Origin of the sequence: Paenibacillus sp. MER 180 (genome assembly GCF_023713665.1) — a bacterium.
Lineage (GTDB): Bacteria > Bacillota > Bacilli > Paenibacillales > Paenibacillaceae > Paenibacillus_B > Paenibacillus_B suaedae.
In genome coordinates this window covers 1-57,671 of the sequence record NZ_JAMAVT010000027.1, presented here as the reverse complement: position 1 = coordinate 57,671, position 57,671 = coordinate 1, and the positions used below count along the sequence as shown (strand labels likewise).

The 57,671-nt window shown below is 43.7% G+C and carries 52 protein-coding genes, 1 pseudogene and 1 other annotated feature (1 of these 54 running past the window's edge); of the genes and pseudogenes, 24 read left to right on the top strand and 29 right to left on the bottom strand.

Features of this window, described 5'->3' with window-relative positions; translation table 11 throughout:
• The 6 genes from M3661_RS27675 to M3661_RS27650 form a co-directional block, all read right to left on the bottom strand.
• A protein-coding gene (locus tag M3661_RS27675) for a carbohydrate ABC transporter permease (RefSeq protein WP_142543197.1) crosses the window boundary here: on the bottom strand, window positions 1-805 show its 5' portion. Its footprint begins 77 nt before the window's first position; only the first 805 of its 882 coding nucleotides appear in the window; it begins with the start codon at window positions 803-805; its stop codon lies beyond the left edge, outside the window.
• Between the two features lie 83 nt (window positions 806-888).
• Window positions 889-2,232 carry an extracellular solute-binding protein gene (locus tag M3661_RS27670; protein ID WP_251490132.1) on the bottom strand — a complete coding sequence of 448 codons (1,344 nt, stop codon included), beginning with the start codon at window positions 2,230-2,232 and terminating at the stop codon, window positions 889-891.
• 192 nt (window positions 2,233-2,424) lie between these two features.
• Window positions 2,425-3,942: a response regulator transcription factor gene (locus tag M3661_RS27665; RefSeq protein ID WP_251490131.1), complete on the bottom strand. Its 1,518-nt coding sequence runs from the start codon at window positions 3,940-3,942 to the stop codon at window positions 2,425-2,427.
• Complete coding sequence (locus M3661_RS27660; protein ID WP_251490130.1) at window positions 3,939-5,714, bottom strand: cache domain-containing sensor histidine kinase; 1,776 nt, start codon at window positions 5,712-5,714, stop codon at window positions 3,939-3,941. Before M3661_RS27660 ends, M3661_RS27665 begins: the two co-directional genes overlap by 4 nt.
• Window positions 5,715-6,000: 286 nt before the next feature.
• Window positions 6,001-9,684, bottom strand: coding sequence for a DUF5704 domain-containing protein (locus tag M3661_RS27655; RefSeq protein WP_251490173.1), 3,684 nt, complete (start codon window positions 9,682-9,684; stop codon window positions 6,001-6,003).
• Window positions 9,685-9,704: 20 nt separating this feature from the next.
• A complete protein-coding gene (locus M3661_RS27650; RefSeq protein ID WP_251490129.1) occupies window positions 9,705-10,922 on the bottom strand; it encodes an S-layer homology domain-containing protein in 1,218 nt (405 codons plus the stop codon).
• A 471-nt stretch (window positions 10,923-11,393) separates the two neighbouring features.
• On the opposite strand from M3661_RS27650, the gene M3661_RS27645 reads away from it, so the two are divergent.
• Complete coding sequence (locus M3661_RS27645; protein WP_251490128.1) at window positions 11,394-11,945, top strand: GNAT family N-acetyltransferase; 552 nt, start codon at window positions 11,394-11,396, stop codon at window positions 11,943-11,945.
• 151 nt (window positions 11,946-12,096) lie between these two features.
• Here the strand turns inward: M3661_RS27645 and M3661_RS27640 are convergent, their stop codons facing one another.
• The 3 genes from M3661_RS27640 to M3661_RS27630 form a co-directional block, all read right to left on the bottom strand.
• Window positions 12,097-12,420, bottom strand: coding sequence for an antibiotic biosynthesis monooxygenase family protein (locus M3661_RS27640; RefSeq protein WP_021253717.1), 324 nt, complete (start codon window positions 12,418-12,420; stop codon window positions 12,097-12,099).
• Between the two features lie 153 nt (window positions 12,421-12,573).
• Complete coding sequence (locus M3661_RS27635; RefSeq protein ID WP_065293438.1) at window positions 12,574-13,227, bottom strand: NUDIX hydrolase; 654 nt, start codon at window positions 13,225-13,227, stop codon at window positions 12,574-12,576.
• A gap of 15 nt (window positions 13,228-13,242) precedes the next feature.
• Window positions 13,243-13,812 carry an AAA family ATPase gene (locus tag M3661_RS27630; RefSeq protein ID WP_065293437.1) on the bottom strand — a complete coding sequence of 190 codons (570 nt, stop codon included), beginning with the start codon at window positions 13,810-13,812 and terminating at the stop codon, window positions 13,243-13,245.
• 283 nt (window positions 13,813-14,095) lie between these two features.
• On the opposite strand from M3661_RS27630, the gene M3661_RS27625 reads away from it, so the two are divergent.
• Genes M3661_RS27625 through M3661_RS27610 form a run of 4 tightly spaced genes read left to right on the top strand, consistent with a single transcriptional unit; the run spans window position 14,096 to window position 18,067 of the window.
• Window positions 14,096-15,190 (top strand): FecCD family ABC transporter permease, encoded by a 1,095-nt coding sequence (locus tag M3661_RS27625; protein ID WP_083189515.1) that lies wholly within the window; start codon window positions 14,096-14,098, stop codon window positions 15,188-15,190.
• On the top strand, window positions 15,187-16,059 hold the full coding sequence (locus M3661_RS27620) for a heme ABC transporter ATP-binding protein (protein ID WP_065293436.1): 873 nt from the start codon (window positions 15,187-15,189) through the stop codon (window positions 16,057-16,059). Before M3661_RS27625 ends, M3661_RS27620 begins: the two co-directional genes overlap by 4 nt.
• A complete protein-coding gene (locus M3661_RS27615; RefSeq protein WP_065293435.1) occupies window positions 16,056-17,081 on the top strand; it encodes an ABC transporter substrate-binding protein in 1,026 nt (341 codons plus the stop codon). Before M3661_RS27620 ends, M3661_RS27615 begins: the two co-directional genes overlap by 4 nt.
• Complete coding sequence (locus tag M3661_RS27610; RefSeq protein WP_065293434.1) at window positions 17,081-18,067, top strand: ferrochelatase; 987 nt, start codon at window positions 17,081-17,083, stop codon at window positions 18,065-18,067. Before M3661_RS27615 ends, M3661_RS27610 begins: the two co-directional genes overlap by 1 nt.
• Window positions 18,068-18,367: 300 nt before the next feature.
• On the opposite strand, the gene M3661_RS27605 is transcribed toward M3661_RS27610, so the two are convergent.
• Window positions 18,368-18,775 (bottom strand): NUDIX hydrolase, encoded by a 408-nt coding sequence (locus tag M3661_RS27605; RefSeq protein WP_065293433.1) that lies wholly within the window; start codon window positions 18,773-18,775, stop codon window positions 18,368-18,370.
• Between the two features lie 337 nt (window positions 18,776-19,112).
• Here M3661_RS27605 and M3661_RS27600 point away from each other — a divergent pair, with 337 nt between their 5' ends.
• The 5 genes from M3661_RS27600 (at window position 19,113) to M3661_RS27580 (ending at window position 23,355) form a co-directional block, all read left to right on the top strand.
• Window positions 19,113-19,694, top strand: a complete 582-nt coding sequence (locus tag M3661_RS27600; protein ID WP_036621354.1) for a TetR/AcrR family transcriptional regulator — start codon at window positions 19,113-19,115, stop codon at window positions 19,692-19,694.
• Between the two features lie 107 nt (window positions 19,695-19,801).
• Window positions 19,802-20,626, top strand: a complete 825-nt coding sequence (locus tag M3661_RS27595; protein WP_021253726.1) for a transporter substrate-binding domain-containing protein — start codon at window positions 19,802-19,804, stop codon at window positions 20,624-20,626.
• A gap of 23 nt (window positions 20,627-20,649) precedes the next feature.
• On the top strand, window positions 20,650-21,294 hold the full coding sequence (locus M3661_RS27590; RefSeq protein ID WP_021262238.1) for an amino acid ABC transporter permease: 645 nt from the start codon (window positions 20,650-20,652) through the stop codon (window positions 21,292-21,294).
• 15 nt (window positions 21,295-21,309) lie between these two features.
• Complete coding sequence (locus M3661_RS27585) at window positions 21,310-22,071, top strand: amino acid ABC transporter ATP-binding protein (RefSeq protein ID WP_065293432.1); 762 nt, start codon at window positions 21,310-21,312, stop codon at window positions 22,069-22,071.
• A gap of 69 nt (window positions 22,072-22,140) precedes the next feature.
• The gene (locus M3661_RS27580; RefSeq protein WP_065293431.1) at window positions 22,141-23,355 is read left to right on the top strand and encodes a M24 family metallopeptidase; all 1,215 of its coding nucleotides are present in this window, start codon (window positions 22,141-22,143) and stop codon (window positions 23,353-23,355) included.
• Window positions 23,356-23,617: 262 nt separating this feature from the next.
• On the opposite strand, the gene M3661_RS27575 is transcribed toward M3661_RS27580, so the two are convergent.
• Window positions 23,618-24,664, bottom strand: coding sequence for an alpha/beta hydrolase (locus M3661_RS27575; RefSeq protein ID WP_065293481.1), 1,047 nt, complete (start codon window positions 24,662-24,664; stop codon window positions 23,618-23,620).
• Window positions 24,665-24,761: 97 nt separating this feature from the next.
• Here M3661_RS27575 and M3661_RS27570 point away from each other — a divergent pair, with 97 nt between their 5' ends.
• Window positions 24,762-25,352 (top strand): TetR/AcrR family transcriptional regulator, encoded by a 591-nt coding sequence (locus tag M3661_RS27570; RefSeq protein ID WP_065293482.1) that lies wholly within the window; start codon window positions 24,762-24,764, stop codon window positions 25,350-25,352.
• A 226-nt stretch (window positions 25,353-25,578) separates the two neighbouring features.
• On the opposite strand, the gene M3661_RS27565 is transcribed toward M3661_RS27570, so the two are convergent.
• Window positions 25,579-26,970: a TraB/GumN family protein gene (locus tag M3661_RS27565; RefSeq protein WP_065293483.1), complete on the bottom strand. Its 1,392-nt coding sequence runs from the start codon at window positions 26,968-26,970 to the stop codon at window positions 25,579-25,581.
• Window positions 26,971-27,165: 195 nt separating this feature from the next.
• On the opposite strand from M3661_RS27565, the gene M3661_RS27560 reads away from it, so the two are divergent.
• From M3661_RS27560 to M3661_RS27550, 3 genes are all read left to right on the top strand, one after another.
• A complete protein-coding gene (locus M3661_RS27560) occupies window positions 27,166-27,876 on the top strand; it encodes a LytR/AlgR family response regulator transcription factor (RefSeq protein WP_285853363.1) in 711 nt (236 codons plus the stop codon).
• Entirely contained in the window at window positions 27,873-29,174 is a 1,302-nt protein-coding gene (locus M3661_RS27555) for a sensor histidine kinase (RefSeq protein WP_251490125.1), read from the top strand. Before M3661_RS27560 ends, M3661_RS27555 begins: the two co-directional genes overlap by 4 nt.
• Before the next feature lie 159 nt (window positions 29,175-29,333).
• Window positions 29,334-29,966, top strand: a complete 633-nt coding sequence (locus M3661_RS27550; RefSeq protein ID WP_251490124.1) for a hypothetical protein — start codon at window positions 29,334-29,336, stop codon at window positions 29,964-29,966.
• 122 nt (window positions 29,967-30,088) lie between these two features.
• On the opposite strand, the gene M3661_RS27545 is transcribed toward M3661_RS27550, so the two are convergent.
• On the bottom strand, window positions 30,089-30,943 hold the full coding sequence (locus M3661_RS27545; protein WP_251490123.1) for a P-loop NTPase family protein: 855 nt from the start codon (window positions 30,941-30,943) through the stop codon (window positions 30,089-30,091).
• 875 nt (window positions 30,944-31,818) lie between these two features.
• A pseudogene (locus M3661_RS27540) lies at window positions 31,819-32,057 on the bottom strand (MBL fold metallo-hydrolase); the annotation flags it as partial.
• A 188-nt stretch (window positions 32,058-32,245) separates the two neighbouring features.
• On the opposite strand from M3661_RS27540, the gene M3661_RS27535 reads away from it, so the two are divergent.
• The gene (locus M3661_RS27535) at window positions 32,246-33,220 is read left to right on the top strand and encodes a MerR family transcriptional regulator (RefSeq protein ID WP_251490122.1); all 975 of its coding nucleotides are present in this window, start codon (window positions 32,246-32,248) and stop codon (window positions 33,218-33,220) included.
• Here M3661_RS27535 and M3661_RS27530 read toward each other — a convergent pair.
• The 5 genes from M3661_RS27530 to M3661_RS27515 form a co-directional block, all read right to left on the bottom strand.
• The gene (locus tag M3661_RS27530; RefSeq protein ID WP_251490121.1) at window positions 33,202-34,680 is read right to left on the bottom strand and encodes an alpha/beta hydrolase family protein; all 1,479 of its coding nucleotides are present in this window, start codon (window positions 34,678-34,680) and stop codon (window positions 33,202-33,204) included. The two genes, M3661_RS27535 and M3661_RS27530, sit on opposite strands and share 19 nt — an antisense overlap.
• 268 nt (window positions 34,681-34,948) lie before the next feature.
• A complete protein-coding gene (locus M3661_RS27525) occupies window positions 34,949-35,206 on the bottom strand; it encodes a hypothetical protein (RefSeq protein WP_021261728.1) in 258 nt (85 codons plus the stop codon).
• A gap of 409 nt (window positions 35,207-35,615) precedes the next feature.
• Complete coding sequence (locus M3661_RS30575; RefSeq protein ID WP_251490120.1) at window positions 35,616-36,542, bottom strand: DUF1266 domain-containing protein; 927 nt, start codon at window positions 36,540-36,542, stop codon at window positions 35,616-35,618.
• 114 nt (window positions 36,543-36,656) lie between these two features.
• Window positions 36,657-36,800 (bottom strand): IS3 family transposase, encoded by a 144-nt coding sequence (locus tag M3661_RS30910; protein ID WP_368072458.1) that lies wholly within the window; start codon window positions 36,798-36,800, stop codon window positions 36,657-36,659.
• A gap of 33 nt (window positions 36,801-36,833) precedes the next feature.
• A complete protein-coding gene (locus M3661_RS27515) occupies window positions 36,834-37,748 on the bottom strand; it encodes a tetratricopeptide repeat protein (protein ID WP_251490119.1) in 915 nt (304 codons plus the stop codon).
• A 375-nt stretch (window positions 37,749-38,123) separates the two neighbouring features.
• On the opposite strand from M3661_RS27515, the gene M3661_RS27510 reads away from it, so the two are divergent.
• Window positions 38,124-38,690, top strand: coding sequence for a GNAT family N-acetyltransferase (locus tag M3661_RS27510; RefSeq protein WP_021258637.1), 567 nt, complete (start codon window positions 38,124-38,126; stop codon window positions 38,688-38,690).
• 169 nt (window positions 38,691-38,859) lie between these two features.
• Here M3661_RS27510 and M3661_RS27505 read toward each other — a convergent pair whose 3' ends face one another.
• Both M3661_RS27505 and M3661_RS27500 read right to left on the bottom strand, forming a co-directional pair.
• Entirely contained in the window at window positions 38,860-39,441 is a 582-nt protein-coding gene (locus tag M3661_RS27505; protein WP_065293495.1) for a TetR/AcrR family transcriptional regulator, read from the bottom strand.
• A 92-nt stretch (window positions 39,442-39,533) separates the two neighbouring features.
• Window positions 39,534-40,544, bottom strand: a complete 1,011-nt coding sequence (locus tag M3661_RS27500; protein WP_251490118.1) for a fumarylacetoacetate hydrolase family protein — start codon at window positions 40,542-40,544, stop codon at window positions 39,534-39,536.
• Between the two features lie 165 nt (window positions 40,545-40,709).
• Here M3661_RS27500 and M3661_RS27495 point away from each other — a divergent pair, with 165 nt between their 5' ends.
• Window positions 40,710-41,732, top strand: coding sequence for an MBL fold metallo-hydrolase (locus tag M3661_RS27495; protein ID WP_065293497.1), 1,023 nt, complete (start codon window positions 40,710-40,712; stop codon window positions 41,730-41,732).
• Window positions 41,733-41,914: 182 nt separating this feature from the next.
• Here M3661_RS27495 and M3661_RS27490 read toward each other — a convergent pair whose 3' ends face one another.
• The 8 genes from M3661_RS27490 to M3661_RS27455 form a co-directional block, all read right to left on the bottom strand.
• The gene (locus M3661_RS27490; protein ID WP_251490116.1) at window positions 41,915-42,262 is read right to left on the bottom strand and encodes a 3-deoxy-8-phosphooctulonate synthase; all 348 of its coding nucleotides are present in this window, start codon (window positions 42,260-42,262) and stop codon (window positions 41,915-41,917) included.
• 12 nt (window positions 42,263-42,274) lie between these two features.
• Window positions 42,275-42,859 carry a hypothetical protein gene (locus M3661_RS27485; RefSeq protein WP_065293499.1) on the bottom strand — a complete coding sequence of 195 codons (585 nt, stop codon included), beginning with the start codon at window positions 42,857-42,859 and terminating at the stop codon, window positions 42,275-42,277.
• A gap of 830 nt (window positions 42,860-43,689) precedes the next feature.
• Complete coding sequence (locus M3661_RS27480) at window positions 43,690-44,235, bottom strand: nucleotidyltransferase family protein (RefSeq protein ID WP_251490113.1); 546 nt, start codon at window positions 44,233-44,235, stop codon at window positions 43,690-43,692.
• 80 nt (window positions 44,236-44,315) lie between these two features.
• Entirely contained in the window at window positions 44,316-45,320 is a 1,005-nt protein-coding gene (locus M3661_RS27475) for an SPFH domain-containing protein (protein WP_251490105.1), read from the bottom strand.
• Window positions 45,321-45,341: 21 nt separating this feature from the next.
• Window positions 45,342-46,811: a TPM domain-containing protein gene (locus M3661_RS27470; RefSeq protein WP_251490103.1), complete on the bottom strand. Its 1,470-nt coding sequence runs from the start codon at window positions 46,809-46,811 to the stop codon at window positions 45,342-45,344.
• Window positions 46,811-47,845 carry a TFIIB-type zinc ribbon-containing protein gene (locus M3661_RS27465; RefSeq protein WP_251490101.1) on the bottom strand — a complete coding sequence of 345 codons (1,035 nt, stop codon included), beginning with the start codon at window positions 47,843-47,845 and terminating at the stop codon, window positions 46,811-46,813. Before M3661_RS27465 ends, M3661_RS27470 begins: the two co-directional genes overlap by 1 nt.
• Before the next feature lie 60 nt (window positions 47,846-47,905).
• The gene (locus M3661_RS27460; protein ID WP_251490171.1) at window positions 47,906-48,526 is read right to left on the bottom strand and encodes a PspA/IM30 family protein; all 621 of its coding nucleotides are present in this window, start codon (window positions 48,524-48,526) and stop codon (window positions 47,906-47,908) included.
• 275 nt (window positions 48,527-48,801) lie between these two features.
• On the bottom strand, window positions 48,802-49,497 hold the full coding sequence (locus tag M3661_RS27455; RefSeq protein WP_251490099.1) for a hypothetical protein: 696 nt from the start codon (window positions 49,495-49,497) through the stop codon (window positions 48,802-48,804).
• A gap of 584 nt (window positions 49,498-50,081) precedes the next feature.
• On the opposite strand from M3661_RS27455, the gene M3661_RS27450 reads away from it, so the two are divergent.
• The 7 genes from M3661_RS27450 to M3661_RS27420 all read left to right on the top strand — a co-directional run bounded on the left by M3661_RS27450 (window position 50,082) and on the right by M3661_RS27420 (window position 57,491).
• Window positions 50,082-51,236 (top strand): tyrosine-type recombinase/integrase, encoded by a 1,155-nt coding sequence (locus tag M3661_RS27450; protein WP_251490097.1) that lies wholly within the window; start codon window positions 50,082-50,084, stop codon window positions 51,234-51,236.
• Window positions 51,220-53,337, top strand: a complete 2,118-nt coding sequence (locus M3661_RS27445; RefSeq protein WP_397376563.1) for a tyrosine-type recombinase/integrase — start codon at window positions 51,220-51,222, stop codon at window positions 53,335-53,337. The genes M3661_RS27450 and M3661_RS27445 overlap by 17 nt, the downstream gene beginning before the upstream one ends.
• Window positions 53,330-53,710: a DUF6262 family protein gene (locus M3661_RS27440; RefSeq protein ID WP_251490096.1), complete on the top strand. Its 381-nt coding sequence runs from the start codon at window positions 53,330-53,332 to the stop codon at window positions 53,708-53,710. The genes M3661_RS27445 and M3661_RS27440 overlap by 8 nt, the downstream gene beginning before the upstream one ends.
• A 181-nt stretch (window positions 53,711-53,891) precedes the next feature.
• Window positions 53,892-55,184: a hypothetical protein gene (locus M3661_RS27435; protein ID WP_251490094.1), complete on the top strand. Its 1,293-nt coding sequence runs from the start codon at window positions 53,892-53,894 to the stop codon at window positions 55,182-55,184.
• A 425-nt stretch (window positions 55,185-55,609) separates the two neighbouring features.
• Window positions 55,610-55,814 (top strand) — a binding site (T-box leader).
• 41 nt (window positions 55,815-55,855) lie between these two features.
• A complete protein-coding gene (locus M3661_RS27430) occupies window positions 55,856-56,626 on the top strand; it encodes a nucleotidyltransferase domain-containing protein (RefSeq protein ID WP_251490092.1) in 771 nt (256 codons plus the stop codon).
• A gap of 241 nt (window positions 56,627-56,867) precedes the next feature.
• Window positions 56,868-57,044, top strand: a complete 177-nt coding sequence (locus M3661_RS27425; RefSeq protein WP_175400662.1) for a hypothetical protein — start codon at window positions 56,868-56,870, stop codon at window positions 57,042-57,044.
• 27 nt (window positions 57,045-57,071) lie between these two features.
• Window positions 57,072-57,491, top strand: a complete 420-nt coding sequence (locus tag M3661_RS27420) for a VOC family protein (protein WP_065294450.1) — start codon at window positions 57,072-57,074, stop codon at window positions 57,489-57,491.
• The last annotated feature ends 180 nt before the right edge of the window (window positions 57,492-57,671 follow it).

The window sequence follows — 57,671 nt, the reverse complement described above, 5'->3', positions numbered from 1 at the left end:
TCGATACGGCACTCCCATACCCATATCGGAATATATTGAACGTGTTATTGTACATATACGTGGCCAGAAGCTCGGTTGAATGTGCCGGACCGCCGTGCGTCATGATAAAGATGAGATCGAAAGCCTTCAAACTTCCCGAGATGCATAGAATAACAGCCACCTTAATCATGCCCCAAATCATCGGCAGTGTAATGAGGGACAGCTTCTTCCACCCTTCAGCACCATCCAGCTTGGCCGCATCATTCACTTCGCTCGGAATATTTTGCAATGCTGCGATAAATAAGATTAGATACGGCCCGATATTGCTCCATATGATCGGCGGTCCAATCGACAGCATTGCCACCTTCGGATCGGACAGCCAGCCGAGTTTCCAAGAAGACAGTCCGAGCGAATCCAGAAGGAAGTTCAATATCCCGATCTGAGGATGATAGATATATCCCCATACTAAGCCGATCACGACCGAGGACAGCACCATCGGCATGAATACCGAAGCGCGAATGAACTTCTCGAACCAGCGATTGCGCACGAGCAGCAGCGCCAGCAGCAAGGCAATTGGAACTTGACCGAGTACAGAATAAGCCACGATATACAGATTGTTGCGGAATGAGCCCCAGAAGATTGGATCGCTTAGAACCTCTATATAATTCTTCAATCCAATGAACTTCATATCGCCCATGCCTTTCCAGCTAAACAGGCCATAATACGATGACCAGATCACCGGAATGACGACGAACACCAAATAAATAAGAAGCGCGGGCAGCAAGCCAAGCATGATAAACATCCGCGCTCGCGATGCAGCGGTCATAGTCATCTATCCTTTTCTTTTGTTAGGCTGCATGATCCCAATACGTAAGTAGGGTCAATAATAGCCTTACATCCAAACACAAACTACTCCTTCAACCCTTGCTCCTGCGCATCCTGAATCTTCTTCGCGATATCTTCCGCTTTCCCGCCGAGAAGCAGCTCCTGCAAGCCGTTATTAACGACCTCTGTAGCTCCAGATGTTAATTTTGCATCATAGACAGGTGTACGCTTCACTTGATTCACGAGCTCATACAGCTTGGCGAACAACGAGTTCACTTTGCTCTTATCTAGATCTACCTTGAAGCTGACGAGTTGGTTCGCCTCTAATGTTGTCTTCTGAGCTTCCGGACCAGCCAGTGCCAGAATGAGTTCTTCCGCTACCTTCTTCTTATCGCCTTCTACCTTGCTGCTCAGCGCAGGTCCAACCCCGATCGCGCCGGACACCGAGTTCGGATCACCCTTACCTCCCGGAATGGAAGGCAGCACTGCTACGCCTGTAGCGTCAAGTATTTCTTGAGGCGCCGTTGCGACTAGATTCGTTACCGCCCATCCGCCTTCAATGATCATCGCGGCTTTGCCCTGTGAATACAATTGTTCCATTTGTGTCCCGTCGATCGCGTTGAAGCCTTCCTGGAACGCACCAACCGTAGCAAGCTCCTGCAAATGCTCAAGCGCCTTCACGAATTCAGGATCTGTGAACTTCGCTCCGTCTTGTGCAACCGCCTTGTTGAACCATTCTGTCCCCGTCACGCGATCTGCCAGCGAGCTGAGAATACTGGATTGTGCAAGCCATGGAGCTTTATTGCCAAGCGCGATTGGAATGATATTTTTGGATTTAAGCGTTTTAACTGTGTTCAACAGTTCATCCCAAGTCTTCGGTACAGTTAGGCCATTATCCGCTAGTATTTTCTCGTTGTAATACAAAATAGACGTGGGAGACAGTCCCATTGGCGCACTGTAAATTTTCCCGTCAAACGTGAAGTCATCGAAGGAGTTCGGCATGTAGCCGTCTTTCCAATCCTTATTCGCATCAAGCAATCCATCAAGCGGCTGAATCAAGCCTGCAGCTGAGAACTCCTTGGCAATCGTACCCGGATGCATAATGAATACGTCCGGCATCTCATTTGCAGCCGCAACCGCTTTCAATCGTTGGCGATACGCATCCGGTGGAATTGCTTGAATCTGCAAGTCTATATTCGTGTTATCCTTCTTGAACTGTTCAATAATCCCCCGCATCGCCTTGGCGCGCAAATCTTCCCCAGTGAAGTTATGCCATAGGGTAAGCTGAATCTTACTCTTCGGATCCACTTTCGCCCCTGAGCTCGAATCTGATGGGGATGTCGATCCACCTCCGCAGCCTGCCAGCACCAATGTAAGCATCATCACATGCATAACCATTTGGCTCCAACGCATTTTGTTTTTCAACATGTGCAGCCCTCCTCATGACTTCAGTTCATTTTTCACAAAAGTGTTTGCCCAACAGTACCATCGGCCCTCTATCCACGCTGTACACTACTGTGGAAGTGTCGCACTTTTATGAACGATATCTCTTAGGTACCACTATAAAAGAAAGACATTGGTAAAGCAGGTGATATTCTTCGGTGAAAGGGGAGACTTTTTTCAGTTGTGCTGCCGATATTGAGAGGGGGACAATCCAATATGCTTTTTGAACAGCTTGCAAAAATATTTCACATCCTCGTAGCCGCAATCGCTTGCTACCTGACTTATCTTCCGCTCCGATCCCGTTAGCATTTCCTTCGCAAGCCCCATTCGCTCCAATGTTACGAAGTCAATATAATTCATGCCCGCTTCCCGCTTGAACACCTCACTGAAATGATTTGGATTCACATGTACATATGCAGCCACCTGTTGTAATGAGAGACTCTCATGCAAATGTTCTCGAATATAGAACATCGCACGCTGAATATAGGAATTCGCGCGATTCCGTTCATCGTATTGCTGATAGCGTTCCATGATGGCGCAGCAGGCGCGATACAATCCCGCTTCTACTTCATGATTCGGCAGAAGACGATGGCGAAATTCACTAAGCGTACGTTCTTCAGGCACCATTCGCTCCAGCCAGCGGCAGGCTGACACCAATATAGACTGCAAATAGGCCAGCAGCGATTCAGGCGTTGTCTGCTCATCTAAGACTTGAGCCTTCACAATCTCCTGAATCCAGTGTGCCAGCGTCGCCCGATTGCCTTGCGTTAATATTATGGCGAGTTCATTCTCTTCCTCCCGAGTACATACCGTTCTACCGCCTGTTCGATGCTGAATGTCTTTATACTGGATGACCCTTCTATCGCTAACGATATGCGTATAGGCCAATGCTCGCTCGGCTTCCACGTAGGATTGCCGTATCTTCTCATAGTTAGAAACAGTGGATCCAAATGCTGCGAAGATCGAGCATTTCAGAAGATTCTCACAATTAGCGAACGTCGAAGACAGCGTTCTCGTCTGCTCATACTCCGTCTTCTGCTTCCATAATAGAACCATGTGATTGGGACGAAGCGAGATATCACACTGCAATGCTTCGCCTATAATATTCGAAGCTGCAAACAGCAGCAGTTGTTCATCCTTCCAACCCGATACAGTGAGGAAAATAACCTGATATGCTCTGCTCTCCTCCTTAAGCTCCAGCAGCTCCAATACTTGTCCGCGCGCAAGTTGTTCTTCCGGCATTCCTTCCGTCAACAGCTGTTCCAGCAGCTGCTTCTTGAGCAGATGGACATTCAAATGTCCGATCCGATCGTGCTGCTGTCTTGCTTCCCATCTCTGCTTCGCCTTCAAGACCGCCTCCATGATCTCCTCTGGACGGCTCGTCTTCAAGATGTAATCCTGCGCGCCTACGCGCATCGCTTGCTGTGCATAGGCAAAGTCATCATACCCAGACAGCATGATTACCTCTGTTGCTGGATATTGATTTCTCACTAAGGACGCCAGCTCCAACCCACTCATTGCTCCCATTCGAATGTCCGTCATCACGATATGGGGCTGTTCATTATGAATCTGCTGCCATGCCTCTTCTCCCGATGCAGCAGGCTGCAAAGCCGTGATCCCGATCGCAGACCAATCAATGACTTGATGAATGCCTGTACGAATAATAACCTCATCATCCACGATTAGCAGTTTCATTGTCTTTCAACCTCCTTTTCGATAAAAGGAATCATAAAGGATACGGTCGTCCCCCCACCTTCTACGCTCTGAATTTGCAACCCAGATGCCTCCCCATAATGCAGCTTGAGCCTCTGGTTCACATTGCGCAGCCCATAGCTGTGTTCTGGCTTGCGTGTCTGGTCTAGTGGAAGTTCGATCTGCTGAAGGAGTGCGTCCAACTGTCCCTGCGGCATCCCTTGTCCGGAATCTTCAATCGTGAAGTGTATATAGTCATCTGCAGTGTGTTGTGCAATGACGGTAATTCGGCCTTTTGATCGCTTGCCAAGTATTCCATGAATGATTGCATTCTCGATCAGCGGCTGAAGAAGAAGCTTCAGCATCCACTGCGATTCAAGCTCAGGACTGATATGGAACGTGATGTCGAATTGATCCGGGTACCGAATCTGCTGAATCGATGTGTAGTGCTGTGCATGAAGCACCTCCTGCGTGACCTGACAATACTCGCTCCCCTTATTCAAGCTGAAGCGCAAGAAATCGCTTAATGCCCCGACCATCTGCGCAATCGTGGCATCCTTGTTCATGAGCGCCATCCAGTGGATGGATGCCAGCGTGTTGTATAAGAAGTGAGGGTTGATCTGCGCCTGCAGCGCCTGCATATCGGCTTCTTTCTTCATGGATTCATGCCGCTTCGCCTCTTCCATCAGCACATGGACACGTTCACCAAGCTTGTTATAGCTATGCACGAGCATGCCAATTTCATCGGATGAGGTAATCGGAAGCGCAATGACATCCTCCTCGGGCCGAAACCCCTTCAAGGAGACAGCCACCGTCTGCAGCGGCCTCGTTACCCGCATGATAAGGAACAGCACGATACCCGCGATGATAACCATCGCTAGTCCAATCGTCATGGCCGTTATCGTTACGACATATTGATTCTGCGCCTGATACTGCTCATAAGGAATCACTGCCAGCAGACGCCAGTCAACATGCGGAACTGTCGTGTACACGATTGTTTTCTTGTCTTTCCCTTCCCCATAGGTGACAAATCCCTGCCTGTCTAGCATCCCTGCTACATCCCACTTCGGAAGCAGTTCCGTCACGAACTGCGACAGACCATCCCGAATCGTACCCGAGAGAATTCGATTGCCCCGATCTACAAGCAGCAAGCTCTCTCCACTGCTCAGAGCCGGCTTCATCATAAAATCAGCAATCGCTGCTTCGCTTATGCTAATGGAAAGCATCCCCTTAGGCTGATAAGTCGTAGTGCTCCCTATCGGTCGTACGAAGGAAATAACCTTCTCTGCTCCGTTTGTTGTCACGTTCGTGTAGAGAGAGCTCCACCATTTATCCTTTACCTGTTGGATGTTCGTGTTTTTGTTGTCTGTGAAGAGTCCGTTGTTGAAAATCGTCGTGTTGGATAGCGTATGATTGCCGTTGTTTGGATAGATGGAGATGTTGGAGATGTATGATTTGGAAAAAGCAAAGTTCGATAAGAATCCCATCAGTTTAATTTGCAGCGCGCTGCCCTGATTCGCAGACGCGAGATAACGCTGAATGTCCTCCTGTGCAATTAGGAAAATGGACATATTCTCAACGTCCTGCACGATGAACTCCAGATTTGTCTTGATCTGATCCAGCAGCCCCAGACTGGACTGCTTCGTTCGTTCTTCGGCCTCCTTCGCTGCAATGCTGTACAATACAAATCCCAGTGACAACAATGGCACAAGGATGGCACCTAGCAGCATAATCGATAACTTGCGCTTCAATGACTTGCCTAACCATCGCTGCATAGTGAAGCATTCCTCCTAATATCGACATTTCAGTTAGGTAAAATTATACAAGGTATGGCAAACTAAAATATACCACAGCCGGTCTACTATACAATCTATCAATTTCCTGCAGATTAAATAGCCGAGAAGGCAATCTTCGGGCACCGAAAAGCAAATAACCCGCAAGAGGAGCTCTCTATTTTGCAGAGCATCCGTCTTACGGGTCTTTGTCTTTTAACTAATTGTCGTTCAACTATGATTAGCGATGCTGTTGCCTCTCGTCATGCGCCCAAGATACATCGCTGAATTAATGCGTACCTGTTACTCCAAAATCATCAACCGATGATTGATCCGCTCGGTAGAACATGACATCCCCATCCTTTAGTTGGAACGTAACGCCATACGGATCTGTGAATTGCGGGTGGGACCCCTCCCGCTTCCATTGATTTGTGAGCGGTGCTGTTATGTATTGTAAATGCGGCTTGCCCTTCTGCCCATCCCGTACCGTCTCTATATCAACGTTCACGATGAGGAACCCGTCGCGCAGGAAGAATGGCGCCTTGTCGTTAAAGCTGAACTGTTTCGATAAATCAAAGCCCTTCGGCACGATATACAGCTTCGCGGGCAGATTGTATTCTCCATACCACTGTTGAATCGACGAAAATGCACGTATTTCCGAGACACCAGTTGGCACATTTGTCGGCCCCATAAATGTCCGAACATGGTATGGCAGGAAGAGATCACTGTAGCTGCCAATTGTCGTCGGCTTCTTCGCTGCCCTTGCCCATTCCTCGATGTAAGCTTGACGGCTTGTCGATATGCTGCTGGCGAACAGCTCATAGAAGGCGCCCGCTGCAGCTAAGATGCGCTGCTCTGGCACGTTGCGAAGTCGCGCATTAAGCTCCATACTCCGCCTTACCTTGTCCTCTGATGAGCCAATCCGAATAAATTTCCGTTCATCAGTATGGTAATAGACGTCTACTTCCTGACGCTTTTGCCCCTTGCTGTCCGTGAAGTAGAAGGCAGGCTTAAGATGGATGCCATCTCCTGAGCCGAACATATTCCCCTTCGTCTTCAAGTCGAACTTGAACGCATATCCCGTCTTCACAGCTACATTTTTATACGAGGAATCTGGATGGCTTCCTTTGCGGACAGGAAGCTCATAAGGAAAGGCATTGCCGCGCGCCTCTCCGTCAATCCCCTTGCTCCCCACCCAATAGGAGTTTCCAGTAGGTTCACTGCTTCCCTTCTGCTTGCGGAATACCGTCTCCCAATTGAAGTCCATAATGTCCGTCACGTGGAAATCGTACACTCTGCCAATGACCTCGACCGCGACTTCATGGGTCGCCACATGGTTCTCCCAATTCGTATTGGCCGTTGGCTGATGCGTGAAGGAATCAGGCGCATTTTCCGCAATCGTGCGGTATAAGACCGAATAGTCCCCTTCATCGACCCAGACAGGCAGGAGGAACGTCGTGTCTAATTGGTTTACCGGTATGTCTGTCCACGTGCGCTTCGGAATGAATCTGCTGCGATCTGCGCTATAGACATCGAATGGGAACCATACCTGCTTCATTCGGAAATATTTCGCATAATCACGGTCGCCGTATCCTGGATAATTCACATGCTGCCCGTTCGTAGGCATTCGGACTGTAAATGGCCGATCCAGTATCAAGGCGGCACGATTGTAATTCGGTGTTGTCTTTTGATTATGTTCACGATCGTCCGTAATTGAGGAGTAATTCACAACAGGTGTATGTACGGTAACGGTATTGATGCCGTTGATTGAGAATTGCTTGTCACTGCCGCCATTTATGTTGCCGGGAACAAGATTGTAGTAGATCGTGCCTGTGCTTGGGGTGTTGTCCGCATTGACGAGCTTGCTGCTAAAAAGCATACCGCTCCGATAGAGAACATTTTGACCAATGATCGTAGGTGATGGGATACTTCCAGGTGTCGTTCCATGTTTCGTCGTCCAGCTATTGCTCATGATCGTTGTGCCATTGAAGGTCACATGATCATTTCGTACTTCGGGCTCTCCCGTTTGTGATTCGGCCCTGCTTTTGAGTTGTGATTCATCATTTGGCACGCTCGGCCTTGTATACATTCCTGGTACTGTTGCTGGTGTAAATGCAATTGTACCACTATCCTTCGGCTTGACGTGAGCCGATGCATCCGAATTGTGATCCGTTGAAAGAGAAGGGGCTGAGTACCCTGATGGCTGCAGCGTTACTGTTCCATTAGGCAGTGCGTAGTTGTTCATACTTGCTCGTTGAATTCCGTACACTTCGATGTTGTTGATCTGCCAATACGAATAGTCACGTTGGAAGGAAAAGCTGTAGGTCTTGGATTCTGTATCTCTCATCGTCAAATCCGGTTGTGGCGTGCACACACGCTGCCCTTGTTTATTCGTCGTGCACACATCTGGTTGCTTCTGCTTCCACTCCAGAGCATAGGTAACCTCTACCTGGCACTGATAGTTTACTTTGCCTGACATTTTAGCAAACGTATGTTGGAATAGATACTGATTCGCAAACACATTAGCATACAAATTCTCGGAGGTTGGAATCCCTCTGAGTACATCGAATTTCTCATTGCCTCGGTTGTCTGCTTTGATCATTCCTGTTACATCTGGATTCATCTTATTCCCGGTTACTGTGCTTCCCGATGAAGGAGCCGCAATCGTGTATTTGCACTGCCCCGTCCCTCCACTAGGGTTCCCTCCGTTGTTATCGTCGGTACAGGAGTTACCCGTTCCCACGGTTATAGAGAAGTCTGCCTTTTCATCCAACGCTTGAGTGGAGTCAGCAAAATGAGCAGTAATGGTTGACGTTCCGGTAGATGCCACAGCTGTAACCAGACCTGAATTGTTGATGGTCATCACACTAGCATTTGAGCTTGTCCACGTTAGTTTAGCATGGTTTTTCAGCTCCCACGTGGTGCCATCAACTTTCGTTAATTTGGCAACCAATTGTGTAGTCCCACCAGGTGCAACACATTTGTTCCCCGTAATCTCTAGTCCCGATGTTCCATCGGCATATGTAGCAATAAGTAATTTGTCTTTGTATCGGTAAGTAACTGAGTTGAAGTCAACAAAGAATTTAGAGAAATACCAGACCTGCTTGGCCCCTGGATTTGCCCAGTATTTATTGTAGGTATCGTTATTGAAGGTTTGTTTAAAATATATCGTAATTATACTTAAGTCTGCTAGACCTGCTACTTCTCCTCCCACTGTACTAGGATCTGTATAACCACCTGGCCCATTGTGAAGATCAGGGATTATGTTGTTGTCATCAATTCGAACATTAGAAGCCGATATATCCTTCTTAATTTTCGAAATTGCACCGTCTTTAATCCATATCAAGTTCATTGAATCAGTCGGATCATTTATGTAAAATGGGGAAGTTCTAGGTATATCTGCTTCTAAATTTGGATCCGTGCATCCGGGATATTTCGGTAGCAAATGACCTTGTATATTTTCTTTAGGAACATTAGCATCACACCCTCTACTATCTGTAACACTAACTCGACCAGCACCAGCACGCCAATGTTTTCCGTCCCAATTAGCAGGATCGTTGATCGACCATCGATCCCAATAATATATACTTCCAAAGTTGCCGTTATCTTTAGAAGTTACTTTTAACTTTGTTCCCTGCAGTTTATCCTTTAATCCATCATTAATGTCAATTTTCGTTTTCCCGGATTTAAAGCCGCTGACTGTTCTTAAGACTTGTTTTGTTGATTTATCCGCCCATTCAAGTTTTTTTATTACTTTACCGGGCTTTGACGGAATCACCATAGGTTTCGTTTCAAGTGACGATTTATCAGAGAATATGTATCCACCATACACATAGTCATCAGAACCAGTATTAAATTCGTAGTCAATTTCTTCACGTATCTCGCCTGAAGCAGATATATATAGTGAATTTAACGAAATACAAAGTAAATTAATGATGAAGACAGTAAGTATAACTTTTGATAAGAGCCTCATTCTTTTCAAGAAAACACCCCCTACCTTGTAAGGATCGATGTCGAAAGCCTACTAGCATATAGAGGGGCACCAAGAGAAATAGTTTCGATTGAGATACGAAGCTCGCCTGACGTTGAATAATTTTCTTTTGGAATTACGAGGCCATAAAGCTCTCTTTTGGAATCAAAGAATGGAGTTCCGCGATCAATTCCATTACGGTTACCTGAATACCCATGGACTATTAAGTTGAGTCGATTCATTGGATATGACTTTGGTTTTTTATTTACCACCATTTCAGAGTCCCAAACTAGTACATAAACTTTCATATCATCAGTAAATTTTACTTGTTTACCTCCTATCTGTAGCATTAACTTGTCTTTACTTGGAAGTAACCTTCGATTTGGATCCTTCGGATCATTCCAATCAATCGCCGTTAAACTATTTACTTGTCCTACTACGGATTTATCTGGTGATGACACAGTTAATTTATTTATGTTCCAAGAGCGAATTCCCATCTTCACACTCGTATACTTATCATTCTCCGGAGAATTAAAAATCTCTTCAGCGACCGTGAAAATATTCGTTTTGTGCCAGTACATCTCGGCTGCAGCGACAGCATATTTATCGACGGCTAATTTGTCGCCTTTCTTTGCGGTCAGCAATCGTTCAATAACGGTAATCGCTTGTGCTCGCGTTGTGCTCCCCTTAGGTGTTAATTCTCCCGGCGCCGTACCGGACATAATGCCATTTTTCGTAGCGAGGTACATCCATTGCTTATCCTCTACTTGATCTATGCCCAATGCTCTCACTGCCATCTTCGACATTTCTTCACGCGTCAACGTTTTGGTCCAATTCGTATCTTCCAAGTCACCAGCCTTATATATCCCCGCTGCTTCAGCTGCATGTACATAGGACTCATACCATTTCCCATTCGATTCCTGTACTTCAATTCCCAGAGCAGAAATGGTCATCTTTACGAATTCCGCACGAGATACATTCTTATTAGGAAGAAAATTGCCATCGGGATAACCTTCCACATATCCCTTATTGATCGCTTGCATAATACTGTGTTCTGCCCAGTGTCCGGAAATGTCCAAAACTTTCGACGTTGTTGCACGATTTGAACTATTATCATTACCGCTTAAGTTGATATTGGGTTTATCTGCTTGTGAAGATGCATTCACTGTGACGGGATGTATGGAAGCTTGCGCGGATATAAGCAATAGGGCTGCCGTTCCTATTAACAATGACTTTTTCATGTTATCCTCCTAATCCATAATTTCAAATTCCATTTCTTGTGTTCCTCATGTAAATACTCGTATCTCTTTTATGCAGCCTCCTTCACTCCGATAATAGTGATACGGTTCGCACCGAATAGGATCATCACCCTAATATTTGATATCGGACACAAGTCCTGAATTTATAGGGTAATTATACCAAATTATCTTGATTTTCGGAACATTCCGACAAGGGTTAGAGGAAATATTTCACTCCATTACGTATAAGAGTGGATAGACAAAGGAAATCAAAATAAAAAAACCGTGAAATTTGTTGCTTGGTTAAGAAGCCCTTACGAAAGTACAAAAGTTACTTTTCTTAAACTTAGGACAATTATCCTTTCGATTGCTGAAATCATGGAATTTTGAAATAATTGTTATTAAGTGAAAGGGTGCCGTTTTATAAAAAGAGTATGTAAAATAATCTAATCTTAATAGAGAGTAGGAAAATGAATGAAACAAGAATTTCCGATAATTGAAACGGAAAGGTTAATTTTAAGAGAAGTATCAACAGAGGATGCTAATGATATGTTTACCTATTTATCTGACAAAGATGTTGTGAAACATATAGGGTTAGCACCTTTCCAAACCATTACAGATGTTTGTGATGAAATTAATTGGTATAACTCTATTATCGAAGAAGGCACTGGCATTAGATGGGGAATTACATTAAAAGATTTTGGAAAAATTATAGGAAGTTGTGGCTTTCTTAAGCGGGTTACCAAACATCATCGAGCTGAAGTTGGATTTGAGTTAAGCAAAGATTACTGGGGGAAAGGAATAGCTAGTGAAGCATTAGAAGCAGTTATTAAATTTGGGTACCATCACTATCAGTTGGAAAGAATTGAGGCTTTAATAGAACCAGCAAATCTCCCGTCGCAAAAATTGGTAGAGAAGCAAGGGTTTATAAGAGAGGGGTTGCTAAGACATTATGAATATACTTGTGGTAAATTTGATGATTTATATATGTACTCAATCTTAAAAAGAGACCTTAACCTTTTGTAAGGAATGTATTCAACAAATACCTGCTAATATGAGTTAAATGAATTCTAGAAAAGGGTGCTTTGATGGTATAAAAAGGAGAAAACATATTATATACGTCTAATATGTTTTCTCCTTTAATTTTTATGGATAACTATTAGGCTGCCCTCAGAATCTATGCTTCTACAAAAGTCTTGATGCCCTTAACTTCGTACACAGCGTGTTGCGATCCCAGAATATGCTCTGGCTTCGGCTTGCCTCGGCTCTGTCTGTGGCCTTCAATATGTGCCTCGCTTGTCTCCCACTTCTTCCACGCTTCTTCAGATTCCCAGCGAATGAGAATGACGACCTCTTCATCTCCCCTGCTTACCTTCTTGACGCAAATGCTCAAGTCAATAAAGCCCTCGGATTTCTCAATGACTCCCTCTCCGCTGAACCTGTCGACCACGAGCTGTGAAGTCCCTTCCTTCACTTGGATGGTTTTCGTCTCGATAAACATATCTCTATCTCCCTTCATGCATGATGCATTCCGTAGTTTGATCTTCGTTCCTACCCTTGAAAAAGTTCCCATTCTCCCTATATTACAAAAAGAGTGCACATGAAATCCATGGAATATTTCCTGATGAAAAATGGAGATTCGAGCTATCTTCGTCTAATCCTGCTGATTAACTTCTTGATTGGCTAGGCTTGCAATTTGTTCGAGCACATACTCATAATAGTTTGCTCTGGAAGGGACAAAGTCCTGTATCGTTAATTCTACCTTGATCCCGCTCTCTCCGCTCGACGGCACGAATTCCTCGCCAGTAATTTGCTGTGCCTCACCTGCAATCAGCTTGCGGAAATGTTCTGCTTCCAGCATGACTATGGATACCACTTCATCTTCCTGCAATCGAAAATCGGTAATGTCTCCTGTATATTCATGAAGGAACACATGACAAAATTCATTATCTATTATATGTTCCTGTTCAATACTGCTTGGTATAACACCACTGTATGTAAGCTGAGCGAACTCAATCTCGAGTCCTAGCTCCTCTCTTAACTCCCGAATGCCATCCATTGGCGATTCCCCTGCTTCTAGATGACCAGCAGACGTAATGTCCAGCAGACCCGCATAATCTTTCTTCTGAGGATGCCGGCGTTGGAACAGCAAGATTAGCTTTCCGTTCTCGACCCTCCATAACCAGCAATGAAACGTTTGATGCCACAATCCCTTGGCATGCACTTCATCCCGTGACTTGATACCGGTGTACTCCATTTCGCTTGTAAAGGTATCGAGATATTCTTTTGCAACTTTGTGGGCAACCATTCGTGGATCCTCCAGTTATCTATAGTCTGTATCGATTTTCGCTTCTGTCCACGCTCTGCGCATGATTTCATCGACGGTTTCTTCCGGTGTCATGTCTGAGCTGTCCAGCCACATGCCAATTCGGGGCGTGCCTTGACGAAGACCATCGTCTAGATCCTGAACAGTCCAAAGCCCATATCCTTTCTTGCCTCGTGACGCTTCACGTTCCGCCACAATATCAGGCCGTGGGCAGAGTACAACGAGGTAGAGAGGACGAGTCTGAAAATTCTGAATGAACGTCTGCAGGACATCACCGATGACGACATCTTGGATCACTGTCGTAAATCCGGCTTCCACATATGCATCCGCAGTTCCTGCAGCTAGGCGATAGCGAAGGTTCAACTGCTTCATCGCTTCCTCTGGAGCAGCGGGTGACATTTCCTCGCGACCATTGACGATCATGCGACGAAATACGTCACCACGCACATGAACACCTTTCGCAAAGCGTTCCGCCAACAATTGCGCGATGGTGGACTTGCCAGACGCCATAATGCCCGTAATTACGAATAGGCTCGGTGTATGGGGTTCACAGATCTCAACGTTCATCTTTCATCCTCCTGACTATATTGCTTGATGTTGCATCTTCCTACATTCATTCAATGTACCATATCCAACCATGAAAAGCAGGCATTCTAAAACAGAGAACCGCAAGTCCTCCATTGATGATAGACCTGAGGAACAATTTTTTGATGTAACGCTCTCATTCGATAAATAGACCTGCATTCCGGATTGACGACGATCACAGTCTACGCTATATTAATAAAAGTTTACTTAATGCAACTTATTTATATTTAGCTAACATTTTTGCAACAAGGAAAGGAGGTCATCCATGAACACCACGAATAAACTGAACTACAAAGGGCGAGATTCCCGATTTCGTCCCCGGCAGGCCTCCCAACTTCTCCGGATTTCAGTTCTAGCAGCCACAGGCTTGGCAGTTCTGCTGTTATCCATACTCATCGGCAGTGCGGTCGGACCTGTGTCTATACCGTTGAAAGAGACGTTTGCAGCCATGCTTCATGCAACAGGCTGGCTGGAGCACATTCAGATTGCAGAGCGGAATCTTACCATCATTCTGGATATCCGTCTGCCTCGTGTCATCGTAGGTGCATTAGTCGGAGCCGGCTTGTCCATCGCGGGCGCAGCGATGCAGGGAGTGTTCCGCAATCCGCTCGTCGAGCCCGGGTATTTGGGAGTGTCGTCAGGCGCAGCCGCCGGAGCTGTCTTGTGCATCGCATTAGGGCTTGTTCGTCATTCAGCATTCGCCCTTCCCTTGTCTGCCTTCGCAGGTGCACTTGTATCCGTTGTACTCATTCTGGCCATATGGCGGGCTAGTGGGAAACCGAATGTAACCACTCTACTGCTGCTCGGAATTGGCATGAACGCGCTTCTGTCGGCGGTCATTAATGTGATCATCGCCAGCGCGCCGCATGAACAGCAGCTGCGCAGTATCGTGTTCTGGCTGCAGGGTGGACTCGAGGCGCGAACATGGGAGCATGTACATATTATCGCTCTGCCAATTCTTATCGGAGGCGTTCTGTTGGCGCTATTTAGCCGTTCATTGAATTTACTGCTGCTCGGTGACGAGCACGCACAGGCATCCGGAGTCCCTGTGCAATTCACCCGCTATACGATTTTACTGCTCGCTTCGTTCTTGACCGGAACAGCCGTCTCGGTAAGCGGGATCATCGGTTTTGTCGGATTGGTTATTCCGCATCTCGTTCGCCTAATTGTCGGCTCGGACCATCGCCTGCTGCTGCCGTTCAGCGCACTATTCGGGGCATCGTTCCTCGTTCTGGCCGATTTAGCCTCGCGCATGGTGCTGCAGCCGATCACATTGCAGGTCGGCGTCGTCTGCGCTTGCATCGGAGCTCCACTGTTCATGATGATGCTGCTGCGCAAGCGAAAGGAGGGTTCGACATGAAGACAAGGCGGAAGACATCTTTGGGCATTCCTGGACTGCTTGAAGCCAAGCAATTGACCTATTCAATTGATGGGCGAACAATCATCGACAATCTGTCCATGAAGCTGCAGCCAGGCTCCTTCCTTGGCATTATTGGACCGAACGGCAGCGGAAAATCTACATTGCTTCGCATGCTTTGTGGACTACTGAAGCCCGTTCAAGGCTCGCTGACACTTGAAGGAAAGCCCTTGAAGGCATACTCCACGAAGGAACGAGCGCAAATGATCGGCTATGTACCGCAGGATTGCTCGCTAGATGCAGACTTCACGATTGAGCAAATCGTCGCGATGGGACGCCACCCTTATAGCCGCTTGTTCGGCGGATTAACAGTTTCAGATGCACAGCAGGTCGAACGGGCGATGGAGCAATGCGGCGTCGATCACCTGCGCGAGCGCTACATTCATGCCTGTTCAGGCGGACAACGCCAGCTTGCCTTCATCGCCAAGGCGCTTGCACAGGAGCCGCAAATTCTCCTGCTGGATGAGCCTATCTCCGCACTCGACATTCGTCACCAGCTTCGCACGCTTGCGCTCCTTCGCCAGCTCGCTGACGAAGGATATGCTGTGGTCGCTTCACTGCATGACCTGTCGCTAGCTTCTCGTTACTGCGATCGTCTTCTGCTTCTGCATGACGGGCGCATCGAAGCATTCGGCGAACCGGAAGAGGTGCTCTCAGCAGATGCACTTTATGATGTGTATGGCGTTCATGCCGTCATTCGCCAAGAACCAGGAACGGAAGGCCTGTCAGTCATTGCATTTGAACATGAAGCAGAAGAGCAGAAATGGTATACCCATTACGAAAAAGAACATCTTGGAGGAATGACACAATGAGAAACGTACAAACTCGACGAAAAACCACTTTTCGCATGCTCTGTATGAGCCTGATCGCGCTTGTTGCCGCTGTCGGGTTGACAGCCTGCACCAGCAATTCACAATCCGATAGCGAGAAGTCGTCCAGCGCCACTTCAACCACTACCAGTTCTAAGGCCGCTGCATCCTCTGACAATGGGAAGATAGAGGCTGCACCGAAGGTTGCTGCGGTATCTCTCGACACTGCAGATGCCGTACTTGAAATCGTTCCTCCGGAGCAAGTCGTTGCCGTACCGAAGAGCATTGCAAATCCTTATTTGGCTGTCAACGAGGAGAAGGGCAAGCAGGTGTCCGGTCAAGTCGGCGGTGCGACTGGATTGGATCCCGAAGGAATTTTGGCATTTCATCCAGACGTTGTCCTCATTACGAAAATCCATAATAGCGAAAACGATGCCGAGCAATTGCTCAGCCAAGCAGGCGTTAAGGTTGTCACGTTCGAGCAATGGGGAACATTCGAGCAATTGATTGCGAACTTCCGCACAATTGGCGAAGCTGTTGGAGCTGTCGATAAGGCAGAGGAAGTTGCCAAGGAAATTCAGGGCAAGCTGGACGATGCCGCAAAGCGAACTGCATCACTTGCAAGCAAGCCGTCCGTTCTCGTACTGTCGCCTGTCGGCCCGAATACTGGCCCTTACATCATGGGACCAGGGAACATTTCTTACGATATGATCCGTCTCGCTGGAGCTAAGCCCGCTGCCGAAGCACTCGGGATTAAGAAATCGACAAAAGCCTCAATTGAGGATGTCATTAACATGAATCCGGACTATATCGTGCTTGGAGATTGGGATGGTTCGGGAGATGAATGGCTGAAGGATTTGAAATCTCAAGCGGCGTGGAACACACTGGACGCGGTCAGAAATAACCGCATTACGACAATGAAGGCGAAGGAACTGCTTGCGCCGAACCGTTTTACGGTAGATGGATTACTAGAAATGTCGGCATGGCTTCACCCGGATTTATGGAAAGGAGACGCAGCGAATTAATGAGCGAATTCCTAGCAAACGGGCATACACAGCCCACACGGCTTCCGGACACGCCGCACCGAGCCATCCTTCTTGCTTCCTATAGCGCTTGTGCCAGTATTGATGATGTGCCAGCCATGTACCATCATATTTTGCGCGGACACGGTTCTCCTTCGGAAGCCATCGTGCAAGGCGTTATTCGGTACAGCGATACGGGTACATGTGATCCACTGTATACGGTAACGAAGCGTCAATCCGAGGCAATTACACAGCTAGTAGAGGCCAAGTTCGGTGAAGTGATTCCTGTCTACATCGGCTGCAAGCATTCGCATCCGTTTGTAGCCGATACCATTCAGCAAGCGATCAGAGACGGCATCACGGAGCTTGCCGTGCTGCATGCTACGCCCTTCTTCACAGCCTCAGGTACAGGAGGCTATGTTCAAGATGCCAAGAAGGCGATCGCTGCAGCCAATAGTGATATGAAATTGACGGTCATTTCTGAGTGGCAAGCGCACCCTGACTTCATTCGGCTAATGGCGCGCAGATTGCGAGATGCTTACGTCTGGATGCCTTCCTCGATGCTGCCGAAGACACGGGTCATCTTTACGGTGCACAGCAAGCCTGGTCTTCCCTCCGCGCATGAGGACTTTATTGCGTCCTACAAGCATGTTGCCGGATTGATCGCGGAGCAGGCCAATATCGGGAAATGGGATATTTCTTATCGCAGCGGCATGCCTGCACCACAGCGCTGGCTTGGGCCTGATATTAATGAGGTTATTCTAGGCGCAGCTTCCGATAAGGAAGAAGCTGTCGTCATTTGCGAGCTGACCTCGCTTACCGAAAATGTCGAGGTCTATTACGACATTGGCCAGGAAGCCAAGCAAACGGCAGAGCAGTGCGGGATGCAGTTCGTTTGCACTGAATATCCGAATGATGCCTATGATTTTATGGACTTTTTATCCAACATCGCAGCTGCTCATTTTGAGCTGAAGGCCGCACATTCCTGAAGCACGAAGCATGTTCTTAGTGGGTTTGCCTCCTCCACCTCTCATTGAGTCACTATCCCTTTCAGTCAGGAGAACATGCATGTAGTACTGTGGAGCCAACAAATATACGGTGAGGTTGCATTCGCGGAAATGCAGCTCGCTGCGTACGATCATCAATAGTACCAATCGATTAAGGCCGAGCACCTACATGCTCGGCCTCTTTTTTTACTGCATGCTTTATATGAGGCATACCTGTTACGATTCAATAACCATGATTTTCGTTAGCCGATATGCCAACACATCCTCGATTTATTTACAGAATTAAAACTCCACATAAAAAGGCTGCTGGGATGCATCCAAGCATTTTTCAATCCGCTCGCGGAAGTTTTTCCACGTAACCATATTCAATGCTTCCTGAACTTGAAAATACCCCACCTCCAGCGCTTCCTCTGTCGTCGTTAGTTCACCGCCTACCTGCTTGGCAAGAAATAACGTATTGCATATTCCGTCGGGTACATTTTGATAAATTCCGCAGAAGCGAACAATTTCAATATCGACTCCCGCTTCTTCCTTCGTCTCGCGAATTGCCGCTTGTGCAAGTGATTCCCCTTCTTCTACTTGACCACCCGGCATTTCCCACCCTCTTCGAGGGCCTCTAATTAACAAAATCTCATTATTTTCATTCACAATAATTGCTGCTGCGGATACGATATGCTTCGGTGGATTCATTTCATTCGCTTCCTTTCCATGTTCAGCTGCGATCCTATATATCTGGGATTTCAGGTCATAACTGCCTACATCTCAAGTTATGATTACTCTACTTTTCCTATTATCCTGCTTGGAAAATAATAAAGTCAATTCCTGCGATAATCTCTTTCTCACCGGGATTTTTTCATTTTCCGACTATTCCAATTTGATTTAACCCTTGACACCAAGCCCATTCAAAAGTATAGTAATCGCATCGGAATTAAACTTGACTGACGAATCAGTTAAGAAGAGAGGGAGATGCAAACTGCCTAAGCTGCCTGCCGTACCAAATCAAGAACAAGATAGACGTCAGCAGCTCATGAACGCCGCACTCTATCTCTTCGCAAGCAAAGGATACCACTGTACGAAGATTTCGGATGTGGTAAAGTCCGCTGGCGTGTCACAAGGAACGTTCTATTGGTATTTTCATAGCAAGGAACAGATCATCCTAGAGTTAATTCACGATGGTATGGAGAAACTAACCAACGTCATCGCTCAAGGCTATCGCAAGCATGGCGGTACAGTAGAAGATATGGTGAGCTCATCCGCACGACTGCTGACCGAACTATTCACGTTCGCTGATCAGAACCGGAACTTGATGGCACTGCTTCTCATGAAGGGGCAAGGCGCTGATCCTGCAGTACGAGAGGCGGTCTCACAGACTTGGATCACTTTCGAAGAAGCATTCAAGCACAATATACAACGGGCAACCGAGCTCGGCATGCTGCCGAACACGAATGATTTGTCGCTGCGGGCCAATATTCTCGTCTCTTTGATAACTGGAGTATTGTCCAAATGGCTCTTCGGGCCAATGCATGAGGTCGATTATCAATCCAGCTACTCACCAGCAGAAATCGCTGAAGCCACGGCCAAATTTGAATTTCGAGGGCTGCTCGGATAGCTTCGCTCTTCGCCATTTTCATAGACGTGTTCAATACAAAATAAAGAACTTACTTATAGCACTTTGTTCGTGCAAGGGAAATCCCTACATTTAAGGAGGCAACAACGATGTCAGTCCAATTGAAAAAATTTCTAAAAGCCACAACTCTGCTAACCGTTCTTGCAGTCGCACTTGTCGGATGCGGAAGCAAGTCATCATCCAATGCAGGTTCCACTAACGCGCTGGAGCACATCAAGCAATCTGGCAAAATTAGAGTTGGGCTTATGGGCACCTATGCCCCATATAACTTCATCAATGATAAGCGCGAGGTCGATGGCTTCGATGCCGATATCGCCAAGGCAGTCGCTAAACATATTGGTGTGGAAGTTGAGTTCATTACTGGTGAATTCTCGGGCTTGATCGAAGGATTGCAAAAAGATAAATACGATGCACTGGTCAGCCAAGTAACCATTACCGATGATCGCAAGCAGAAGATGGACTTCTCCACTCCGTATGTGAAAAATGCGGTAAATGTCATCGTCAAGAGTGACAATACGTCCATTCAGAAACTCGAAGACTTCAAAGACAAGAAGATTGGTGTCGGACTTGGAACCAATGACGAGAAGTATTTGCGTGATGTAGCTATGCCTAAGGTTGGAAACTTTGAAATTGCCACATACAACGATGTCATTACATCCTTGCAGGATTTGAATGTTGGCCGTATTGATGCGACGATTAACAATGTATTTGCACTCAAGCCGTTGATTGACAAAAACCATTTCGACGTGAAGGCAGTTGGAGAGCCAATTAAAGAGGATGTAGCAGGTATCGCGATTCGTAAAGATAACCCAGAGCTGTTAGCTGCCATTAATAAAGCACTAGAAGAAATGAAAGCAGACGGTACATTCAAAGAAATCTTCAAAAAATGGTTTGATGTAGAACCTAACATTTAAGCCAGTCCGGGAAGGTGCAAGAGATGGAACTCGTTATTCAAAACCTAGATTTTCTATTAAAAGGCGCTTATTACACACTGCTGATTACGATCGTATCCATGTTCTTTGGACTCCTCATCGGATTGGTTGTCGCCGTAGCTCGCTTAAAGGGAAATAAGTTCGTCCGCAATGTCGCAAGAATATATGTGTCCATCATTCGCGGAACGCCTGTATTGGTGCAAATCTTCATTATCTACTATGGACTACCCGACTTCGGGATCACACTCGGGCCGCTCAACGCGGCCTTTATTTCACTTAGTATCAACATCAGCGCTTACTTGTCCGAGACGTTCCGCGGTGCAATTCTTGCTGTATCCAGCGGGCAGACAGAGGCTGCTCAATCCCTTGGGTTGACGCCGTGGCAGACGATGTGGCGGGTTGTGCTGCCGCAGGCTGCACGTGTAGCGATTCCCCCAATGGGCAATACGTTCATCGGCATGCTGAAGGAGACCTCGCTCGTATCGATCGTTACGGTAACCGAGCTGCTGCGCACCGCGCAATTGTTGATTGCGCAGTATTACGTGGCGATGCCATTTTTCATCGCGATTGCCATTATGTATTGGGTAATGAGCCTGAGCTTCTCCGCGATTCTGAACCGAATCGAAGCTCGCTTGTCTAAAGCCTACTAAGGACGTGAGATCATCATGATTGACGTAAAGAAACTAGGAAAAAGCTTCGGCGAACTGGTCGTATTCCAAGATATTGATCTGCAAGTCGATTCCGGTGAAATCGTCGTACTCGTCGGGCCCAGCGGATCTGGCAAGAGCACGCTGCTGCGCTGCTTGAATGGCTTAGAGACTCCTGATTCCGGATCCATTCAGATCGGTGATGCGGTATGGAATGCTGCGCTGGACGCCTCTTCCAAGAAGAAGGCCGTACAGCGCATTCGTACATTAACAGGAATGGTATTTCAGTCGTTCAACCTATTCCCTCATATGACCGTGTTGGAAAACGTCACCATGGCTCCGACCATTGTGAAGAAGATGAGCAAGGCTGATGCCGCAAAAATTGGAGAGACACTTCTTGAAAAAGTAGGCCTCCTCCACAAAAAGGACGAGTATCCGTCCCGTCTGTCTGGGGGGCAGCAGCAGCGTGTCGCCATTGCTCGCGCACTCGCGATGCAGCCGCAAATTATGCTCTTCGATGAACCGACTTCTGCACTAGATCCCGAACTGACAGGTGAAGTGCTGGCGGTGATGAAGAAGCTGGCATCAGAAGGCATGACCATGATCATCGTGACACATGAAATGAAATTCGCCAGAGAAGTTGCGAATCGCGTCATCTTCATGAGCGACGGTGTTATTCAGGAGGAAGGAACTCCTGACAAATTTTTCGATCAGCCTAAGACGGAGCGTGCCCGCAAGTTCTTGCGTCAGCTCGCCAGTGAAGCAGACACGATCTCATAAGACGAACAGAAGCTCGGAATGATCTGGTCGTTACGATAAGATAAGAATTCTGCAAAGGGAGTGTACAGCATGAAATTCGACAAAGCAGCGCATCTGGCCAGTGTCGCGGAACGGGCTCGTTCCATTATGGAAAAAGAGAACATAGAAGCGATTGTGGCAAGCGGCTGCGAAAATTTCTATTACTTGTCGGGCCACCCCAGCACATTTATGTATACGCTGCGCATGAGCGAAGTCGCATTGGCCGTTATGTTCCGCGATCCATCGCGCCAGACGGTCATTATTATGAATGAGTTCGAGGCGGCTGGCGTTCCGAATGACCTTCCTCAATGCGAGCTGCGAACGTACCCGACCTGGGTCGATGTCGATGATCCACTTGGCTTGCGGGGTGATAAGTATGAAGGGAGACGCCCCGTCAATCATCAAGTTCAAGAGATGTTCGGCTTGCTCCAACACGTGCTCGCTGATTACGGAGTAAGTACAGGCAAGATTGCAGTTGAACTAGGCTCCATGAAATACGCAGCTGCACAAGCACTGCAAGGAGCTCTGCCGAATGTCGAACTGACGGAAGCCAGCGCAATCTTCACTGAACTGCGTATGCTCAAGACTCCATGGGAGGTTGAACAGCTCCGTCAGAGCTGCGCATATGCCGAGATTGGCATCACTGAAGCGATCAAGGGCATTCACATTGGCAGTTCAGCAGCTGAGATCGCGGATGCGTTCCGGCTAGCGCTGCTGACTCATGCGAACGGCTCCCCTTCCCGCTTCCATATGATATCTGTGGGCGATCATTTCGCGCCTGCACATATTTTTGATACAAGACCCGGCCAAGCTGGCGACGTTATTAAGTTCGATGTTGGTGTAGATGTTGCCGGCTACGGTTCGGACATCGCCCGTACCTTTGTGCTCGGCGAACCATCCGATCCGGTAAAGCGCATTTACAACGCGCTGCGAACTGGACATGATCATCTATTGAAGATTATCGAACCCGGTATGCCGATGAAGCATGCATTCAATGATGCCATGTCTATTATCCGTCAATCAGGTCTGCCTGCCTACAATCGAGGTCATTTAGGACACAGTGCAGGTCTTAGCTTGGCAGCTGAAGAAGCACCATTTCTAAGTCCGTCTGAAAACACGATATTCCAGCCAGGCATGGTGATTTGCTTGGAAACCCCTTACTACGGCTACGGTATCGGCTCAATCATGATCGAGGATATGGTGCTCATTACAGACAGCGGAATCGAACGGTTGAATACGTTGTCCCGGGATCTGATAGCTCTGTAATTCTCAAGCCCAGCGTCTGATACCAGCGTCTGATACCAGCGTCTGATACCAGCTCTGATACCAGCTCTGATACCAGCTCTGATACCAGCAGCTTGGCTGCATACCAATCAAGGTCAGGAACTAGCAATCCGCTGTATCCTGACCTTTTTGTATGTCCACTGCTGTATATCCCTACACTACACATCTACACATCAGCATCAGTTGAGATTTGTTTATAACCATCCCAGCTCTTGTAGCATAACTACACCGTTGCATGTGATCCTTAGTTTTTTGTTGCGGTAGTCAATGACAGAACTTCCTTCGTAACGTCCACCACCAGCTGTGGTTCATCATTGATGACCATATGCCCGCTCTTCGTCGCCACAATTAGCTTGCTGTTCATTGAAATGTCCAGCATTCTCCGCTGGCCTGCCTGCCAGATTTCCTCAAGCTTCTTCGCGCCTTGTTCTGAAATGCCTGCATTTGAGAAAGGGTGTGGAATCCCTCGTGGAATCACTCTTACCGGTATATCTCCCAGCTTCTGTCCACGAATTGCATCTTCCGTGCTCCCAAGCAGCTTCACTTCCTCCTCAACGGCATCGAAATAGCTTGGCTTCGCAATCACATTGATGAACTGCGAACGCTTTTCCTTTGCAACCAGCCCTTCCAGCAAGGAATCTTGGAACAGGCGCAGCACGCCTGAGCTCTTCATAAGTCCAAGTAAGAAAGCGGATGGCCTTTCTTGATTGGTTTCCTGCGCATAGATTGATGCTGTTTCCCGCATGTAATCCTCTGTTCTAGCGTCAATTAACACTAACCCGGTCACTTCTTCCCGATAGGTCTGAGCAAATAATCGCGCATACATGCCGCCTAAGGAATGCCCAACTAGGATGTAAGGCCCCTTAATTCCCTCTTTGTCGAGTGCTTCATGCAGTTCCCTCACTATATGTTCTCCTGTTCGTTCCGTACGCGCCTTCGTACTCCAGGCATAACCTGCACGATCATACGTCACGACAGTGGCAAATGGGGCAAGCTGTGCGGGAATGTCCCCCCAAGATAAACTCGTCTCCCCGCTTCCTGCTTCCATGATGATGGTAGGAACACCTTTCCGGCTCTCGCCAGTACGCTGCAGATGAAGCTGGTAATTGCCAGAGTCAATCTGAATAAGCTTGCCCTGCATAGGGAAGGCTTGCTCTCCGAGCTTCGAAGCAATCATTTCATACACAAATCCTGAACCAATCAGAATGATGAGGAACAAAAAAGAAAACAATAACCCTTTTTTCCAACGTGCCTTCCTTATGGTCGTGTTGCTTATGAGCTCGCTCGGCATGCCGTATCCCTTCCTTCTCCACTTTTTATTTAATACATTGTATTAAAAAGAAGTATAGCATGCTGTATAAAAACGGTAAAGCGTGTATAATAGGGACATGCCAAAAATTGTTGATCATGAAAAACGAAAAAGACTTGTTGCCGAAGCGGCTATTCGCGTCATTCAGCGCGAGGGGCTTGATCATGCAACCGTTCGAACGGTTGCGGTAGAAGCTGGTTTATCTGTTGGTTCCTTGCGTCATTATTTTTCTTCACAAGTTGAGCTATTTGCCTTTTGCATGAATATTTTTCGCGAGCAGGTGGAGGAACGTTTATCCACGCTTGTGCTCGATGATCGAATACTTCCCAGCCTGCTTCAGCTTCTGATGCAGTTCATGCCTATCGACGAAGACCGAAGAACCGAAATGGAAGCATGGCTGTCGTTTACATCCAAGACGCTCACCCATTCCGAGCTGCAACATTTAAGTCATGAATTGAATGATGGGATTTATTATGTTACCAAATACGTGATAGACCTGCTGCAGGAGAAGCAGTTGGCCAAGCCAGATCTCGACTACGAAATGGAAATTGAGAAATTATATGCGCTACTTGATGGGCTCGCCCTTCACCTCATCCTTCAGCCGCAGCGCTTGCAAGCCGAGCGTGTTGAGCGAATTCTGAATGATCATCTTCATTCATTGTGTACTTGATGGGCAAAATAATTGAAAAATGAACTCACTTCGGGGTTCAGAGTTGGGCATAGTAAAAGATCGATATCCATCCCCTGGGGTGAATAATCGGTCTTTTTCCGTTCTCTGCTCGTAGTACAATTCAAGATAATGATTCAATTAGAGGAACGATATCTCTTACGAGAAAAAGAGGCCTATCCTCGCCACCAGTCAGTGACATAAGGATAAGCCTCTCTATTCCACTATTCTATTTCACGAATTCTACTTGATACCCGTTCGCCTTCAACTGATCAACGACCATATCTTGGATCACGTAATGGCCCGCACCTACAACGACAAAGTGCGTCGCGGATCCTTCTTTATCCAACAGCTCCATTAGCTTCTTCGCCATGTTCTTGTCGCGTTCGCCAAACAAGCGCTTTGCCGAATCAGTTTGTGTCATCTCTTCCGAGCTAATGAAGGATTTCGTGAACTGATCTAGATCCGCCTTCACCCATAGCTTCTGCCAAGATTGTAACAGCTCCATAGACTCATCCGGCTTGCCTGTCGGTGTCAACATGTGATCCAATGCGTCATTCAATTCCTTCTCTTGCGTCGCAACTGGAACCTTATTGAAGATATCAGCTTGCAACTTTAAGCCTTCCAGTTCGTGAACTGGCTTGCCAGCAAGCAATGCTGAATTGATGAAGTAGGAATCAATGCCAAGTGCAGCAGCTTGCGTCATCTCTTCTGCGGAACCAGTCATGCCAGCAAGCGTAAGGCTATTCGATATGGCCCACGGCTTGAAACCGTCAAAGACATCCTTCGGCAGCTGCATTTGCTCTAATGCCTTTTGCAGCTTCGCATACGTTTCCTTCGAGACATGATCCATCAATGTTGTACCATCTGTGTACGCCATCGACTGTGTGAAGTAGTCCATATCTTTGTTGCCTAGCAAGTTAGCTTCAACCCACAACGAATCTGCCTGCTTGAAAGCATCCCGCACACTCTTCTTCATCGGATACATATCAGGAGTGCCGACATGAATCGATCCGAGCAAGTAAAGTGTATTTTGACCTTTCGTTGCCTTCCAGAGAAGCCCCTTCGCTCCACCGTCAACAGCATCATACGTGTATTCTACAAGACGGCTTGCCATAACAACCGCTTGCTCAACCGTACTTGGCTTGTCTAGGTCAAGGCCTTTGCCCGTTCCGTTAACAATCCCTTTCTTCTGGAAGAAAGCAACCGGCTCGTCCGTGCCGATGTTCATCGATTCTGGCATTTCATATTGATCCAATACCCCGTATACTGCATTGATTACTGATTCTCTCGTAATGACTTTCTCGGTTGCTGGTGCTGTGAACGTATTCTTTTTCTTTAATTCCAGTGCATCCAGCTTCGCAGAAGTTGCCTTCAAGAGTGCTTGGAACTTATCTGTTGATATTGGCTGTTGGAAAGTACCGTCTGTGTACCACGTCAGTGGGAATATTCCGTACTTTTCTCCCTCATTCAGAACGCTGATCGACCAAGAACTTACTTGCGGAGCTTTGACTGGCGCTTGATTCGCCTGTGCCGGAATGACAAATCCGAGCATTGCGACTACTGCAACGAGACCGCTGGCCAGACTACGTTTGATCTTATCCCATTTGCTAGTCTTCACCAAGATTCCCCCTTTATAGCATATATGTAGTGTAGATCTCCAAACCCTACCGATTATAGCGCTTAACCTAGTGAAAGGCAATGTTATCCTAATAGATTTGTAAACAAAATATAAAATATCTGTATGTAACAAAATTGTAGGCTTCCTAAAAATATTATAAAATCAAGCTATCTGGTTTTTAATGGAGTGGCTGTAATGAATATAGCAATATGTGATAATGATAGAAATGTTGCAAATGATATTGAGGATCTACTTTCAAACATGTCCGGAATGGAATTCTCCAGCGATGTGTTTTATAGTGGCGCTGACTTGCTAAGATGCTTGCAGGCCGGGTCACATTATCATATTTATCTGCTTGATATTGAAATGCCTGGCCAAAATGGAATTGAAATTGCTTCAGTTATCCGGGAGCAGGATCGAAATGCGATCATTATCTTTATCACAGACCATAAAGAATATGTATATGAGGTTTTTGAAGTTTTGCCGTTTCGCTTTTTAAGAAAGCCTGTAACTGCTCAAAAGTTGTCCCCCATCTTGCTGGACGCTGCAGAACACATCAAAGTGTCGAAGCAGCTATTCTTTTTTCAGATCAGGCATGACAAATACCAGCTTCGCTCCAGTGACATTCTTTATTTTGAAGGGGCAGGAAGAAGAGTAATTATCCATACCAATCGAGATACCTATGAGTTTTACGGAAAAATCGCGGACATCCTGTCTGGGCTGGATAAGAATCTGTTTTGCCGGATTCACGCCTCATTCTTGGTGAATATGGAGTACATCCGCTCCATTAACAAAATGGCTATTCATTTGCAAGACGAAACGCAATTGCCGATCAGCAAGCGCTATCTGAACGAGGTGAAACAAGCACATCTGTCCTTCATAGAACGGAGAAGCGGCAATCCATGACTTATTTTCAGACAACTACCGATGCGATCATTTTTGGGCTTGAAGTCGTTCTTAGCATGATCGAGATTCTATTTATCCTGCGTCTCTTTAACAAAGTGTTTGGAGAGGCTCGGATCAATCACATCAAGCTGTATGCAGCAGCCGCTATTGCAATGCTGGCTATAACATGCGGTTTGCGAATGGTTCTGAATCCCGTCCGCCCTGCGGCGCTTCCACCCATCACCGTGCTATGCAGTATGTTCTTTTTACTATGCTATCCGCCGAATCGCCAAAAAAAGGTGTTATATATCGGGATACTTTTAACGGTATCCTATTTCTGGATTCTATTATACGATTTGATCGTTACACCAATCGAAGAGAAGAGCATTTGGCTAACACTTATTCTATGTCACGTAGGTTTTTATCTGTTATTGGAACTTATCCGAAAAACGGACAAAGGGAAACAGTGGTCTATCCCTTTTCATCTTTGGCTTTTACTTATGGCCATTACCGTAGCCAGTACGGCAGCGCTAGGCGTTATGGAATATTATATTTCTAACAGGGAGGACCCCTACTCGCTGACCGTGGAAATTCCAATTAGTCTCATATTTTTGTTCATTAATCTTTCGCTGTTTGTGGTTTTTGATAAATTCTCTACTCTAATGCATACAGAACGGGAGAACACCATGCTGGAACAGCAGGTGCAATTACAGCATAGGTATTACAAGGAACTAGAGGCCGCCCATCAGCAGGTTCGGGCACTGCATCATGATATGGGGAATTATATCAGAACTGCCGAGCAGTTGGCGGCTAAGGATGACAACAACAACGAACTCATTGGCTTTTTAAACGCTGCATCCGGCCAGCTCAAAGAAATTGAAACCGTGATTTCAACCGGGAACCAATACTTGGATTCCATATTGAACATCAAAATCGCCGAAATGCTCCACGAGGGAGTCACCGTCGAAACATATATTCATGTACCTTCTAGCTTAAAGCTGTCATTTGAACAAGCCGTCATTATCGTTGGGAATCTGATGGATAATGCGAGAGAGGCGTGCAGGGAATTACAGTGTGGGGAGCGTTGGGTTCGCATCAACCTGTCCTACATCAACCACACGCTATTCATCCGCATTGAGAATTCAGCGAGCCCCATTCAGAAATGGGACAACGGATTGCCTGTGTCTACGAAGAACGAACCGTTTTTCCATGGATTAGGATTAAAGAACGTGAAGAAAGCCGTGGATGAACTTGGCACCATGGATGTAGAAAGCTCAAACCATTCTTTCCTAGTTCGGATTGCTTTGTATGACAGGTAACCCAATTTTGACAAAAACCCCGTCGATTTTTTACAAGTGCATAATCTCCAAGGGATCGAGTGCTACAATCTGAATGGTTGCAGCACTCTTTTGTGTGCGAACGATTTTGCTTGTAGGTTATTGATTATCAGTTTGGCATTAAAGGAACGGGGGAAAACGATGCGTAACAAAAATAACAAGAAAAATATACTCCTGATTGGCGGACTGGCGGCAGCATTGCTTGTGAGCGGTTGTTCATCAGGCATAATAACAAACCAGATTGTAGAAAGTGTCCAAGGTCTTGAGGAATTAGAAGATACAGCTAATTTCGTGAATGAGACCGTACAAAACGCTGTCTGGGACGAAGTCGCTACAGAGATTGAGGAAGATGAAGATGTGCAAAATATAGAATGGGACGATGTCAAGGATCGTATGGCACAAAAAAAACAGAAAATAGAAGTTCACTCCATTACCGATGGCAGTCTATTGCATACGATCACAGACAATAAGCAAATCTTCGAATTTACAAAAAACCTCCATATTGAGCGTTGGAAATACCTTCGTTCCATCCCGGAAGATGCGAAGGACTTGCTTGTCTATGTAACGTGGTCGGAAAAGACGAAAACCGTGTTTGGTAAAAATACGGGGGAACTTTACGAAACCAGCCGAAACACGTTATACAAAAATAAGGATGGATACTATATGGTAATGGAACCTGTACCTTCTCTTGCCCCCATCCGGAAGTTCTACTCTGAAGTGCCTGCGAATGTAGCAGAATATCTGCTCTCTGTTGCAGTGGAGGACAATAAATAAACGAACGCTGTTAAACTGACCTGAGAAGCTGGAACAGCGACAGCTTCGGACGAGAATATAAAGTCCTAGACTGTCGCTGTTCCATTGCGTTAACGTGTCCCGTTTAGTGTAGTAGATCCTCGTTAGTTTGTTGCGTCAAAATATTCTGATAAAATCCCCACTAAAACTTGCTTATAATCGTTAATATGATAGGAAGAGTTGTCCACTTTCTTCTTAGCTATGTTTAAGCCATTAAATATTTCTTCTTCTAACTCCCTTCTTGCCTTAAGAACCTGCAGAGTTCCTTCTAACCCTTTGTAACTCTGCTTTTTTCCATACCCTTGGCTTGTATAATATTCTATAAATCCCTCTGACCATTCTTGAGGTCTTTCTTTTACAGCCTTTCTGAAAGAATGTTCAAGATCGTTCTGTTCTACGTAAATCAACAATGGATTCAGTTGCTCCACAATTGTTGCCAGTTCTTTGACATAACTTATAACGTCTTCCTTCTTTGCAGCATATTTAATCATCCCCATAGTTACAGGATTTTGTATAAAACAACAATCAAAAACAAAGGTGTCTGTACCATTCAAAACACTCTCCGTAAACTTCTTCCATTTCTCTGTTATCAGTTTCCTGTTCAGATCTAGTGACAATTCATACACATCATTTTTGAAAACTGCATGTAGCAATTCATCTGGAAAACGTGAATCGTATTCGTTTTTTACTTTCCGATATTCTAGGAAGTAATTGTTACCATCTTTAATCATACGATTACTCAACAAATCTTTGAACTTTTCGTGGGTACTCAATAATTCATCGAATTCATTTTCCTTAAAAAAGGCGACTCCGTCATAATCAGCAGGATGATCTAGATCTCCTTCTAAAAACAGCTGAGATTTAATGTTCATTTCCGTAAGAATTTCATGAACTAGTTCAGCAGTTGTTGTTTTCCCGGATCCTGGCAACCCCTCAATCAAGACTAACTTCGATCTCATAATATAGTTCCTCCATTCGTTATTAGGAGGATAAGCAGGTAAGAATCAATTGAGATGCGGTTTCCCGCGAAAATAAAAGCGGATACCATCAGGTATCCGCAGAATGGGTTTATGATATACCTTTCCCTGCATACCCTGTAAGATTAAAGAAAAGCATGCCAAATAACATAGTGTAGTCACTATTACAGGCATCTTTTCGAACTGTTAATCTTTACAGAGTAATCAACATGATAAGGTTTAATGCTCCTTTGTTTGCATCTCTATTGTTCAGATTAACATTACGCATAGATAAATACAAGTAGGGGCTTTGCATACAAACCTACCCATTCGTATTATGAGGTCACCAGAACTTTCTGGTCGACCTCCTTTTTGTATGGTCATAAGATTAAGGTAGCTGGGGATCGAACATTTCTGCCCGTGGGACTCGGATCCCGAGTGCTATTCCGTTCATTCCCCCTACTTGTTAAACCATGATTAAGCTAGTTGGGGCTTTGATCCCGTATCACATGCGATAATGTGGAAGACAAGAAGGTTAGGCCTTTGAATAATCGATCAGGACAGAATCTAGGATTTTCAGTCCTATGCACTACCGACTGAGCTACCGAGCCTTATGTTAAATTGAGATGATCATTGAAAATTTAACCAATTATCTACTTCATTGAATACAAAAAGCCCCTCGTCCAAAGGGACGAGGAGCCGCGGTACCACCCTAAATTAGAGCCTTTAAAAATACTAATAAAAAAAGCTCTCACTTTAATGAATAACAGTTATACCGGTAACCTCTACTTACCTAAAAAGGTTTCAAGGGACTGCTCCGGAGCGAACTTCATTCATCCCTTACATAATGTTGTTTATTTCGAGAGCTTATATGTTGTCATATTTTCTAGCATTTCTTCGGCTTGAACCAATCTCTCTGACTTCATTTCACCACTAATGTATTTTGATTCAATTTCACTAGCTATAATGTTAATCCAAGGATACTTTTCTTTGAAGTCATATAAGGAGCCCCTGTATCGACCAAGGTTAATTCATTATTCAATATAATTAAGCTAGGATAAATGGTTTCTTTTTGTCCATTAAATTCAAATTCAATTGGTAGTTCTATTATCTTCATTTTTATTCCTCCATACTGCATATTTGTGAAACATTCGATTACCGAGTATTCTAACCATTTAAAAATTTTTAATCATTAACCTGATCCAACGGGTGAATAACAGGTAAACCAAGCAAATTGAAAATCGCCATTTCTTTCGGTACAATTAATTTCAAACATCGTATGATTCCAACCGAAGGGGCGATCACTTGCGTAAAGATACCAAAACCATCGGCGAGGTGGCCAAGCTGCTGGGCACGACCGTTAAAACCGTCCGTTATTATGACGACATTGCTCTATTGAAACCATCGAGCCACAGTGAAGGCGGACATCGGTTATATACTCCTGAAGATATTTCCCAGCTGCGGCTGATCACAACGCTGCGCTATCTGGACTTCGGCATTGATGAGATCCGCCAAGTAATGGACGGAGAGATTCAGCTCACTACAGCACTCAACTGGCAGATTGAAGCGCTGGAGACCCAGGTCAGTACGCTGACCAATATGATTTCGATTCTTCGCCAAGCCAAGGAGCATGATTCAACAGGCACTTCCCTGCATTACATGAATGAGCTGGTCGACTCTTTGTCCATGAGTGCAGATAAGCGAAAGCGGTTCATCTCCAGCAAAATAGAAGAAATACAGGCGCTCGGCCAATTGCCGTCCGAATGGCAGGATACCTTTTTATATTTGTTCAATAAATATATTGTCAATGAAGTTAAAGTGACAGCTGGGCAAACCGTAGCTTGGAACGAACTGCAAGCGCTTATGAACGATTCGCAGTACATGGAGGATCTTGTCCGTTACGAACTGCCCTTTTTCAATATGGTCAGGCACCCCCGCGTTCCCGCTGCGGCCTGGATCAGAACGCTGGAGAACCTCCGGGTCCGGGTGGAAGCGGCCCTGCAACAAAGATTATCAGCAGACAGCGCTGTTGTACAAACTATTGTTGAAGATTTTGTGATGATGTATGCGAGTCCGGAACAGTTCAGCGATAAAGCCGCCTTTTTCCGCCAATACGCTCAATCCATGCTTCATGCTCCTACCGAACGGATGGAACGCTTCAATATACTGTGCCTGCATCTCAATTCCAAATGGGACGTCGTTGTAAGAGGCAACGCCTTGCTGATGCAAGGATTACAATGGAGACTCAGACAGGAGGACGCTCATTCCGCTCCTTGTTGAAGTGTATACTCCGGATGGTCTCCAAGGTTACGGTCCAAATATTGCAAGGGCTGCCCTTTTAGATAATGGTCAAAAAAATCAAGCGTGTACTCGTTAATCAGCTCATGTGTTCTGCGCACGTCCACCCCTTCCATCCATTCAAACAAGGGGGTGAGCAGATACAGGTCCGAGAAACTCATATGTTTGCTGTGCTTAAAAGTCATCCAATAGTTCCCGGCAGCGGTTACCGGCTCATACCGGGCAAACAGCTCATCATAGTAGGCTGCAATCTCTTTCCTGTCCGTTCCCAGTGCGGCAATCTCTGCATCGCCGGTGTGGTCCACCCCTTTTAACGTGTCATCAGCACTCATGAGCAGGAAAGGCTTCTTCAAGCCGTCTGCAGGAATCCGCTTTTCACCGTAAAGCACACCATCCATATCAATACCCGCTTGTATTCTGGAATCGTCCAGCAGCATTTGCACCGTCGTGGCTCCCCCAAAGGAATGGCCGAACATGCCCACATGTTCAAGATCGATCCGGCCGGTAAACAGTCCGCCAGGGTCATTCGCAGACAATGCCTCGATTTGGTCAAGTACAAACTTCGCATCTTCCACCCAGACTTGATTTCGCCCGTCCATAAAAGAATACTTCATTTGTTCATAGCCCGTCTTGCCTTCCGAATCAAACTTCACCACATGCTGGTCTGGAAATACGGAAGCCACGCTGCTATAGGCATGTTCAATCCCTACGACAATATAGCCGTGGCTTGCCAATTGCTCGACTTGAAACGTGTTCTGATTCTTGTAGCCCATAAATCCATGCGAGAACAAAAGCACGGGATATTTAGATTCCGTATCCGCCAGCCCGGCATTTGCAATAGCATGGGTGTTGACCAGCTTCAACCCTGAGAATAAAAACTCTGGCAGCTGCAAAAATTCATGCAGTCCTTCTACATACGGAGCAGGATCAGATAAATATGGCGCCGCTTTCCCTGTAGCCTCCGAGCTTGCCGGATACCAGATTTGAACCATTAATTCGCGGGAATCACCGGAGGCTTCAGTAAACTTTTCTTCCCGTGGAGAATCGGTCCAATGGTAGGTCACTGTTCCTATGGCGTAGGGGCCTGTAGGTTCCGCAAAAGAAAATACAGGGAACAGGAGCGGCAGAACAATGGCCACGGCAGCATAAACCACCGCAACTCCCCCAAAGAGTACTGTCTTCCATCGCCGCCGCGGCTTGCTTGATGATATTGCTGCGGATCGGAAGAAAAGTCTTGCTCCTCCCGCAATCGCCCATAGTGTGATCAGATACACCGGAATCATCGGCCACCGCAATCCTTCCACGAATGCATGGACAAGCAGCAAAACAGCACATATGCCGCCGCCTATCAGCCACTCGCGCTGTGATTTGGGACGCCCCAGGGTTAACCGCCCCATCAACAGTACATTAAATACAACAAGCACGATTTCAATTAATCTCATGATCTATAATCCTCCTTGGATTTCTCTTCTGGCTGCCGCCTGAATCCAAGTATAAAACCTCCTGTTAGAGGAGAATCAAGACTCTTGGTTAGTAATAAACCCATTGTTATTTAGTTAAACATGGATACGGCTTAAGAAAGTAGTCTACTTTTTGTAAAACTGAGTTAGTAAATGCTGCAAAAGTATGTAGTACAATCCACTTGGAAATGATATTCCACATCAGAATTTCATTCCTTCTTTTTAACAAAACTGCCCGTTAGCTTAATGATTAATTTGACTCGTCTTTATAATGAAAATGTTCGTGATGAATAGCATCCATTCCAACTAACTTTCCACTCTTTTTATGGAAATACGAAAAGTCTTTATTTATCGGCATCCGAAGTAACTGATAATTATTATCTCTGGGCATGGCTTCAATTTGGTTAATAGCTAATTCGCGTGTTGTAAATAGTCCAACTGGAAAGAAATTAGGGAATGGCTTTGAACTATCGGCTACAAATATCCCCCAAACAAATGTATCATCCATTGTCCCCGTCCACCTTACATACTCAATAGTTATACTAAAGTACCAGTTAGTTGAATGACAAATATTTATCTGCTTTACAACTTAAAGCGAAGAAATCGCTGGCTGTTTTTGCGCAGAATAATTATTTCCCTATGATTTAGTCATTTATTTAACCATCGACTTAACAATGTATTCGCGTACAAAATCCAAAGGTCTGATGGTATTGTCCAACGTGCTTTTAAACACGACTACCGTTTGCAAACTTGGAATTAACCGAAGGTATAAATCCTACCTCTATCGCTATCCCAATTAATATGGAAATGATACTTTTGGTACATGAATTAATCCGCTGAAGGTTATCTGTATTACTGATCCGGCGTGGAAATGGGCCACGAATTTTTGTTTTGCAACTAATCGAATCCTTTCATAATTACCAGTCTTTTTTCAATGGAAGATGAAAGTCTAAGCTATAAGGGCCGTTTTCTAATTTTAATAACATTTCATGAATATCTTTGCGTTCTCTTGCATCATTCGTTTTTCCATTCAAGTCCTCTTTAGACCAAAAACTATATCCAAGCAAGTAGCTTTGCCCCATTTCATCAAAACTCGAATAAACTCTTTGCAGTACTTCTGCAGCTTGTAAACATAGATCCAATGCTTCTTCTTTCGTATAGATACCTGCAATATAGCACATGGAAGCTACATGGATAAGTCTAACTAAATCCCAAGCCAAAACCCCTTTATCGCCCATTTTTTCTTTTATAACATGACACAATTCATATCTAAATGGGTCTGCTACTTCTTTGGATTTTTTTAATTCTTCTATGTACTGTACATTCGTCTTGCCGGAAAATAATAATTCCATAACTTCATCTGCTTCTTCTCTGGATTCAATTCCCCAATCTGCTGCTAAAATAGAAAATTGCTCTTCTTTAGCCCCTTCGGTAGGAACCACTCCGCCAAACACTCCCAAATCCCTCCAAGTTGCTACAGCAAAAATAGCATATGCCGCATTAAACCATTTAATTGTCTCACTTGTTTCTTTATTGCTTAATAGTGGCCTCCATTCTTGTTCAAACAATTTTTCAAGCTTTTCTACACCCCTGCCTAATAAAGACTTTGTTAAATCTAATCTCCATTCTTCTCCATCGGCACTTTTAAATAATATAACAAATCTTTTTTCGCATAATCTGTAAGGCTCTGCGATGAAAATATTAATTATATTCTCGAAGTTTACTTTTTCTTTAATACTTACATTTTGAAAATAGAAACCGTCATTGTAGGCGATAAAAATAATAGGTTTCTTAAAAAATCTTCTACGCTCTAATTTAAATATCTCTTTGCTGATTACACTCACCAATTCGTCATCTCCTTTTAAACACCCTGTTTTCCTTTATTATATATATTGGGTTGTCAACAGTAAATTTCAGACAGGATTTTTTAAAGGCTTCTTGGTGATACGGAACAGGCGTCAGATATCCCAGCGTTCGTAAATTCGATGTTTATTAAACCAGTTGACATAATCGTATAGCTCCAATTCCAGATGGTGAAGATTCGACGGATGTCCCCGCCCAAAATGAGGATTGCTAATAATCAACAAAAAATGGGCTATCATCTTGTGGATAGCCCATCAAATCAACTTTTCCTTTTATTCTTGGTACTCTGGGTGATTGTGTCGTTTACATCCGAATAAGTAACAGCCCGAGCTCATTGAAGTGTTAAATTCCATCGAGGGAATAAATCCTAATGAAATTTTCTCAAACATATGCTCATATTCTTTTTCCTCATCAAGCAATTGCTTAATGTGCTCTTCTTTCTCCCTTTCTGTCCAATCCTCGTCACAATCATCTTCATGAGCTTCTTTTATTTCCTCAATTTTTTGTTGAATTACTTCATTCAAGATATCACGAGCTCGAATTTCATTTTGAGTTTTACATAAAGCGTATACGAATCTACTAACCCAGTCTGGTGTTTTCCAATACTGTCCCCAACCTTTGTCAAACCAATAAATAGACTCATTGAAACAGCCTAATTCAAGATATAACTCTGCAACTTCTACATCACCGACAAAATCATCATCATCTTCAGAAAATACATCTAGTTTCTTCTTCGCTTCTATTTTTCTCCCAAGCTCGATTAAGCACTTAACATGACTGTACATTGCATAATCAGAATTTCGGGAACATTGAAGGAAAAATTCTGAAGCTTCTTGTATTTGTCCAAGATGATATTTGGCAATAGCCAAATTGTTATAAGCTTCATTTGAAGGGTGTATGATCAAAGATTGGTTCAAGGCATCTGCGGCCTGTTGCCACATTTCCTTCTCAACATAAATTTCCCCCAAAATATTGTAAGGAAAATGAGATGAAGGATTTAATTCAATAGCCTCTTTGATAAGTGTCAGGGCTGTTTCCTTGTCACATTCTTCATGCAGATATATCCATGCAAGGTTATTTAATGATTGTACATTACGTGATTCCCTTACGGCTTCATGGAAAAGATCTAAAGATTTGTCATATTCATTACTTTCCAGATACTCAATAGCTTTTTGATTGGCACTCAACGAATGTTTTCCCCTTTATAATCATCATTTTCCTTGTTCAACAGCCCTCAAGACCTAGCCAACATCCTCTGTCACCACTAACATGCTTGCCGTCGGCGGAATAACAAGTATGTTCCCCATACAAGAACGGCCGTCACGGCCAAAAGGGCTACTAATGCAGCTATCGGATATAGGACAGGCCGACTCCCTAGTAGAGAATCGGCGGAAATCATCATATCGAATACCCCTCCAGCAAAAGCTCTACTACCGTCATTGCTTGGTCGAAGGAATGGCTCTCTTCCGGTTGTTGCTTCAAATATGATGTACGATACTGAGAATTATGCTAAAATCATGAACACATAGATTGCGACAACATTAATAGAAAGGCGAGCGTATATGAACCAAGATATTTACATTCGCATGGCAGATGAATCTGATGCGCAGGAGCTGTTGCACATCTACGCTCCCTATGTCACCGATACGGCGATCACCTTCGAGTATACCGTACCAACTGTCCAAGAATTTGCAAGTCGAATTCGGCAGACGCTGCAAAGATACCCCTATCTAGTAATCCTTCAAAACGAGAGAATCGGCGGATATGCATATGCATCTGTCTTTAAAGGCCGTGCTGCGTATGACTGGTCAGTTGAGACAAGCGTATATCTACGGCAGGATTGTCGCGGAGCTGGACTAGGCAAGAAGCTGTATTATGCTTTGGAGGACGCCTTAAAGCGGCAGAATGTTATTAACGTGAACGCATGTATCTCTTATCCATGTGAGCCGAATGAATATTTGGACAACGGCAGCGAGAAATTCCACAGCCATCTAGGCTATAAGAAGGTAGCTCATTTCACCAAATGCGCTTACAAATTTGATCAGTGGTACGATATGATCTGGATGGAGAAAATGATAGGCGATCACACAGACAAGCCCGAACCTTTCATCCCGATTACCGAGCTGTAAACGGCGGCAGTCTTAGACTGCCGCTATTTTATTGAGCTATCGTTTCCCGTTAATTCAATAACATCCACAGAGTCTTAGTATGGTAAGAACTAACGAATCACAATAATGGTTGCAATAGAAAGAGTGGATATAATAAGTATAGACTTATCATTAAAGAAATCGACAAAGCTTATGACTGAGACAAAATTCCTTTAACAAACAATGAGACACTGTGCTTGTAGAACTCTTCCTCGGTGACTAGTTGGGTCTGATATTGCCCGTGAATCAACTCGCTCATCTGAAATCCGTAGCACATCGAGAGGAAAGACATAGCGGCAAGACGCTCATCCTGTATGGCTATAACTTTTTTCTTCTGCAGGCGTTCAAAATATTCAACCAGTAAGGAGTGCAGCTTTACCGGCGGATCGGCCAGCACTCTGTCTAATTCGGGAAACATTCCTTTGTCACGGATGCCAATCAAAATGATGTCCGCATTTTTATGGAAAAACAAACGGTACTGCTGGCTTATATTCAGCAGATCGACTTCAGGATTATCGGTCGCGTCCTCTTTTAACAGCTTCTCAAATTGCGGGATATCCGAGTGTCTTTCAATGATGGCTTCCAATACGCCTTGCTTGCTTCCAAATTGCCGGAAAATCGTAGATTCATTGACTTTAGCTTCCGTTGCAATGGCTTTGGTGCTTACTCCCCGATAGCCGTTCTTTTTGATGAGCCGTGTCGCAGCTTCAATGATTCTGTCTGAAGTATGCATTGTATTTCTCCTTTTGCAGATGTTAAACCTATTCTACTACAAGTTTTGCATATGCAGCAGGATCGGGGTTCATCATTTTCATAAACGTTTATTTACAGCAAATCGCTTCTTTGTTCCCAGCGGCTTGGTTCCGTAATCTTGACATGATCAGGCACCAATTGCGTGAGCGTGCCTAATTTATCGAATGTAATCTGGATTCGGTCAGAGGGCAACAACCATTGTTCGGTCTCGATTGCGCAGCAATCCGGTATCATTCCCATTCCTATTATCGTGCCTGGGAGCGGCGTGAAAACTTTGAGAACCTCCTCCATCACTTTTGCAGGGTGTGCAGAATACTCGGATGTGCTTCCCTTCCAGTGCAGTCTCACCCCGATGCGTACATCCACATCCAGTGCCAGCGGGTTGTCGATTTCATCCGGCGTAACTAGAAATGGCCCTATTCCTTTGCTGCGATCAAAATCTTTGCAGCGCGTCGGTCCGGTCAGCGCCTGGAAATCCGGCCACTGTACGTCGCGGACAGTACTGTCGTTAAAAATAACATAACCTGCAATGCAGTTCCCCTTCCCTGTAACAAAGGCCAGCTCCGGCTCGATATCCAGGTAGGAAGAGTACGAAGGCCAATGAATCGTATCCCCATCGCCAATTAGTGCATTATGATTACACTTATAATAACTGAAAGTTACTTTATTCGGATCTCGCTGGAATTTTTCATCAAATTTCCGTTTAAGTTTTTCTCTTTCCGGCCCTGCGTATTCTCTTTCCAACAGATTTACACCAGCATTTCTTAGATGTCTTGGTGTCAGCCCGAAATCGATAAGCGCAGCCGGATTCGGAACCGGCGGCAGCAGTCTTACTGCTGCAATCGGGCAAATTTCATTTTCATTGAATTGATGCGACTGTTCGATAGCATATTGCATCATTTCCTTAGCGGCATCATAACTTGCCGGCAAATAATGAAGATAGCTATCCATACTTTCAAGACTATCAAAGAATGTTCCCTGCTTATTCATAATTGCGGCAAAAGACACGACAAACTTCTTGTTTATTACAAGCCCAAACAAAGGTTCCTGAGATGTCTTCGTTTGAAAGGTTACTAGCTTCATGTTGCAGCGCCTCCATCCATGTAGTGTGATGTTATTCTGCGATTATCATATAGTATAGAATAAATGCATGCAAGTACTTGCTTGCATTTCTGTTTTCCATTCTCTATTATAAAGACATAGTCAGTATGCCTTACCTCAAAAACATATACGCAAAGGAGAATTCTCATGAAGTATGGACGTATTATCCAAAAACCTCGCGTTAAATTTTTTGAAGTCGCAGATGGAGTCTTTGCCGGTATTTCGCCGTATCGCGGCATCAGTTGGGCCAATGCCGGGTTCATCAACAAGGGTGAAGGGCTGGTGTATGACACGTTCTTTGATTTGTTCCATGCGCGGGAAATGCGGGAGGCTTTTATGGAAGTAAGCAACGGCAGCTCTCCCGCATATGTGGTGAACTCGCACTATAACAGCGACCATGCCTGGGGAAACAAAGTGTTTGAAGATGCTTGCATTATTATGCACAAGGAAGCGTCTAGAGAGCGTCTCACCGAAAATATCGCCTGGATGGACAGCGTCATCAGAAGAGGAAAGGATTCTCCGGAATCGACTTCGGGCGAGCGTTTTTTTGCAGCGGAATTTGAAGGATTCGACCTGGAAGGCGTAGAATGGGTGCTCCCGAATATTGAGATAAAGGACGATATCAACATCCGTCTCGGCGATACGGAAGTTATGATATACAACGTAGCTCCGGCCCACTCTGACAGTGACTTGCTGCTGTGGATGCCAAAAGAAAAAGTGCTGTTCGGCGGCGATGTCGTGTTTAACGGTTGTACGGCATACAGCGAAGAGGGAACCCTCAATTGGGTTAAAGTGCTTGATCGCATTATTGATGAAATGAAACCCGAAATCGTTGTTCCAGGACATGGCGCCATCTGCGGCCTGGACTTCGTGAAGGAGCAGAGAGACTACCTCCTGAACCTGATCAGCGAGTTCAACAAGCATTACAATGACGAAATTGATGCCTTGTCCCTAACCAAGCAAATTGATATTTCCCGCTTCCTTCATTGGATTCAGCCAGAACGCTTGTATGTTACAGTGGACATCCTATTGAAAAGCAAACGAGGGTTACCACCCCTTCCAATTTGGAACGAGGTGCCTGCTAAACTGGAAGACATGAAAGCTTTTTTGGCCGGAAAATATGGAAATCAGATCAAGCCATGGGATCCTATGAGTGTTTGGCAAGAATAGCAATTTGAAGCTAGTCTGCGAAAAACAAAAATCGGCCCTGTCGCAGACGATGCGAACAGCGGCCGTTTTTTTGGATTGTTCCACGGAATTAAAATCGGTGCTTAAGGAGCGATGCCAGTCTATAACTTTATTTTCCTAGTTTATCAAGACCTAACTTTAAGAAAGTCAGATAACATTACTGTTTAATTTCTCTTACCAGTTGCTTCGTGATATGCCTCTTTTAATAGTGGTAACACCCTTCGGAAATTATGAACTATATCTGCATTCGATTTTATGGGTCTGTCAAACCATACATTATAAACTCCCCATCTGTCCTCCTCAGGTTCTATACATACAGAAACAGATACAATATCCTCGACCTGCCAGATTACTCCTGCCCTACTTCCATCTGGCGCTTGAACAAATCCATCTCCTGTCAAGCAACCTACATCATCGTCATAATGAAGATGGTCTGTTATCTCACCATAAATAAAACCGTCAGTTTCTGTTTCTTTAATTAAAGAAAATCCCTCATAAGCACGCTTCTTCATTAATACTCCCCCTTATTGAACTTTGTTTCTCCAGTGAGGATTATCTGTCACTACATATGAGTTAAATAATGAATCAAATTTGTCACCTTCGATAGAAAAAACAGGAATTTGAGGTTCTGAAACAATCGAATTATATAGCGATTGCACTGGGTCTGAAATTGTCCAAAGGGATAATTCAGAAATAATCATATTTTTATATTCCTCAATATTTGGAAAGTCCTCTAATATTTCATCTTTTAAGAATGGTAGAGCCCTTCTCATTTCTGACACTTGTCCATTTCCAGAGAATTTCAATAAATCTCTCCAGAATGGACAAGTGACCATTACAATGATAAAGTCCTCAAACCTTTCACCGACTTTACCTGCTTGTCCCTCGGAACTAACATATATAATTGGTGAATCTTTAATATCTTCGATTAAAGCAAAAATCCCTCCAGATGCATCTTGGGCTAAAACTGTTGCTTGATAATCAATTATGAAGAAATAATCTTTCGTATTTCTACTTGCTTTAATCATTTCAAAATCAAAGTACTCCAAAAGGATATTTTGAATTTCAGCATTTGATACGATTTTTTTATATATGTTATTGGAAATCAAAAAAACACTCCTTTACATTGCTTTTATAAAATATAACATTTTAACTATCCTGCCCGTTACTTCAATGACAAAGCTGACCGCTGCTGCAGTTTGCTCAACTTCACTATCATTACCCATTAGCTTCAATGTAACTTCCATCGTGCCAAACTTTCGCAAAGAGCCTTATAAGCACGCACCGCGATATTAGCATCATCTGCAAGGATGGTGATTGAATCCTCGAGATACGAGACAATTATTCGAAAAATGAATTCTCCATCCCCTTCAATCCAGTAATAAATTTGATAAATCTCTTGTTCTTTACTGGCGTGCTCTCGTACCACTGTAGCATCTATAAATTCATCAACTATTCCCTCAGGAAGAAAAGGTAATTAAGTATGCGAACGCAGAGGCTTCCTGTACCCGTAGATGATTAGTTTATTTTCCAAGTCCCCAACAATTCTATTCGCCATCTTTAAGCTCCCATCTCTATTTGATACTACTGATATTTTCGTTATATCTCTTTTTATTATCATTAAAAATTACTTCTTGTACTCTCACAACCCCCCCCTAACGAAAGCCTTTCTCCTCAATATATTAAATAATTTATACAAAGTGTTAATGCTATTGTTAAGATTTCTATTGAACAAAAAATAGAGGAAAGTAGCTCATATAATGAACTAACTATCCTCTATATACGATACTACAATTAACACGGTATAATACTTTATTTTTCAGTCTACTATTTTCATCGGACAGTAATTAAGCTAAGAAGACGGATACTATTCGAAAAATCCGTATTGCTGTTCGTCGATTTCGAAGTCGTGTTCACCACAAATTCCATATTCAATCATTTATTCTATGATCGTAATAAGCGGCCACTGTTCCTTCCAATTCTTCTTGCTAACCCGTTCCACATAATAGCTGTGATTCGGAAACTGCTGACATCTTCTCACGACGAGCTGAAATAAATCTTCCAGTCCATACGGTGCACAAATATCCAGTTGATCGTGTTCGTCCAGACGAGCACCGACAGCCGTCGCCGTTTCTGGCCAGTGATACAGTGCATCCCATGTAGATAAATAAGGTTCCACACCATTATGAGTGTGCATCCTCGCTTGGTTTTTGACCGACCATTTCTCATTGCCCGTCTGCTGGATCAGTGCCTGCTCCAAGCGAAAATCCCGTTCCTCGGATACATCATCGCGATCAAAATACACAACATCAATATCACTATGTCTGCTGCGATTATCGAACCCATGAAGCTTGTCCCATACATAGTTGCGAATGTATCCCGCCGCAATATAGCATTGCGGCAGTTGTAGCTCCTGAACGATACGCAAATCACGCATGAACGCTTCATGCTCACGCAAATATTGTTTCAGCCGTTGCTCTAGCATTCTTTACTAACCCTCATTTCCATTGGAAACTATGATTGCTTCATTCCGACCGTAATCCATCTTCCGTTTTACGATCACCGTTACCCCAGCTTGTGGCCACAATTCGGACAGAAATTAGAGCCTTCATTCTTCGCTCCACAGTTCGGACAGAAGTTCGGTTTCTGATTTCCCTCCGTAGAAGCAGAAGTAATGGAAGCACTAGCATCGGATGATGCTGCTGATTCGCCTGTTGCCGTCTGCTGGACTTGATTCATATTTTTCATCATCTCGTTCGCCATGTTCATTCCCATCATCATGCCTGCCATATCTGAGGCCATTCCCCCGCCGCGTACATCACCGGAAGCGATCCCGTCCGTCATCGCAACTTGCTGATACTTCTGCATATCGCCAATCATCTCATAGGATGCCGTCTTCGTAATCATGTCTTGGATTTCTTCTGGGTAATTGAAGCTCATGACCTGGAAGCCTGTTATAGTAAGTCCATTGTTTATTACTTCCATGTCCAGATCTTCCTTTATCCCTCTGGAAATATCAAATGCATTCGCCTGCAAATTGAATAAGTCCTTGCCTTCTCTTGCAATCCACTTCATTAACAATTGATCCAGAATCGAAGTGATTCGCAGCTTCACATCTTCGACGAGATAGCTCTCTTTGACTCCGGCAATCTTATCGATCAAGGTAACATAATCATTCACCTTGAAGTTGAACGTGCCGTTCGCACGAATTGGCATGCCGCCTGGGAGTTTCGGGTGAGGAATCAGGATTGGATTTCGCGTGCCCCATCTGACCGTGAATTCCTTCGTATTGACGAAAAGCACCTCTACCCGCATTCCGCTGTTGAAGCCAAACTTAAAACCTTTGAGTGTAGAAAGGAATGGAATGATATCGGAATCAATGCTGTACTCGCCATCATCCTGAAAGATCCCTTCGATTTTGCCATTATTGATAAATATCGCATCTTGACCCGCGTGGATAATCAGCTTGCTTCCTTTTTTGATCTCTCGATTGCTCCATTTCCAAAAGATCATATCATCGCGGAACTCTTCCCATTCCACCACATTTGCAAATTGATTCTTAAAAAACATATGCTAACCCCCGTCTCTCCCCTAAAATGATCCTCTGCTGCCGCTATGCGAATGACCACCCGAAGTCGTTCCTCCGCCTCCACTGCCTCCACCACCGCTTGAACTGGAGCTGGAGCTGCTGCTATATCTTCTCGTTCTTGTTGTACAGGTACGGATATATTGATCCGAATAATCAACCAAACCTGCTGAGTTCGGATCTTCATACGTCTGAGCATCTACGGTAACCCGTCCGCCGGAACGATATACGAGCAGCGTAACGATGCCGCCTCCAATGACTAAAGCCGCACCTAGTTGAACCCATATATTCAATAAGAGATTGTCAGGATTCACTCCTGGGCGGTAGCCCATGTATTTATGAACCGTCTTCAGATAGGTTAAAAATCCATCCTTGTATTCCTTATCCGCTAAATACGGGGCAATCTTATCTCTGATTTGATCCAATCTATCATCGTCGAAATATACCTTCGCCTTATAGAATCCAGCAAGATATATCTCTCTATGTGTCATGTCTACCATTAAAATGATAGCGTTGCCATGACGCATTTTATAACCTGGGCCATATTCATCATAGAAGTCTTGGGTCATTCTCTTTACATCGTAAGCAAGTGGATCATTGGTCGTATAAATAATCATATCTGTTTTTCGCTCTTCGCTGTACTGCTTTGCCAGTTCTTGCAGCTCTTCGTATTCTCGCCCAGTCAGCAGCTTGGCCTCATCGAAGATCAGCTGGTTTCCTTTTTTATAACTGGGGTCGCTCCATTTTTTGAACATGCTTGGATTGGAGCTATTCATTGCACCATTTGAACTCTCACTGCTGCTTGAACTGGTGAAGCTAGTCCCGTTTGTAGTGCTGGTGGAGGTGCTCGTAAACGTGCTGCTGGTTGTGCCTGATGTACTCGTCGTGGTTGTCGTGCTCGTAAACGTAGTCCCATCGTTCGTGCTGCTGATCATACTGCTAACGGTACTGTTCTTACCCGAGTCAACTGCTTGCGATCCCGCTGTTACATACTGATAGACGGACTCGATATACCTTTGAAAAGCAGCCTTATAACGGCCTTCCCCGTATTCATCAGCGACAATATCGGTTATGCTGCTTAGCCGTTCATCGTCCAAATGATCTGCCGCCTTTTGAAATACATTTATGTAGATTTTCTCGTGATTCGTATTCAGAATCAGCACAGCTGCATTACTGACAGAAAAATCTTCATTGGAGTTATTCTTCGCGTATAAATCCTGTAGCACTTCCCAAGTCCCTTGATCTTTATCTGTTACAATCCCGATGATATTGATCCCTATTTCCGATCCATACCGATTGGCCAACTCGTTCAATTCTTTTACTTCCTTCTTACTGAGTACACCTACGGAATCATCAATTAACTGCTTGTTATTCTTGGCAGCCGCACTGACGCTTCCCGTGATCATCTCCATGGGGATGGCGAGCAGCAATGCTGCGAACAGCAGGACGACAGCGATAACACGATTCCTTCTCATCAGAATTTCCCTCCTATATACAAATAGGACACAAGCTGAAATACGAGGAAGAATATCGCCGATAATCCCGCAAACCATGCGAACACCTTCGACTTGCTGATCGGGGGCTTGCCGACCACCTTGCCCGTCTGTCCATTCATCGCAAACGTATATTCCAGTTTATTATAGTCATAATGCAGTACCCAGACCGGAAGCAGTACATAATCAGCTCGCTGCGTCTCCGTGTGAATATGAACATTGTCATACTTCGCTGACGTATATTCCGTTACGGTTGAATCTATGAATTCAAAAATATACTCTTGTATTTTTTCCTTTACCCGCGGCAGCAGCTCTTCCTTGTCATAACTATACGTTTCAGCAACATAACCTGCTAAGTATGGAGTCTTAAAGTTCTCAAGCTTTTCATAGGGAAAAGGTTCGAGCTTATCCATAAGTTCATCTGTCATCTTTGCCGAAGCATCCACAGGAACTTTTATATAGTCCAGGCAAATCTCGCGATAGAAATCATAGTATGCTGTTTCTGTATAATCGTAATCGCCTGAGCGGTATTTGCTGACCTTCGTGGCGCTGCCATGGACCTCAATTTCATTCTGCAAATCATAGAGCCAGAATGGGACATACATCCCCGTCATTCCCTTAATTCGATTCGCTGACATGAACCCTTTCGGAGTAATGAGTCCCTTTCCACACCATCTTTTGAACTTCATCACTGCTTCTTCCTTGCTAATGGCAAAAGGAATAATCTTCACCGGCGCCAAATTCCCCGTCAATCGATCTCCTAATACAACGGCAGATCCACAAAAGCTGCAGCTCGTTGCGCTCGTCTCTGCTTCTGTGATAATGACAGCGCCACAGCTATGGCAGTGATATTCCTCCGCAGCATCTTCCTCTGTGAACACGTATTTGGTCATCGGATCCTGCATGTCCTGAACATTGTCTTCTCTTCCACAGCTATGACAGGTTAACATCTCCGAATACGTATCATACTCCATCCCGCTACCGCAGTTCGGGCATTTATATTCAATAACCGGCAACCTATTCACCCCTAGAGCATAGAAAGTATCTATTTATATGTAGTGCCTATGAATCGAGATTCAATTCTTTTCCTTCTTCAACTGCTCGATCAGCTCGTCCAAATCGTCTTTCTTCTCACCTCGAAGTTCAGCAAGCGCCATCGCTTCATCGTAAGCGCGGTTCACCTTGTCTTCCATCGCATCGAATGCCGAAGCCTGATCTCCATGTATAGAGTTGCTTGCATTTACTCGTGCCTGTGCCTGGGCCGCTGCAAGCTTCCCCTTAAGTGCTGCACGCCGCGTCTCCAGCTCGCCGATATCAGAGACCAGCTTGTCCTGCAGCTGCTTCATTTGAGAAGCAGTTGAAGCTGCCATATCATAAGCGGTTTGCAGCTGCTGCAACTTTTCCGAATGAACTGCCTTTTTCTCTAAAAAAGCACGTGCCCCTGCTTCATTCCCGTCTGCCGCTGATTTCTCCGCATATCGCTGCAGTTTTGCGATTTCCGCTGCGCACTCGTCCAATGCTCGTTTGGCTCGCTGCTCTGCTGCAACAACGGAAGCCGTCTCAGCCTTCACCTTGCCGAGATCATCGTTCAACTTCCGCATGTAATCATCAATGATTGTCTCAGGGTCTTCCGACTTCTGAAATAGACTATTGATATTGATGGACATGAGTTCCTTGACTCTCGATAAGATTTCGATAATGCTTCCCTCCATTAGAAGAATTTTCATCTCCAATCTATACGTTAATCATACAGCAAATATAGGTAAAAAGGATGGGAAATTCGACATTTTGAACTACGGATCGATTTCTTGCGACATGTGTAAGTTCACATACCCTGAATTCGATATGGACAGGCAATACGACTGATAAGTTCACAAAAAAAGACCAAGTTTATTAGCTAAACTTGGCCTTTATATCTTTTATGTATTCTCCGCTGGTTACTATTTAGCTAGAGTCACATATATCCTTTTACCTACCGATTTGCTTGTTGGATAGTAAAGCTCTTTACAATGTTATCGAACTCATTCATATCCTCTTTTTTATAACGAGTTTTATCAACGAAGAACATGATCGTTACGAAATCATCATCCTTATGAAGGATCGCTATTTTCCCTATCGATCCATCCGTTTTATAATCCAATACTTTTGCATTCTCACCAGCAATCTTTCGATTTGTTTCATTAGAAACGGTATAACCTATACTACTAAGTTTTTGTTGAAATGCCTTCGTATATTGTTCTAAGTTCGAATTATCTATTGTCTGCAGAAAAATATCAACACCCATGTAATAATTGCTTACCATTTTTCGTTCGTTGGTTTGATATGTTGCACCCCAGTTTCCGTTCACCATAACCTGATAAAAATTATTGGACTCGCTATTGAGCAGATTAAGATATTTCGGCCCACCAATTGTAATCTTATTATCCTTCTTATTAAATTCTAATTTAGAAGTAAGCCCGAAATAATCCGTCATCGACTTCACTGGTAAATATAAAGTCCCCTCATACATCAGTGCCTTTACATTACTGGCTTCTTGTCCATTTAGATCTACCTTCACAGAGGGATACAATAGAGCTTTTACTTCTTTGTAGTTCGAAGCTGCAAATCCACTTGCTGTCCCTATAATGAATACACCCACAAAAGCCGATATGATAACACTCTTTTTCATCTGACACACCCCAATTATTGATAAGTTTTTTCATAAAACGATTTCAAATTCGTTTTTTTTCACTTGGCACGGTACTGAACGCACGGAAATACAGCGACATGTATACTATTATCTCTTGCATAATTAAAGATTTCCATGTATTTTTTGGGAAATATTTTAGTTTTTAATCTATCATTTCCCTACAAACAAATCGAAAATAACAAAAAAAAAATACACGCCAGCATATAGGATCTGATTCCTATCTAATAACGTGCATTTCTCAATGAGGCTCCGTAGATTATGTTCTCTTCTCATTGAATATGCTCAAGGTATCTTCGTACAACTGTTGATCAATACCAAACTTTGCAGTAACCCATTCTCCCGCTCTTCAGGAGTTAGACGTGACGAAAGAAAATAAAGTTATAGACTGAAAAATAAAGTGTTAGACTAGGTTAATTGTAGTAACGTAAATAGAGGATGGTTAGTTCAATATATGAGCTAATCTCCTCTATTTTTTGTTTAATAGAATTATTAACTGTGGCTTATAAAATTAGTATAAATTATTTAATATATTGAGGATAAATGCTTTCGTTGGGAGTGACGCTGTGAGAGTACAAGAAGTAATTCTAAATGATAATAAAAAGAGATATTTGCTGTTGGATGAGGTAGGTGTTCCAGTTGTTCCTGTGATGAAGTATTTAAAATACCTGGATCAGACTGGTAAAAGCAACAACACACTAAAGACTTATTGCTATGCATTAAAACAGTATTTCACTTATCTTGAAGAGCGGAAGATAGATTATAAAGAAGTAGGAGTTAAGGATCTTGCAGACTTTGTAGGGTGGTTGCGTAATCCGTTTGAAAGCGGGAAAGTTACTCCTTTACATCAGATTGAAGCGAAAAGAACAGAAAAATCAGTGAATCTTATAATCACAGTAGTAACAAACTTATATGATTACTTTTTCCGTATTCAAGAGATCCAAAACGATATGGTAGATAAACTGGTAAGACAGGTGTTTATAGGTGGTCATAGTAAATATAAGGGATTCCTACATCATGTAAATGAAGGAAACCCGACGAATAAGAACGTTTTAAAGCTGAAAGAACCCAGAAGAAAACCTAAGGCTTTGCATAAGGATGAAGTCGAACACATCTACGAGTCCACAACGAACATTCGTGATCGATTGTTGATTCAGCTGTTGTTTGAAACGGGACTACGTATTGGGGAGGCATTATCACTCTTCATGGAAGACTTCGTATTCGATCACAAGAACGGCCATCGAATACGTTTAACGGACCGCGGTGAATTGGAGAATGGAGCTAAACTCAAGACAGGTGAACGGGAATTGTATGTTTCGCAGGGACTCATGGATTTATACGACGACTACCTATACAACGTGATTGATGATCTTGAAATCGATACGAATTTCGTATTTGTTAAACTGCGGGGAAACCGTGTTGGACAACCGATGAATGATCGCGATGTTCGCGCCTTATTTAAAGTGCTGCGTAAGAAAACAGGGATGCACATTCACCCTCACTTGCTGCGGCACACGCATGCAACAATATACTACCGTCAAACGAAAGACATCAAACAAGTGCAAGAACGATTAGGACACGCCAATATTCAAACAACTATGAATATGTATGTCCATCCATCGGAAGAAGATATTCGTGAGAATTGGGAGAAAGCTCAGCATGCATTTCAGCTTGACAATATAAAATCAGAGGAGATAACTGACAGTGGTGTTACGGAATGAAAGACATGTGAATGCGAATAGGCTGCATTATAATCGGCTTGAACAAGAGATTTCCAGCTATCAAGAACGGTTAGTTCATAGTGATAGATCTGTGTCGTTTCGCAAAGTCGAGAATCCCTATTTCAAAAATGAAAATACATGGAGTGTAGATGAAATTGGTTCAATAGTAGCTAACTTTCAGGATCAACGAAACAAATATAATCGATCTAATAGAAATATTCGTTTCGAGTTTCATAACCCGGTTGTTAATCTTGAAATGAAGTATGTTGTGTTCCATAAGTTATTTAATGATGAATGGTCTTTTTCAAGCCTATTCGGAACTAATTTCACAAACATAAACCGGCTCACAAGATTTCTTAATGAAAAACATCCTCGACTAGAGTCTTTGCTAGATTTAAACATTGATAAGGCGGACCGGGAGTGGTTGTTTTGGTTGGAGAACCAGAATATCCTTACACAAACGATTAGGAAACATGATTTGCATGGAGAACAAATAGTCAAATGTTCAGTTACACACTTTTTGAGACTTATGCATTCTACATTATCTCAACTTATCGATACTCGCGAGGAATGGGATAAAGATCGATGGGATATTCGAACTTTGCATGCTATATATGGGATTAATTATAATAAGTCACAATCACAATATTTTGTTGACTTCTCGAAAATAAGAAACCCTTCAATGCGGAGTAATGTTAAAGGATATTTAAAGCAACGTCTTTTAAACAAAAACAATTTCGCATGGTCTACTGCAGTAGTCTATATGTATGTTATTCCTGAGTTCTTAAACTTCATTTGTAACTTGGAGCCTTTATGGACTGACTTGAAGGATCTACAAAGAGTCCATATTTTAAAATATATTGAATGGCTCCACCAAAGTGCAAAAAAGCTTGCAAAGCGCAACTCAAACCCTGAATCCTACATTAAATACAATCTATCTGCTGTAAGTAAGTTTTTAGATGACATTCAGCGTTATGAATATGACATTGCTCCTAAAACCAATACAAGACAACTGCTTTTTCCCGAAGACAGACCAAAACGTAAAAAGAAACCTTACGATCAAATTGATTACATACCGGAATATGTATTAGAACAACTGTTTGCTAACTTAAATCATCTGCATCCAGAGGTCCAACCTTTGGTATGGATAGCGTTCAAGACTGGTTTGCGTATCTCAGATGTATTGGGATTAACACAAGACTGTTTGTTAAGAATCAACGGAAAATACTACATTGAAACTGATATTGAAAAGACCTTTGTGAAGGGTCATCGCATTCCAATCGATGACGAATTAGCTAATATGTTAGCGGCTCTAATAAAAAATTCAATTGAGAACAGCAATGAGGACAACAATCCAGATAGGTACATCTTTATTCGACTTCGTGGTTCAAGAAAAGGCAGACCGTATTCTCAATTATGGGTTGGAGAGAAATTGAACTGCCTGGCAAGAAATGTGAACATCACTGATGAAAGCGGAAAAGTATTCTACTTTAAAACTCATCAATTTCGTCATACCTATGCGATTAAGATGCTCAACGGCGGAGCAGATATATTAATCGTTCAAGAGTTATTGGCGCATGCATCCCCTGAGATGACAATTCGCTATGCCAAACTTCTCGACAATACTAAGCGCAAAGCATTTGAAACGGTTGTCAAACAAGGTGTATTTAGCTTTGATATGAATGGGGAAATCCATGAGATTCATAAGGATGAAGAAATCCCGTACGATATCCTGGAAACGCTCTGGCGTGATCAGAAGCTAAATGCGATCGATAATCCCTACGGCTCCTGTCGGGCTCGTGTAAATGGTAATTGTCCATACGCGGAAGAACCCCCCTGTTTAACTTGTAACGGCGGCGGCCCTTGTAAAGACTTAGCTGTCGGTCTCTCTGACATGGACGTACCTAAGTACGAAATTCATATTCAATCTACCTCAAAAATGATAGAAGTTGCCAAACAATACGGCCGCGACGAAATTGCGGAGAAAAACAAAAAGAACCTTGATCGTCTGACCAGCATCTATGAGACGATCAGGAAAGGCAACATCGTCTTTGGACGAATGGAGCGTATCAAAGGAAAGCAAGGTGTAAAACATGTCTGATTACGATCGCAGAGCGCATTTAAAGCAGGTTCATGAGGCTCGCAAAGCAAAGACCATACAAAGAGTGGATGAGTCGATTAGACGGCTTGTAAAAGCCAAAGAGGGCATCAATTTTAATAGCGTAGCAACTGATTCTGGCGTAAGCAAAGCGACGCTCTATAACAATCCTGAAATACGTGTGCGCATTGAATCGTTTCGTCAGCAGCAAGCTCAAGTTCCAACACCCAAACAAATCAAGCGAGAGATGGATGAAAACAATAAGGACGCCATCATTGCTTCGTTAAAACGGAAGATGAAGAAACTTGAAGACGAAAACAAGAAACTGAGAGAGCAACTTAAGTTTTCGTATGCCGAGGTCTATCAAAAAATTTGAGGGAATGTCTTCTCATTCTGAAAACTGGCATGAAGGTTAGTTAACACTGATCGATAATAGGTTGTGCGTAGCCTGTACTTTTAAATAAAGTAGACTTGCGTAACTAATAAGTTTTCTTTAACGTGCGAGACAGTTAGCAATTATCTTTAATAAAGACAAAAACGTGAGGAGAAGAAACACAGTGGAAGAAACTAATTTATTCGAAATAGAGACTAAATGGCCTAGGCCTGATGCGGACTTATTTAAACTAGGTAATGATGAAAATAGAATTATATTAAAGAGTAATCCGAAATTGGATGAAGACTTTTTTGAATATGCTTTTGACTTTAAGAAAGCAGCAAATATTCTAACGACACATATCTTAAATCATCCACGGATAGACAGACTTGATACATATTTTTTTCCAATCGTTTTCCTATATAGACATAGCCTTGAGCTAATTCTCAAGGCTATTGCCTTAAAGAACATTACAGATTTGGCGGAAGGTCGGTTGTTTGTAAAGGAAACTTTTCATAATTTATCGGAAATTCTTACAAAGATTGAACCCTTTATAAGTGAGAATATTGAAAAAAATAGGGATGAATTTTTATGGCTTCAGGATTTATTTGAAGATATGAGTAGCATTGATCGGGATTCCGATTCTTTTAGGTATCCATTCAGTCTAAGTCTTAAAAGAGATGGTGATCCTTTTGATGAAGGAACTAAGGTTTTTACTATTCGGCTATTTTTTGAAGAGCAGACACATATAAATTTAATTGCTTTGGCATCTAAAATGGAAGTGGTTTTTAATATTCTTAATGCCTACTATAAAAATAATCATACAGGCAGCGAGAATTATAAGAAATACAAACCAATTTTTTTAGAAGTGGGAGGCACTTATTATGGTCAAAGCGTCTTAGGATATTCATATAAAAGAAAAAAGTTTGGTCCATATGTAAAAGGTTATACAGAATCCGCTGAATTCTTAGTGGAATATATTAAATTAAACCCTAAGTGCAAGAAATCATTATTTATGCCGATAGGTTACTTATTCAGAAACGGTATTGAATTAGCAATGAAAGAAATTCTATTCGAAGAATGCTCATTTGATTTTCAGGAAGCAGCTAGGAAGGTAAATAGGAAAAAGCATAAGCTTCGTGGTATTTGGAATATAATTGAGGGTGATATTCTGAATCATGCAAGACCTTCAGAGGATGATAAAACAATTGACCATGTAAGGCGTTATGTTACACAGCTACATGATTTTGACACTGAGGCAGATAAATTTCGATATCCCACTGATAAAAATCTCTTAGGTCATTTCGGAAAGCCTCTGAAACTTGATTTTATAACTGTAACCGACTTTTTTGGTGAACTAGCTTATTTTTTGTTTGGTGTTGTTTTAATGATGTCCCATCAAAATGAGCTTCAAGCGGATATAGAGTATGAATATAGTAAAATGCAGTGGGAGCACAATGATTATAATGAATATTGATTTGTGACACTGATTGATCGACTCGAACTATACGATCGAGGAATTAGTTATACAGGACATTTGTATCCGTGTGATTAAAATGGGCATGCTAAAAAGGGTTCTATATATATTAGCTATGACTAATATATAGAACCCTTTGTTTTATCTGACTCTCCTAAACATAGCTCTTGATAAACTAGGCAAATAAAGTTCTAGACTGTGAAAATAAAGTATTTTCTTAGTGCTTAGGCTAAGATAAGTCCCCTGTTTAAGCACTACATGCTACCCGCGTACGTTCTTTAATAAGTAATTGGAAATGGAATATAATGAGGAGGGCGTAGCCCAAGCGAAGGCGCGGGAGCGTCCTTTTTATTGAACTAACTGGCAGTTTTCTTGAGCAAGTTGTTGACTAAGATGACGGGAAAGAGTAATATTTAACCAATATCCGTAAATCAATGATGGAACAAAAGTAAATCATTAAACTCTTCACAGGAAAGGGTTTCATGACTGAGAAAACCCTAGAGTACTGATTGAAAATGCCAGTTCCAGAGTATGGCTAATACCCATCGGTTTGACCCGTTATAGTCAATTAAGGTGGCTGTGTGAAAATACAGCAACCTGGGTGGTACCGCGATTAATATCGTCCCAGAGCATTTTGCTTTGGGGCGTTTTTTATTTTGGGAGGAGTCTATATGATATTAGAAAAAGTTATAAATAGAATTGTAATACAAAGTGAATATAAGGATTTTGTTGATAAGTATATAGATAATATACTTACCGAATTTAAAGGTAAGATTCATAGCATTTATATGTGTGGCTCGATTCCAAAAGGAACTGCTAAACCTTTTAAGTCAGATGCAGACTTTACTATTGTATGTGTAAATCCCAAAGATATTGATTACGAAAGATTGTCAAATATTAAAGACAGGCTTTTGGAAGAATATCCAGTAGTAACTAAGATTGATACCACAATTTGCTCCATTGACGATGTATTAAGTAAACCAAATGATTGGGGTTTTTGGGTAAAGATAATTAGTGTTTGCATATATGGTCATGACGTTGGTGAAAAAGTACCACCGATAATTATTTCTCCAGAGTTCATTTTAGACTTAAATGCAGAGACCAAGAAGGAAGTAGATCGTAGACATAGTTTACTTTCTAATGCTAGTGATAACACAATGAAAACTAGATTAATAAAAGGTTACTCTAAGAGATTAATTCGTGCATTATACTCTTTGGTTTTAGAAGATACAGGTGTATGGCAAGATGACATTATTAAGATGAAGAATGCCATATTAAACTATTGTGAGATTGACTCCGCTTTAATTGATTATCTGTATGCTTGTTACTTGGATAGTAATGTACTTGTTGAAGAGTTTCTGGAAATTGCAGATGAAGTATATAGCTATTTTGAGAACTCCTTAAATGCAATGGCTGTCCGGGTCACACTGAGAAGCGAGTGACCACATCCAGCCCCCTAAGCCCGTCGGGACGTCACTGCATTAGGTGTTCGGCAAGCCTCATAACTATAAGCAGCGACTCTAATTAAAACATAAGACTATTGAGCTAACGGATAGTAGTATAGTTGAATGAACAAAGGAATTTAATTAAGATCCATAGAATTACTTGTAACTTTTTTTTTTGCTTCACTTGTTTTGATAGATTACATAACGAACATAATCCAACCATAAGGAGGACTAATACATGATCATTACTGTGCAGAAGGTGCTGAATCGCCTCACCGAACCGGTTGGCCATCTGGAACCGACTGTCGATTGGATTCATGCGATTCGAAAGCCGTGGAATGAAAGTTATTCATTCCACGGCTTTGATGGTTTAGAGGATTATTTATTGCAGCGGAGAAATTATGGAAGGCAGTGAATAATTACTCTTGAGGGAGGGTTTCAAATGAACACCACATCAAAGAGTCAAACACTTGTTCATACTGTAGTTCAGGTTAGACTGCCAGTTAGAAATATCGATGAATCCGTTGCGTGGTATGAAAAGTATTTCGGCTTTACACATTGCTGGAAAACTGAAGAGGAATCAGACCTGAAGCTTGAACCAGGACCCTTTTTGTTTTTAAAACGAGTAGAACAACCAGTTCCTATCCAAATTGTATCGGACGGAAAACCCTATGCGGTTCTTTGTATGAAAACATCAGATGTATTTGAATGCTACCAACGATTTGTCGATGCTGGTGAAGAAGTGACCGAAATAACGTACACTTGGGGTATTGATCGATTTCCTGAATTCAATGTTACAGACCCTTCTGGCAATATTATTAATATAGCGAACTATCCCGATTTACATATTAATGGATTTTGAGCTATCGGTTCGCGTTGTGCTAACGGGACACGTTAGTTGAATGACTACAGCGGCAGTCTATCCTGAAAATACTGATCCCCAGAAAACCTAAAAAAGGCAATAAGAAAGTGACCCTTCATCTAACAAAAAATGGAAAGGGAAAATCAGCTTTATATCCTCTGAATAAACAATCAAGAAGCC

Bases quoted from the DNA above. Each gene is read 5' to 3' on its own strand.
- M3661_RS27635 (WP_065293438.1), bottom strand. From the start codon at position 13,227: ATGGTTGCCCACAAAGTTGCAAAAGAATATCTCGATACCTTTACAAGC.
- M3661_RS27595 (WP_021253726.1), top strand. From the start codon at position 19,802: ATGTCAGTCCAATTGAAAAAATTTCTAAAAGCCACAACTCTGCTAACC.
- M3661_RS27670 (WP_251490132.1), bottom strand. From the start codon at position 2,232: ATGTTGAAAAACAAAATGCGTTGGAGCCAAATGGTTATGCATGTGATG.
- M3661_RS27570 (WP_065293482.1), top strand. From the start codon at position 24,762: ATGCCAAAAATTGTTGATCATGAAAAACGAAAAAGACTTGTTGCCGAA.
- M3661_RS27425 (WP_175400662.1), top strand. From the start codon at position 56,868: ATGATCATTACTGTGCAGAAGGTGCTGAATCGCCTCACCGAACCGGTT.
- M3661_RS27530 (WP_251490121.1), bottom strand. From the start codon at position 34,680: ATGAGATTAATTGAAATCGTGCTTGTTGTATTTAATGTACTGTTGATG.
- M3661_RS30910 (WP_368072458.1), bottom strand. From the start codon at position 36,800: ATGATAGCCCATTTTTTGTTGATTATTAGCAATCCTCATTTTGGGCGG.
- M3661_RS27550 (WP_251490124.1), top strand. From the start codon at position 29,334: ATGCGTAACAAAAATAACAAGAAAAATATACTCCTGATTGGCGGACTG.
- M3661_RS27560 (WP_285853363.1), top strand. From the start codon at position 27,166: ATGAATATAGCAATATGTGATAATGATAGAAATGTTGCAAATGATATT.
- M3661_RS27500 (WP_251490118.1), bottom strand. From the start codon at position 40,544: ATGAAGCTAGTAACCTTTCAAACGAAGACATCTCAGGAACCTTTGTTT.
- M3661_RS27470 (WP_251490103.1), bottom strand. From the start codon at position 46,811: ATGAGAAGGAATCGTGTTATCGCTGTCGTCCTGCTGTTCGCAGCATTG.
- M3661_RS27440 (WP_251490096.1), top strand. From the start codon at position 53,330: ATGTCTGATTACGATCGCAGAGCGCATTTAAAGCAGGTTCATGAGGCT.
- M3661_RS27505 (WP_065293495.1), bottom strand. From the start codon at position 39,441: ATGCATACTTCAGACAGAATCATTGAAGCTGCGACACGGCTCATCAAA.
- M3661_RS27620 (WP_065293436.1), top strand. From the start codon at position 15,187: ATGAAGACAAGGCGGAAGACATCTTTGGGCATTCCTGGACTGCTTGAA.
- M3661_RS27510 (WP_021258637.1), top strand. From the start codon at position 38,124: ATGAACCAAGATATTTACATTCGCATGGCAGATGAATCTGATGCGCAG.
- M3661_RS27475 (WP_251490105.1), bottom strand. From the start codon at position 45,320: ATGTTTTTTAAGAATCAATTTGCAAATGTGGTGGAATGGGAAGAGTTC.
- M3661_RS27610 (WP_065293434.1), top strand. From the start codon at position 17,081: ATGAGCGAATTCCTAGCAAACGGGCATACACAGCCCACACGGCTTCCG.
- M3661_RS27650 (WP_251490129.1), bottom strand. From the start codon at position 10,922: ATGAAAAAGTCATTGTTAATAGGAACGGCAGCCCTATTGCTTATATCC.
- M3661_RS27600 (WP_036621354.1), top strand. From the start codon at position 19,113: ATGAACGCCGCACTCTATCTCTTCGCAAGCAAAGGATACCACTGTACG.
- M3661_RS27420 (WP_065294450.1), top strand. From the start codon at position 57,072: ATGAACACCACATCAAAGAGTCAAACACTTGTTCATACTGTAGTTCAG.
- M3661_RS27545 (WP_251490123.1), bottom strand. From the start codon at position 30,943: ATGAGATCGAAGTTAGTCTTGATTGAGGGGTTGCCAGGATCCGGGAAA.
- M3661_RS27660 (WP_251490130.1), bottom strand. From the start codon at position 5,714: ATGCAGCGATGGTTAGGCAAGTCATTGAAGCGCAAGTTATCGATTATG.
- M3661_RS27640 (WP_021253717.1), bottom strand. From the start codon at position 12,420: ATGTTTATCGAGACGAAAACCATCCAAGTGAAGGAAGGGACTTCACAG.
- M3661_RS27655 (WP_251490173.1), bottom strand. From the start codon at position 9,684: ATGAGGCTCTTATCAAAAGTTATACTTACTGTCTTCATCATTAATTTA.
- M3661_RS27555 (WP_251490125.1), top strand. From the start codon at position 27,873: ATGACTTATTTTCAGACAACTACCGATGCGATCATTTTTGGGCTTGAA.
- M3661_RS27430 (WP_251490092.1), top strand. From the start codon at position 55,856: ATGATATTAGAAAAAGTTATAAATAGAATTGTAATACAAAGTGAATAT.
- M3661_RS27630 (WP_065293437.1), bottom strand. From the start codon at position 13,812: ATGAACGTTGAGATCTGTGAACCCCATACACCGAGCCTATTCGTAATT.
- M3661_RS27605 (WP_065293433.1), bottom strand. From the start codon at position 18,775: ATGAATCCACCGAAGCATATCGTATCCGCAGCAGCAATTATTGTGAAT.
- M3661_RS27480 (WP_251490113.1), bottom strand. From the start codon at position 44,235: ATGCTAGAGCAACGGCTGAAACAATATTTGCGTGAGCATGAAGCGTTC.
- M3661_RS27585 (WP_065293432.1), top strand. From the start codon at position 21,310: ATGATTGACGTAAAGAAACTAGGAAAAAGCTTCGGCGAACTGGTCGTA.
- M3661_RS27575 (WP_065293481.1), bottom strand. From the start codon at position 24,664: ATGCCGAGCGAGCTCATAAGCAACACGACCATAAGGAAGGCACGTTGG.
- M3661_RS27590 (WP_021262238.1), top strand. From the start codon at position 20,650: ATGGAACTCGTTATTCAAAACCTAGATTTTCTATTAAAAGGCGCTTAT.
- M3661_RS27645 (WP_251490128.1), top strand. From the start codon at position 11,394: ATGAAACAAGAATTTCCGATAATTGAAACGGAAAGGTTAATTTTAAGA.
- M3661_RS27580 (WP_065293431.1), top strand. From the start codon at position 22,141: ATGAAATTCGACAAAGCAGCGCATCTGGCCAGTGTCGCGGAACGGGCT.
- M3661_RS27665 (WP_251490131.1), bottom strand. From the start codon at position 3,942: ATGAAACTGCTAATCGTGGATGATGAGGTTATTATTCGTACAGGCATT.
- M3661_RS27455 (WP_251490099.1), bottom strand. From the start codon at position 49,497: ATGAAAAAGAGTGTTATCATATCGGCTTTTGTGGGTGTATTCATTATA.
- M3661_RS27490 (WP_251490116.1), bottom strand. From the start codon at position 42,262: ATGAAGAAGCGTGCTTATGAGGGATTTTCTTTAATTAAAGAAACAGAA.
- M3661_RS27525 (WP_021261728.1), bottom strand. From the start codon at position 35,206: ATGGATGATACATTTGTTTGGGGGATATTTGTAGCCGATAGTTCAAAG.
- M3661_RS27625 (WP_083189515.1), top strand. From the start codon at position 14,096: ATGAACACCACGAATAAACTGAACTACAAAGGGCGAGATTCCCGATTT.
- M3661_RS27615 (WP_065293435.1), top strand. From the start codon at position 16,056: ATGAGAAACGTACAAACTCGACGAAAAACCACTTTTCGCATGCTCTGT.
- M3661_RS27495 (WP_065293497.1), top strand. From the start codon at position 40,710: ATGAAGTATGGACGTATTATCCAAAAACCTCGCGTTAAATTTTTTGAA.